This window comes from Streptomyces sp. HUAS TT11 (genome assembly GCF_051553595.1).
Taxonomy (GTDB): Bacteria; Actinomycetota; Actinomycetes; order Streptomycetales; family Streptomycetaceae; genus Streptomyces.
The window spans coordinates 625778-682006 of record NZ_CP196184.1; the positions used below are offsets into that span (position 1 = coordinate 625778).

Genomic DNA, 56229 nt, shown 5'->3' on the forward strand with positions numbered 1-56229 from the left:
GCCGCAGGGTTTGCCCAGATCACGGCTCTGCTGGCCGAGCACGGCGACAGCGAGGATGCGCCCGTTCCGGTGGCGATCGAGACCTCCCGCGGACTGCTCGTCGCTTGCCTGCGGGCCACTGGCCGACCGGTCTTCGCGATCAATCCGCTGGCGGTCGCCCGCTACCGGGACCGCCACTCCGTTGCCCGCAAGAAGTCGGACGCCGTCGACGCCGCGGCTCTGGCCAACATCCTGCGAACCGACATGGCCGCCCACCGCCCGCTGCCGGCGGACTCCGAGCTCGTCCAGGCCATCGCCGTGCTCGCCCGGGCCCAGCAGGACGCTGTCTGGGTCCGCGGCCAGGCCCACAACAAGCTTCGCTCCCAGCTCAGAGAGTTCTATCCGGCGATCCTCGCCGCCTTCGCCCAGCACAAGCACGGCCTGTGCTCAAGGGAAGCCCGCAGCATCCTGGCCGCGGCACCGACCCCGACATCGGCTGCGAAGCTGACACGGCAGCGTCTGCAGTTGCTGCTCAAACAGGCCGGCCGTGTCCGCGGCATCCAGGCCGAGGCCGAAAGACTCCACGAGGTCTTCAGACGCGACTACCTCCACCAACTCCCGCAGGTCGAAGCGGCTCTGGGACATCAGACTTCCGCCCTGCTCAGGCAGCTGAACACCGCCTGCGACAACGCCGCCCAGCTCGAAGAGGCCGTCACGCAGGCCTTCGAGGAGCATCCGGACGCTCCGATCATCCGCAGCTTTCCGGGTCTCGCCGCACTGACCGGCGCCCGGGTCCTGGCGGAGATCGGCGACGACCGCACCCGCTTCGCCACCGCCGGATCCCTCAAGGCCTACGCGGGAAGCGCCCCGGTCACCAGGGCCAGCGGCAAGAGCTGCAAGGTCATGAGCCGGAAGGTCAAGAACCAGAGACTGGCCGCCGTCGGCTACGTCTGGGCCTTCAACTCTCTCACCAGGTCACCAGGAGCCAGAGCCCACTACGACCGCCGAAGGGCCGCCGGCGACCGCCACGTCGCAGCACAGCGGAACCTCTTCAACCGCTTCATGGGCATGCTGTTCCACTGCCTCCAGAACGGCCACACCTACGACGAAGCAGCCGCCTTCCCACAGGCCTCAGCAGCACTCAGAGCAGCGGCGGCTTGACGCTTATCGGCGTGGGATGTCTTGTCCCCGGCGACCGCGTCCGGCCGGGTGCGGGGCCGGCCGACGGGTCCGGGGACCCGTATCGTGCCCAGCACGGGGATGAACTGTGGGCTGTCCGCGGCCTGGCCCGCGGCCAGGACGCACGCCAGCGGGCGGCACTTTCGGTCGGCGGCGAGGTTGACCTTGCTGGTCTGCCCACCCCTGGAACGCCCCAGGAGGGCGGCCTTCAGCCGGAGCTTGCGCCGACGTCGGATACGTCGTCGCTCCTCCCGCTCGGGATCCGCTTCGGCGTCCTGTCTCTTTTGTTCCTTCGCCGCTGCCCCCTTTGGCCTGGCCTTCTCCTCAGCCGCGGCTTTCTCCAGGGCGGGGAGGACATCCTCGCCCAGGTGCATGCCGGGGGCGTCGTGGTGGGCGCGCGCGGTGGTGGAGTCGATGCTGACCAGGGACAGGTCCACCGCACCCCGCTTCGCGGCTTCCGCGATCAGGCCCTCCGGCAGGGCCTCGAAGACGCCTGCGTCACGCCAGTGCCGGAAGCGGTTGTGAACGGTCGGCCAGGCACCGAACTCCTGCGGCATCTCCCGCCACTGGCCGCCGGTCTTGAACCGCCAAATCACGCCTTCGAACTGCTGCCGCAGCCGCTCGGGGTAGGGGCCGTACCCGCCGATCGGCAGGTACGGCTCGATGAACTCCCATTCGACGTCCTTCAGTTGCACTCGCGTCACGCAAGAAGATCTACCGGTCCGGGCCCGCCGCGAGGGCGAATCCCGCAAATTGATCACGATCCGATCTGCGCCCTGGAGCTGCCCCGAATACTGCGACGACTACGTGATGTCCTTGTCGCCTGGAGTGGTGATCCGGCGCCGCCGGTCTCAGGACCAGGCGATCTCGCCATGGCGGTCGATGAAGCGTCCGGTGCCGGCACCGGGCCCCTCGGTGGCGAGGGCGACGATCGCGTCCGTGCCCTCGGTGACGGTCTGGGAGCCGCTGTGACCGTTTATGTCGGTCGCGGTGTAGCCGGGGTCGGCGGCGTTGACGCGAATGTCCTTGAGCCCTTTGGCGTACTGCGTGGTCAACATCGTCAGCGCCGCCTTCGAGGAGGCGTACAGCGGCACGACGGCGTGCGACTCGGACCGGCCGGGGTCGTGGGTGAAGGCGAGGGAGCCCATGCCGCTGCTGACGTTGATGATCACGGGGTCGTCCGAACGGCGCAGCAGCGGCAGGAACGCGGTGGTGGTGCGGACGACGCCGATGACGTTGACGTCGAGGACGGCGCGGGCGTCGGCGGCGGTGAGGTCGCCGGGATCCCCGAAGGGACCCTGGACCCCTGCGTTGTTGATCAGGACATCGATCCTGCCCTCGTGCTCGGCGACGTCCGCGGCGGCGGCGGCCACGGACGCGTCGTCGGTCACGTCGACGGGGACGAAGCGTGCGCCCAGCGCGGCGGCTGCCTCCTCACCCCGCTCTCGGTCGCGGGCTCCCAGGAGAACGGTGTGACCGCAGGCGATGAGGCGGCGGGCGGTCTCGCGACCGATGCCCTTGTTGGCTCCGGTGATGAAAGTGATCGTCATGCCTTCGATGGTTGCCTTGACGAGGGAGCCGGACCAGGGAGGCTTCGACGGTGGGAAGACCAGTACCACCTTCGCGCCTCCGCATGTGATCGGGGACGCGGGAGGATGGAGAGCATGACGACGCCACCCCCCGGGGCCGGACTGGGCGCGATGATCCGCACGTGGCGGAACCGGCTGCCTCCGTCGGCCGTTGGGCTGCCGGTCGTCCGCAAGCGCCGGACGGTCGGGCTGCGGCGCGAGGAACTGGCCGACCTGGCCGGAGTGTCGGTCGACTACGTCGTGCGCCTGGAGCAGGGGCGGGCCACGACACCCTCGGCGTCGGTGGTGGCGTCCTTGGCGCGCGCCCTCCAGCTGTCCACCGCCGAGCGGGACCACCTCTACCGGCTGGCCCAGATCCTGCCGCCGGCGGACGGCACGATCTGCGACCATCTCCCGCCCGGTATGCAACGGGTGCTCGTCCGCCTCGGAGACGTACCGGTTGCCGTGTTCGCGGCGGACTGGCAACTGGTGTGGTGGAACCACGGGTGGGCCGCCCTGCTGGGCGACCCCTTGGCCTCGCCGCCGCGGATGCGCAACTTCGCCCGCGACAGGTTCCCGGTGGACGTCGATCACACCCCCCTCGCGCTGTGGCCGGTCACCGAGACGGACCCCGACACCGCCGACGCCGCCCTCGTCTCCGACCTGCGCCGCGCCACCGGCCGCTTCCCCCGGGACAGCCGCCTGGCCGCGCTGGTCCGCGACCTGAACGCAGGCAACGAGAGGTTCGCCGAGCTGTGGGCGACGGGAGAGGTGACCGCGAACCGCGAGGTCCGCAAGACGGTCGACCATCCGTCGGTGGGCCCGGTCACGGTGGACTGCGATGTCCTGACCGACGGCGACACCGAGCTCAAGATTGTCATCATGACCGCCGCGCCGGGCAGTGAAGACGAGACCAAACTCCGGCTCACCACCGTCGTCGGCCCACCGGCCAGCATGCGCAACTGATCCGCCCTACGCGTCGATCGACCGGTTGCATGTGCGCGGCGAGCGCCGAACCACGATGCTGACCTCTACCAGGAGAGAAACACCGTCGAGGGCCTGATCAACAAGCTCAAGGCCTGGCGAGGCATCACCATCCGATAGGACCCCAGACAGCTGCCTCACCATATACCTGCGCGCCTCGATGATCTGGATCAAAGACCTCACCCGGACCACTCATTGATCACAACTCGATACGCGCCCTAACCGACCGCCGCGGCGCTGGGGCACCACTTCGGAGCGTTGAGGCGATTCTCGTATGCGCGGCGGGCTTGTCCCGCACCGCGTCGCCCTCGTCGCCGACGGCGTGCCCAGGACGTCCGGGCCGGTGCCGACTCGAGGACCAGATGGAACAGGACCGCTGCGTCGAGCGCGTGCGGGGCCAGCCGGCGCTGGGTGCCATCGCCCGGGTCACCGGACACGCCAGTACGGCGCGCTGCATCGACCAACAGACCCCGGATCGCGGGAAAACACGGTCGCGAAGGAGAGGCCATAGCGCTGCCGCCGCGCCGTCTCCGGGTCACACGGCCCGCGCGCTGCCGACCGGCAAGAACGGCTCGACCAGGGCCAGGGCGCGAGCGAGCTGGTCTTCCTCAAACGACCGCAGGACCAGCGAGCGTCGACCGCGCGGCCCACAGACGCTTCGCCGGCGCGGTGGTCGAACCGGCCCCGGACGGGGTCGGGACGTAGCGAGCAATGACCGCGGGTCGATGCCGTTCAGGGCTTGCAGTGGCCGCGCATCGAAGACCGCGCCCCGCGATCGTCATCGGCTGCGACGAGGTCGGCGACTGCACCCTCCCAGGCGTACTACTGGCCACCTATCGCGCTGACCCGCCCTGATTGCCACACCGATCCGTTGTTGCATCCGGGAAATGCGGCATGCGCCTTCATCGAGAGGTGCTGATCGTTCATCCTGGGAGGGTGGTGATGGACAGGCGGCACCGTGAAGAGCTCCAGGCACGAGACCAGGAGAACAGGCGCCGTCTACAGGCCCTGTTCAACAATCCCGATCATGCGGCACGTGTGCTGGGAGAGGCGACGGCGAGAAACGACACGCCAGGCTCGATTTCCAGCATCGTGCTGGACCACGCCACCGTCGACCATGCCCTGCGGTACTTCAGCGGGGCGCGCTGGGAGGACTCGCGGATCCGGCTGCCCACGCGTCCGCGGCTCACGCTGCAGGCGGTAGCGGAGTACGTCAACGCTGCCATTCTCTACGAGAACGTGCTGACGGGTCCGGAAGGTTGGGCAACCGAGTACGGAGACCCGCTGCTGCGTGCGGCGAAGGAACTCGCCCAAGACGCCAGCAAGAGGCTGTCCTCGGAGGAGGTGTTCGCCGTCTTAGCGCTGGCCAAGGCGACGGCACTGGAGTCCGCAGGTCCACAGGGGATGATCGACGACCTCCGCACTTTGCTGGGTGTTCCGCTGAGGGAGGAGCAGGTCCTCGAGCACCTGCGCGCGATCGACCCGGAGCTGGCACATGTGTCGCCGCACCATCTGGTCGAACTCGTGGATGACGAGGAGTACTACCGTGGCGAGTCCATGACCGGCACGCTCCTGAGAAGCCAAGCCGCAGTCGGCGCGATCGACGAGACCGACGGCGATGGATTCTGGTCGGAGATGGACTACTACTGGACGGTGGGAAGCGTGAGCCGTAGCGCACACCCCGAACTCTTCGCCGCCCACCTGATTTACCGGACTCGCGTCTACGTGCTCCTCGCCGACTTGCTGGGCTGTCCGTACGGAGCCGACGCGTTGAGGACTGGCCTTGTCCCGCCCCGCCCGCGCCGCGCATTCGCCGAGCGGGTGGCGACGCTCGTGGACGACGCGGAACGCGACCGCGACCAGCAGATCAACGAACTCCTCACCTACGAGGCGTTCGAGGTTCGCATTCCTCTCGTCCTCAAACACGTTCTCAGCCGTGCCGGCAAACCCAGCGAAGTCCTGCCCATCACCCTCGAAATCCGGGACAGCAGGCCCGCCCGGCGATACCGCGAGCACTGCTCCCGCGTGGACGCTGCCATCGCCGAGGGCAACCGTGACGACGTCGCCCGCGCCTGCGCCGAACTCTCCTCGTACGGCGTGCGCTTCGAAGGCGAACTGGTCGCCCGGCACCCCACAATGGAGCCGGCAGTCCAAACGGCCAAGGACCTGGTCAGTATCGGGTCTCCCCTGCTCGGCGCTCTCATCCCAGGACTCACTTTCGCCGCAGGACAGGTAGGCAACTGGCGCAGACGACGGAGATTCGCCTTCCTGGAAAAGCTCACCAGCACCCCGCGTAACCTCAACACGGTCGAGCGCGAGTTCGCCCACCTCTGGCCCCGCTTGTAAGGCCCAGCGTCTTTCGGGCCTTCGGCCGGCCAGGAAATATCCTCCCGGCCAAGTGAGGTCGCCGACGGGCCAAAGGCTCACACCCCAGCCCCGGAAATCCTTATGCCCCGCTGTGAATTATTTTGGGAGAGAAGAGACGGGTTAGCCCGCCGTCCGGTGGAAGACGCATCATTGATCAGCCCGAAGCCCTCTGGGAACTCTTCCAGGAACTCGCGGCGAGCCGGGTTGCTCTCGGCAGCTGCCATCTCCCCAACCAGTTCGGTCAGCTCCTGTCGCTGATCACTCGGCAGCGTGCTGACGACGTGGGCAACACCCTTCATGACCTTGACCGCGTCGTCCTGATCCATCTGCTCGTCTTCGCTGCCGTCGATGAACCACAGGACATCGACCAACGCCTCGGCCAAGGCACGAGTCAAGGACGGGTACGAGGACGTCACGAGGGCCTCCCGGTGGATCAACGGCAGAGTCCGGCCATCCCAACACACCACTGACATCACTGTCCGTGAGCCTCCACAAGAAGTGGACCAGAGCCGGTACTCGCGTACATAGCCAGGCCGCCCTGTTCCTTGGCACAAGCCTCTGAAAGAGGCTCCCGTAGTTCGGTGATGTTCATGGCTGGGTTGAGGGTGCGGGCTCGGAGGAGTTCGAACGAAGCCCTGCCGTACGTGGCTTGTTGAGCGTTTTCACCCGGTTCAAGGATCCTTCGACCACACTGAAACTCCACGGAAGGGTGAGCCCGGCGGTAACGGCGTCAAGGTCTTGGCGGAGGAAGCCGGCGAAGCCCTTCAACGGCTTCGACCCGTCCTGCTCGGTCTACCGGATCCCTTCCCTACCCCTCCACCAGTGCGATTCCCAGCGGCGTCCGCTCATATAGCACCTTGTGCTTCTCCCGCCGGGAAGTGAGCAGCCTGGCGTCGCGCAGCGCGTGAAGGTGTGCTGATACGGACGACGGCGTCAGGCCCAGCCGGGCTGCCAGCGCCGAGGTCGAGGCCGGTTCCACGAGCGCGGCAAGCACCGACGCCCGGCCCGCTCCCAGCAACCGACGCAGCGCGGCGGAGGCCTCGGGGCCGCCCACTGCCCACAAGCCTCCGATACCCCGGGCCGGGTAGACCAGCGTGGGCTGCCACGGGGGGTCGAAGCCGCTGATCACCTCCGGCCAGGCGAAGACACTCGGCATCAGCAGCAGGCCCTCGCCGCGCAGCGTGCGGACGTGGGTGCGGTGGCGCCGCACCGTCAGAGTGCCGTCCGACCAGGACACCTCGGGGTGCAAATCGGCGAAGAGCGAGGCCAGACCGCCCTCGGCCAACCGCCTTGCGTGGAAGGCGATGTCCGCCTCGAGCAGAGTGCGCAGCCTCGGCCAGTGCGGCGCTACCAGCGCTTGCCAGGCCTGCTCCAGAAGGGCCGCCAGGTCCTGCACTGCCCGAGCCGGATCCGCGAGCAGCTTCTGCCCGGTGCTCGTGTGCAGTGCCCCGCCGTCGGCCAGCGCCCGGTGGATCTCGTACCGGGCCACCTCGGGGTCCGTCGCCCGCACTACCGAGATCTCGTCCGCGAACGTCGTGTCGAGGCCCAGCGGCGGCGGGCATACGAAGTCCGGGGTGTAGCCCGGCTCGGGCATGAGCAGCCAGAGCGGCAGGAGATCGAGCGCGCGGGCGACCTCGGCGCTGCGGCGCAGCCACGGAAGGTGGTAGGGCAGCGATTTGGCGGGGCGGTCCAGCGTGCGCACAGCTTGGTGGGTTTCCCAGAGCGGGGACAGCGCGAAGCGGCAGTGCAGCAGGTCGTCGGCACCGAGGCGCATGATGTGTGGCACGCTGTGCGGCTTTCTCACCTGTTTGTTCGCTTCTTCGGCCGCCGCTGCAGACACGTTCCGCAGATGCGGGATGCGGTGTCACCCGCAGCGTGACGTCCAACATTCGGCCAGGGACGAAAGTCTAGGCCGCATCCCCTCGGGGCCTCAGGCTGCGGCCGTGACCGCACCCACTGCAACGACCAAAACCCCGCCCCGCCGCACCGGCTACCGCGACGTCTTCGCCGTCCGCGAATTCCGCGCCGTCTTCGCCGCCCACGTGCTGTCGCTCTCCGGCACCGTGGTCGCTGTCATCGCCCTCGCCGTGCTGGTCTACCGCGACACTGGCTCCGCGCTCCTCACCGCGGTGTCCTTCGCCCTCTCGTTCCTTCCCTACGTTCTCGGTGGCGCTCTTCTCGCACCGCTTGCCGACCGCTATCCCGCCCGGCGGGTCCTCGTCACCTGCGATCTGGTCTGCGCCACAGCCACCGCCCTCATGGTGCTGCCGGACACGCCCGTCCCCGCGCTCCTCGCCCTGCAGGCCCTCACCTCCTTCGTGGCACCCCTCTTCAGCGGCGTACGGGCGGCGAGCCTCGGCGACATACTGCACGGCGACGCCTTCGTACTCAGCCGTTCACTGATGCGCATCGTGGCGCAGAGCGCGCAGATCGGCGGGAACGCCGGCGTCGGCCTGCTGCTGGTCGTCATGTCGCCGCGCGGCGCACTGCTGATAACCGTTGTTGGTTTCCTCGGCTCGGCACTGATCCTGCGCTGCGGTACCCGGCACCGCCCGCCCACGGCGCGGGAACGCGCCACCGGAGGCACCTGGACACTGCTGCGCGACAGGCAGGTCCGCCGGCTGCTCGCGCTTTTCTGGCTGCCGCCTGCCTTCATGGTGGTGCCGGAGGCGCTGGCCGCGCCGTACGCCACGGAACTCGGTGTCGGTACCGCAGCCGTCGGTCTGCTGCTCGCCGCGAACCCCGTCGGGTCCGTGGCCGGTGAGCTGCTGGCCGGCGGACTGCTGCGGCCTGCGGCACGCGAGCGGCTCGTACTTCCTCTGGCCCTGGCCGGGCTGCCCCTGCTCCTGCTCTTCGCCGCTCGGCCCGGGCTCACGTCGGCCCTGCTGATCCTGTGTGCAGCGGGGATGACCAGCGCGTACAGCCTGGGCCTGGACCGTTGGTTCTTCGATGCGCTGCCCGAGGAACTGCGGGCACGGGGCATGACCCTGCTGACGGCGGGGCTCATGACCGTCCAGGGGCTGGGGATGACGCTCGGCGGGCTGGTGGCGGAGTACGTGCCGACGCACGTGGTGTTGGCGGGCGCGGGCGGGATCGGGGCGTTGTGCGTGCTCGCCGTCGCACGCTCCGTGTACCGAGCGGAGGCCAGGCGACCGGGGTCTGAGACAGGGCCGACCGCCATGTGATCGGCTTGTACTCCCATGCGCCCGGCCCCGGACGGGCCGGGCGCCCGCTCAGAACCAGTCGGGGCTCGGGCGGGGAATTTCACGTGCTCTGGCCGCTCTATCGTGAATGATCGCGGGCTGTCTCCCTTGTAACGGTGCGCATTGTGGGGAGGTCGCTCTGTCGTCTGGAGCCGGGCGGGTAGGGACCCAACTGCGGTGCAGGCACTGCGGGTCGACCGCCAGGGGCGGAGCCGGGATCGGTGGGTGAGTGGAGGTCGGTGACCAGGGCAGCGAGCTGGACCAGCAGCCGTTCCCGGGCGATGAGTTCGGCAGAGACTGCGCGGGTGTCGTGGTGGATGAGCAGGCCGGCGGCATCCCAGAGCTGGTGCCGACCGATCTCGGCGGCGCGCCGTGCCTGGTCCAGGTCGCTGTCGGCGGCGGCCTGAATCAGATGGTTGTACAGGCCGGCCAGGCGCTGCAGGTACCGGCAGGCGGCTTCGCCCTCAACCGTCCGGACGTGCTCGCCTGCGCGGGCATCCAGGCGGTCGGGCATGTGCTCGGTCAGCAGCGGCATCAGCAGCATCAGCGGCACCGCCACACCGACCGCTGTGCCGTGGCTGATCGCGGCCGCGGCAGCAACCAGGCCGAGCACGGCAACGGCTGCCACCGAACAGCGCACGGAGACGGGCAGCAGGGGCAGACGCTGGGCGGGGCGTCGGCTCAGCCAGCGCAGCGCGAGCCGCTGCAAGCGGGTGGCCGCCGGTGTGAGGACGCCGATGCGATGGGCACGCTCGGGCAGACAGTCGCCTGCGGGGACGGTCCAGTCCACAAAACCCCAGCAGGTCCGCTCCCGGATCAGCACGGGCTCGCATGTCTGCGTGCACCAGGTGCCGCAGCAGAGATGACCGGTGCGCCGGGCACGGGTTCGCAACTGCTCCCAGTGGCCAGGTTGCTGGTCGAAGGGCCGCAGCCCGGAGGCGGGCGGTGGCGTGCGGCTCGTCATGCGCTGGTGCCTTCCAGTCGGCGAGTTGAGGCCGTGGCGCAGGTGATGCAGCGGCCGTCGCTGCCGGGGTGGGCGCGCCGGGGCGTGGGGCCGGTGCAGCAGCGGCACAGCGGCCAGTTCAGGCAGGCCGGGCAGAGGCTCTCGCCCGGGGCGCATCCGGGCAGGCCGCAGCCAGCGCATTCGGCGAGCGCCCGGTAAGCCAGCGCCTCGCGTACCGGGCGGTGGTCGGCCAAGGCGGTCTGGGAGGGCCGCACCGCGGGGGCGGGATCCGGGCAGGCGGCCGGGGGCGGATAGGCGTAGGCGGCGTTCAGTCGGGCGGCGACGATCGCGTCGACGCGCTGGATCTGTGGGCACATCGGATGTTCGATCAGCCTGCCCGGTCCAAACGTTGCCATCCCAAACAAGAACTCGGATTCCGCCAGGAAGTACAAGAAAACCAAGTACATCGGCTACATGATCCACTATAAAGGCAAGATCTGGAAATACGGGATATCCCGCGTCGGCACGAGCAGACCGGCCAGCCAGATCAGTACCTGCAACAGGTATTACGGCACAAGGAGCGGGTGTAGGTACACCGTAATGAGACGTATGACGGGATGGCTCAACGCCCGCAGCTGGGAAACGGCCATGATTCTCAAGTACGTGGCCAGGCACCGTCACTGCCCACCAGGACAGGCGAAACGCGTCTGCGTGTAAGGTGCCGCGCGCGCAGGGGTGAATGAACAATAGGCGGGTGGGTGTCACCAATGCACCCACCCGCCGCCCCATCAACGGAAAGGAGCCTGATCCATGACACAAGAAGACTTCTGGTCTTTCATCGACCTCCTCAGAGGTACGGCAAACCAGCACACCACTCCCGCACTGGCAGAAGCCCTCGCATGCGAGGGACAGGTTCGTATCGAAGAATTCGCCGATATCTTGGCGGAAAACCTGCAGTATCTTGCAAGTGAGCCTCTGTCGGGAATTCCAGTCCGAGATGTGAACGATCCATCAGACGCAACGCCGGTGCCGCCGGTTGGCGATGCGCTCATCAACCTCCACTTCGCGATTGTGGCAGCAGGCAGCTCACGGTTCCAGCAAATCCGGAAGCATCCGAACCAGGTGGCCGACTACGCCTGGGACTTCAGTGAGTCGGATGGCCTTGCCGAGGCTGTCTCCACGGCCTATGAGATCGCCACCGGACAACCGTGGCTGGGCCCACTACCCGGATTCGGTACGGACGAACCCGAAGAGTCGACTGCCCTTGCGACGAGGGATACCTCCTGGCTCAGCCTCGCTCTGCACGGCGACAACGACATTCCCACAACGTATTTCGATGCAGCCGGCGCCGTAGTCGATATGATCCACGCCGACCCACAGTGGCGTACCTGGTGGTCACGCGACGAGCAGCGCGACCTGGACATCGAGATCGAATACACCTCACAGGCGGAGCGCAGTCGCGTCACAACCCGAAAGAGACGAGCCTTCGCCTCGGTCCGCAGGAACGGCTCGCGCTTTCGAGGGTTGAACAAGGGTCGCCTTACCCACCTTGCTGCCACTGATCTGGAAGCGATTTTCACACACGTGTCTACGTCTCTGAGCCTGCCGACGCCGCCCCAAGTACCTCGTCCGGCACATGCGATCCCGCCGACAAAGCAAGACGAGGCGACTCACGCAAGGCTGGAAGAACTGCGACAACGACACCGCAAACACCTCTGAACCACATCAATCTCGGAGCGGCATCGCAAAGTCGGGTCCACCTGGGAGTGGGATGACGACGGCCTGGCCGGCTCCATCGGAAAGGAACTCACCGACGACTGGCCGCTCCTGTGGGCCGGAGCCTTTGAGAGGCAGATGACGGTAGCGGTCGCCCCGGAAGTCCGGGCCGCGCAGCGGCGGATCGTCAGCACGATCAATGCGTCCGGGAGGCTGAACGCCGACGGGCTGGCCATGTGGCGGGAGGTCAACTGCGGCGAGTGGAAGGCTACCGCGGCCGACATCAGTCGGGACCTGGACCTGCTCCAGGTCCCGCACACCATTGTGACGGCCTTCCGCTTCCCGCTCGCCTCCTCCTACAGCAATGCCATGCGCGAGGGCGAGGAGGTCCGCATCCTGCGCAAGGACCTGGCCCACCTGGTGCCGTGGATGCCCTCGATGGAGCAAACCGTCGCCGACATCCCCGAGGACGCCCAGCACTGGGACTTCACGGTGTTCCAGCCCCGGGCCGACGGCATGGTCATTGCCAAGCTGGCGCTGTCGGCGGAGTGGCCCGCATGGTCGAAGAAGCAGGCCCGCGCCGCCCGGCTGGTCTGCGCGGAGTGCGACTACGACCTGCGTGAGTTCAAGGACGAGACCCGGATGCCGTTCGACGTCCGCCTGCCCGAGCGGCCCAAGGCTCGGCGGCTGGTGTGCGGGCAGTGCTGCAACGACGGCGTGGACGAGATGGAGCGTCTGGCCGCGCTCGCCGGAGAGCTGTCGTGACGGCCGTCGAGCCGGGGACGGACAGGCTGCTGGTCGCGGAACTGGTGGGACTGCTCAACGACGCCGAGCACTACAGCGGCTCCGGCTCCACCCCCGACAGCCGCCTGGACTACCTCGATCGCCGAGCCGCCCTGCTGCACCGGCTCGTCCACGCCCTCGGTGACGAGTCCTCCCGCTACCTCGCCCAGGACGCCGAGGACCGCGCCGAAGGCGCACGGGCCAGGGCCGATGCCTTGGCGCGGGAGGGCGGTGACCCACCGCCCGCACCGCGCCAGTCGCAGTGATGTGGGTACCACAAGGGTGCTGGACAGTCCGTGATGCGGATTTACCTGGGCCTGCGCCGGCGCCTGGCCTGGCGGTCAGACAGCGCGCAGGCGAGGGGGGTCAGGCTGCTCCGGCTCGGCCTCCGCAACGACCGTGAGGGGAACGGGGGTATCGGCGTCGGTAGTGTCCTCCGCCCGGCGGCGCAGCTTCGACTTAAGGCTGAGCAGCCCGCTCTTGACGTGCGGCGCGACAGCGAGCCCCAGCGCGACGCCCGTGCCGAGGATCACCAGGGCCGTCTTGGTGCCGTCGAACAGCACTGCGTGCGTGACGAGCGTGTTGTCGTCATCCCGCGCCAGCGGGCTCTCTCCGCCCAGAGTGCTCGACTTCGAGAAGTGTGTGTCGGAGGGACGCCTCGTCAGCATCAGTTCCCAGGTCCAGTCACCCCGGTTGAAGTCCATGACGCAACTGTAGAGGCGACCAGGCACGCCGCGGCCCGGAATGCCATGTTCTCCACTTTGGTCAACGGATGGTCCCGAAGATCCTTTGCCCAGGGCTCCGGGGCGGGAGAGGATGCGTCCGTGATTGACACGACTGAGAAACCCGAGGAACAGGCCGCAATAGCCGCGGCGAAGGACGGTGAACTGCGTTTGCACGACCCTGCCGTCCGCGCCTCCGTCGTCGGCGTCCGGCTGTTCGACCCCGAGTTCGTCGAGGTCGGCGCCTCCGGGCGGCGCTGGACGTACGAGGAGATGGTTGCGGCCCTGCCCACCCTGTACGGCGGAGCGGACAGCCCGCGCATCGAGGCCTCCGGCATGCGCGGGGTGCTCCTCGCCCCGGACCTCGTGCACCTGACGTACGAGAGCGTCATCGCCGGCCGCCGGGCCCGCCGCAGCTCCCTATGGCGCAAGGGCGAGGACGGCACCGGATGGCGGCTCTACTACCACCAGGGCACCCCCGTCCCCGAGGGCTGAACCGTCCCCGGCGAAGTACTGCTCCCCCTCGCCCTCTTCGTGCCGCAAATCCGCCCATGGGCCATCGCCATTGGCGTAGCACTTCACGTAGTCTTCGCGCTTCTGAAGCCGCGTGGAATAATCGGGTTTTCCATAGCTACACTGGCCAGCTACATCCTTTTCGTGCCGTAGAGGGAATTTATCTCGTGAGCGTAGTATCGGAGATCGGCGCATTCGTCGCCGTTGCTACAGTCCTGACGATCACTCCGGGGTTGGACACCACTCTCGTCCTCCGCGCGGCAGCAAGTCAGGGAACACGAAACGCCTACGCGACCGTTTTCGGCATCAGTGTAGGAGTGCTGTGCTGGGGATTGGCCGCAGCCGTCGGGGCCAGTGCCATCCTTGCTGCTTCGCCGACCGCCTACACCTGGCTCTGCATCGCGGGTGCGGCCTACTTGATCTGGGAATCGGCATGCTCCGCCGTGCCCGCGGCCGGGGACAGCGAGAGCAATCCTCCGATACCACAGCCCTGAGCCCGCCCTCAGTACAGGAAGTACCCCTTCGCTCCTGGTCAAGAGGATTCTTCTCGAACCTGCTCAACCCGCGCTTCGGACTGTTCTACATGGCCATGTTGCCGCAGTTCATCCCTGACGACACATCTCACTTTCTGATGGGGATGCTCCTGGCCTTGATCCACAATGCCATCGATCTGATCTGGTTCAGTCTGCTGATCCTCGGTGTCCGTCTTCTCGGGCACTGGCTCAACAAGCCGAGAGTCCAACGCGGCTTGGACTGCGTCGCCGGCGTGGTCGTCATAGCCTTCGGAGCCAAGCTGATCATTCCAGTCATCTTCTCGTAAGGGGAGCCATGGAGCTGCTTCTGTTGTCGAACTCCACAGCGTACGGGCGGACTTACCTGGACCACGCGATGGATCCGATATCAGAAATACTCAACGGAACCAAGGAGGTGTTGTTCGTTCCGTTCGCCTTGGCTGACCACGCCGGGTACACGGCTCCGGCGACCGAGGCGCTCTCCCCTTTAGACCGTGTCCTATGTGGTGAGCCGGACCAGGCACTTGTAGCACCAGGAGGTCGTGAGTCCGAGAAGGTGCCCGGCAGCGGCGGGGACGGCGCTCATGGCGGCGGCTGAGTCCTCGGTGAGCCTGCCGGCCAGGCCGTTCACTCGGTGACCCGGCCGCGCAACCTTTCGCGAGCTGTGGGGCCGCGGCGACGTACCCGCCCACCTCCGAGGCATCAGACTGCCGAGATCACCTGGGCCTCGGCCTCGCTCGGAATACGTGCCTTCGGGCCCCTGCACACCAGTTCACCGCCGGGGCAGCTGTGCATGCAGTGCGGAACGCACCAGGACAAGCCTGGCCGACCAAGGCTCCCGAGCGTCCCGCGCCATCCGCCAACCAAGTCGACTAACATAACCAAACGGATTACACTTCTGTCAGAATTCTGGATCGAACCGTCAAGGACCGACCATGAGCACGTACCTCGGCAGCGGCAACACAGATCTGCACCGACGGGACTACCGTCCCGCCTGGTTGGACAATCTGGCGGACGACGTCACGATGGAGGCCTCGGTCCTGAACGGGATGGTCGAGGGTGCGAACGCCGTGCGCCAGATACTCGCCTACGCCCGCACCCTTTACGACTACCAAGAGTTCAACTACGTCGGCACATATGGCGAGCACGGTTTCGTCGAGGATTACACCTCGCAGGTGCATGGCGAGCCGATCGGCAGCATCGTGATCGTGCGCTACAACGCCGCCGGCCAGGCTCAGCACGTGATCATCAACCATCGGCCACTGCGGTCGGTCCTGCTGTGGTCCCGGCTGATGGCCGAGCACTTCGCGAACACGCCCTATGCCGAGTACTTCCTCAGCCCGGAACTCGCCCAGGAAGTACTCGGGTCGGACACGGCCGCATAGGGCGCTCCGAACCACCGGGCTTCACCTGGAACGATCGCCCGACGGGGTCTCCGGGACAGATCTCTCGGTGCCGCCGCCCACGCAGCCCCTGGATGTCCCGTGCCGGTGAACCGTCACGGTCCCCTGACAAACAGCCGGAGTTCGTCCCTGCTCCCGGAGACCACCGGAGCCGGTGTGGTCATGTGTGCCAAGGTCGGGCTCATCAAGGGGTGAGCGCTCGACCGCGAACGGCATCGGGTCAGCGCCACCGCCTTCATCGCCGGGTGAAGCCGGCCAGGGCCGCGACGTCCACCGGCACACCGCGTCCGATCACGGTCCACAGACCGCAGAACCGTGATCGGTACGGCTGCACAAGCGTCACCCACAGCGACCTCGACGAAGAACAAGCCGTGCGGTGGTGCCGCAACCGGTCGATCAGCGTCACGGCGAAGGCCGCCGCATCGGGCAGGACCGCTCCCCTCCCCGCCTCGGTCAGCCTTACGACATCGGCATGGGCATCGCCGCCACAGAAGCTGAAGGGGTCACCTGCGCACCCCACAGGTGGCTCAACCCCACGGCAGACGGGTGAGTTGGCGCGCGAGGGATTTGACACTGCCGCGCCGCACGCTTCACTCTACGATCATGACATTCATTTCCAATAGGGGTCGTTGACGATGCGCGCTGCCTTCGTGGGCAAGGGCGGCAGCGGCAAGACGACCCTGTCGGCCCTCTTCTCCCGTCACCTGGCGCGCTCGGGCGCGCCGGTCGTCGCCATCGACGGCGACATCAACCAGCACCTGGCGCACACCCTGGGCCTCGCCGAGAACGAGTCCTTCTCCGCACCACCGCTCAGCGCGCGCACCGGCGAGATCAAGGACTATCTCCGGGGCACCAACACGCGGATCGCGTCACGCGACGCCATGGTCAAGACAACCCCGCCCGGACACGGATCACGGTTACTTCGCCTGCTCGGCGACGACGAGGTCCACGCGACACACGTCCAGGACGTGGGCGGCGTACCGCTGATGGTCACCGGCGCCTTCGGCGAGAGCGACCTGGGCGTGGCCTGCTACCACTCCAAGCTCGGCGCGGTGGAGATATACCTCAACCACCTCGTCGACGGCCCGGGCGAGTACGTCGTCGTCGACATGACCGCCGGCGCCGACGCCTTCGCCTCCGGCCTGTTCACTCGGTTCGACATGACGTTCCTGGTCGTCGAACCCACCCGCAAGAGCGTCTCCGTGTACCGCCAGTACCGGGACCACGCCGCCGAGTTCGGCATCCCGGTGGCCGTCGTCGGGAACAAGGTGACGGGCGAGGACGACCTGCTCTTCCTCAAGGAACACGTCGGTGACGATCTGCTCGTCCACTGCGAGCAGTCCCCCTATGTCCGCGGCCAGGAACAGGGCCGCAATCAGGGAGAGTTGGAGCCGCACAACCGCCGCGCACTCGACCGACTGCACGAGGCCGTGGACGCCCGCCCCAAGGACTGGACGGCCTTCCAACAGCGCGCCGTGGACTTCCATCTGCGCAACGCGGCCGCCTGGGCGAACGAGGCCACGGGTCAGGACCTTGCCGCGCAGATCGACCTCCACTTCGAGCACGGCCCGGCAGCACTGGCCGCCCGAACCTGACCCCACCTCCGGCACAGAACCATCCCAACAGAACAGGAGAATTCTTCATGTCGCTTGACGTCTCCCCACGGTTGCTCGCCGAAGCCGAGAAGGGCGAAGTGCAGGAGCAGGACTTCGTGGAATCGGTTCGTACGTCCCTGCCCTACGCCTGGGACCTCATCGCCCGCCTCACCGCGGAACTGCGTTCCGGGGGCACCGAGTTCGCCGACAACCAGACCCCGCCGCCCTCCGAGCGGGACCGCGGTCAGCTGTTGCGGGCACTGTCCAGCGACGCGATCCGCGGCAGTCTGGAGCGCCACTTCGGCATCGCCCTCGCCTTCCAGAACTGCCATCGCGTCGCCGCCTTCCACCCCGAGGCACGCGGCGGCGACACCTACACGCGCTTCACCTCGTTGCGCGCCCAGATCCTGAACCAGTCACCGGAGTTGCGCGACTGCTGAACCCCGGGAGGAGCCGGCGGATCACGGCGACCACGCGAGCGGCCGTCGCCTCACGGTTCTCCCGGACAGGGCGGGGTCGCTCGGCGGCCGGACAGAGAACGTATCCGCCGCCGGCCTTCAGTCAGCGGATACGGCGTCCGGTGAGCAGGGCGGCCCCCCTCCGGGTCCTCGTAGACCGCCGAGGCACCAGGAAGCCCCGCCTCATGGGCGGGAGCGGGGTGCCGGGGCGCCCGGAGGTGGATCAGGGGGCCGGACAGAGTAGTAATGGTGTTCATTTCCATTTACTCTTGCGCCGGACCATTTCCCAGTGACGCGGGAGGCAGGCGTCATGCACCTTTCGCCGACGAGCGAGCGCCCTCCGGGCCGGCGGTCGACATGGCAACGGGCCGCCGTCCTCCGGACCCTGCGCGACCGCCCCGGCTTCATCTCCGCAAAGGAACTGCACGCGGCACTCGCATCGAGGGGCACCACCGTGGGCCTGTCCACGGTGTACCGCACCCTGCAGGCGCTGGAGCGGGCCGGGCGCCTGGACGTCGTACGAGACAGGACCGGCGAGCGGCTCTACCGCCCGCGGCCGGTCGACGGCCACCGGCACTACCTCGTGTGCCGACTCTGCGGCCTCAGCCTCCCCGTTGCGGCCGAGACCGTCGAGCGCTGGGCCGACGGTGTGGCCGCCACGACCGGATTCGCCGACGTCGAGCACATCGTGGAGCTCACAGGGATCTGCTTTCAGTGCCGGGCCAAGCCGGACAGCACCTCGTCACCTGCGGGCAGATCAACAAATGGCAACGATTTTCATTAGTGCACCCATGACGGTGGTGTTGACATTCATTTTCATCTAGCGTGAGTGTTGTGGCCGCCCGCACCGGGCGGTCGCGCCCGAGTGAAGCCATCGTGAGCGATCTGCCCTGGAGGAACCATGTCCGCGTCCCTGCCCCGTCGCCTGCCGGCCCTGATATCCGGTGCCTGTCTGGCCCTTCTGGCAGGTTGCGGCAGCTCATCGGACACCGGAGGCGACGGTGACGGCCGGACCCCGGCGTCCTCGTCCGCCGTCCCGGTTGTCGCCTCGACGAACGTGTACGGCGACATCGTCAAGCGGATCGGCGGCGATCATGTCGAGGTCACTTCGATCATCAGCGATCCCAGCCAGGACCCGCACTCCTACGAGGCCAACACCCAGAACCAGTTGACCCTCTCCAAGGCGAAGGTCGTCATCGAGAACGGCGGTGGCTACGACGACTTCGTCGACAAGATGCTCAAGAGCGGCGGCAACACGAGTGCCGAGGTGATCAACGCCGTCGATGTCTCCGGAAAGACCGCTCCCCAGGGCGGCGAACTCAACGAACACGTCTGGTACGACTTCCCCACCGTCGCCAGGATCGCCGACGGCATCGCCGCGGCCCTGGGGAAGGCCGACCCCGCCAACGCCGCCTCCTTCACCCGGAACGCGGAGACTTTCAAGGCCGGGCTTCAGTCCCTGGAGGCGAAAGAAGCCCAGATCAAGAAGGTGCACGGCGGTGAGTCGGTGGCGATCACGGAGCCCGTGCCCCTCTATGTGATCGAGGCGAGCGGACTGGTCAACAAGACACCCGAGGAGTTCAGCGAGGCCATCGAGGAGGGTGACGACGTCTCCCCGAAGGTCCTCCAGGAGACGCTGGGGCTGTTCTCGGGCAAGGAGGTCCAGGCGCTGGTCTACAACGAGCAGACCTCCGGTCCCCAGACGGAGAGGACCGAGTCGGCGGCCAGGTCGGCCGGTGTCCCCGTGGTGCCCGTCACCGAGACGCTGCCCCAGGGCAAGGACTACCTCGGCTGGATGACCGCCAACGTCGACGCGCTCGCGAGCGCGCTGGACAAGTGAGCAAACCGGGCGTGGTCTCCGTGCCCCGGGCCCGGCAGGGCGAAGGTACGGGCGACGCCGCGGTGATCAGTCTGCGCGGCGCGGCCCTGTCCTACGGCGACCGCACCGTGTGGAGCGGTCTCGAACTCGACGTGCACCCGGGCGACTTCGTGGCCGTGCTGGGCCCGAACGGGGCGGGTAAGACCAGCCTCGTCCGGGCCCTGCTGGGTCGGCAGTCACTGTCCGCCGGGACCCTGACCGTCCTCGGCCGTTCCCCCCGCGAGGCCGGCCGCGCCATCGGCTACATCCCCCAGCAGGCCACTGTGTCCGCTCAGGCGCTGCTACGGGCCCGTGACCTCGTCCGCTTCGGCATCGACGGTCACCGTTTCGGTCCGCGTCCGCGCACAGCGGCCACCCGCCGCCAAGTGGACGAGATCCTCGCGTCGGTGGGAGCGGCTCCGTACGCCGACGTCCCCCTCGGCCGGCTGTCCGGCGGCGAAAGACAACGCGTGCGCATCGCGCAGGCCCTGGCCACCGACCCGCAGATCCTGCTCTGCGACGAACCGCTGCTCTCCCTCGACCTGCACCACCAGGGGGCCGTCACCGAACTCGTCGACGCCCGGCGGCGCTCGCACGGCACGGCGGTGGTCTTCGTGACCCACGAGATCAACCCGGTGCTCGGTCTGGTGGACCGGCTGCTGTACCTGGCCGACGGCGGGCACCGGGTCGGCACCCCCGAACAGGTCCTGACCTCGGAGTCGCTCTCCACGTTGTACGGAACGCAGATCGACGTCGTCCGCACCCCCGGCCGGATCGTGGTCGTCGGAGCACCCGACGGGCCGGCCACCCCCGCCCACCACACCCACACGACACGCGCCACCGACGGAGTTTGCCCATGACGATCGCCGACGGGATCTGGCACCAGGTCTTCAGCTTCGACCACTACGGCGAGCTGCTGACACTGGTCCGCAACTCCCTCATCGCCGGCGCCGCGCTCGGCCTGGTCGGCGGCCTGGCCGGGGTGTTCGTCATCATGCGTGATCTGCCCTTCGCCGTGCACGGCATCAGCGAACTGTCCTTCGCGGGCGCCTCGGCAGCCCTCCTGCTGGGGACGAACATCGTGGCCGGCTCGATCACCGGATCACTCCTCGCGGCCGGCGTGATCGGCGTCCTGGGTACGCGGGCCCGGGACCGCAACTCGGTCATCGGCATCATCATGCCGTTCGGCCTGGGCCTGGGTGTGCTCTTCCTCGCCCTCTACAAGGGCCGCGCGGCCAACAAGTTCGGTCTGCTCACCGGCCAGATCGTCGCGGTGGACACGCCGCAGATGGCCTGGTTGCTCAGCACCTCCGTCGTCGTGGTCATCGCACTCGCGGTCATCTGGCGGCCTCTCGCCTTCGCCAGCGCCGATCCCGACGTCGCCGAGGCACGCGGAGTGCCGGTACGCGGCCTGTCCATCGCCTTCATGCTCGTACTCGGGCTGGCGGTCGCCCTGTCCGTGCAGATCGTCGGAGCACTGCTGGTCCTGTCACTCGTCACCACACCGGCCGCGGCCGCCGCCCGCGTCACCGCGTCCCCTGTCCTGCTGCCCGTCCTGAGCGTGCTCTTCGCGACGGCCTCGATCGAGGGCGGCATCCTGCTCGCCCTCGGCAGCAGCATCCCCATCAGCCCGTACGTCACCACCATCTCGTTCGGCATCTACGTCGTCTGCCGATTGACGGGTCGCTACGGCACCGGCCGACGAGGCGCCCGGAGGAGGCCGGTTCCACAACCCGCCTGAGTGAGCGTTCCGCCGGCCGGCCAGGCAAGCGGCGGCCGGCTCCCCGGTCGCGAGGACCCCTCGGCCCGGGGTCAACCCTCGTACCGGGTGGCCAGGGTCCGTACGGTCACGGCGATCCGGTCGCGGAGTTCGACCGGTGCCATGACCTCGATGTCGGTGCCCAGACGCAGGAACTCGCCATGAGCGTGGTCGATCGACTCGATCGGCACCCGGGCATCCGTCCAACCCTCGCTCGTGGGTGTCACACCGAGGCGGCGAGCTCCCTCCGGGGAAAGCCGCACCAAGGCCTCCCCCGTGTGCAGGCGGGCTCGGAAGTCGGCCAGATACCCGTTCCAGTACCCGGCCAGGTCGAACCCGTCCGGAACGGCGAACCGCTCTTCCAGCGGCCGGATCTCTTGGATCTGGTCGACCCGGTAGGTGCGGATCCCGGACGGCCCGCCCGCTACCAAGTACCAACGGCCCGCCTTGAGTACAAGCCCGTAGGGCTCCACCCGCCGCTCGATCTGCTCCGGCGCCCGCCAGCGCCGGTACCTCACTACGGCCGCCCGTCGCGCCCACACCGCCCCGGCGACCGAGGCCAGGTGAGGCGTACGGTCGGCGTCGCCGTACCAGCCGGGGGCGTCGAGCAGGAATCGTTCCTGGATCCGCCCGGCATGCTCGCGCAGTTCGGCCGGAAGGGCGGCCCGCAGCTTCAGCTGGGCGGTGGCGAGCGCCTCGCCGAGGCCGAGTTCGGCGGCGGCGCCGGGCAGCGCGGCGAGGAACGCGGCCTGTGCCTCGTCCGCGGTCAGTCCGGTGAGCCGGGTCCGGTATCCGTCGACCAGCCGGTAGCCGCCCGCGTGTCCCGCTGCGCCGTACAGCGGGACACCGGCGGCGCCGAGCGCCTCGACGTCCCGGTAGACCGTACGGACGGAGACCTCCAGTTCCTCGGCCAACTGCCGGGCCGTCATCCGGCCCCGGTTCTGGAGCAGCAGAAGCAGGGTGAGCAGTCGGCTCGCGCGCATGACGCTCAGTATCCCCTGACACTGGATGGCAGTGGAGTGTCCATAGCTTGTGACGCATGGACGACTTCGACTTCCTGCACGGCTCCTGGGATGTGGCCAACCGCCGTCTCACCGCACCGCTCGGTTCAGACCCCGCCACCTGGACGGAGTTCCCCGGGCACGCGGTCGTCCGGCCGCTTTTCGGAGGTGCCGGCAACATCGACGAGATCACCTTCCCCACACTCGGCCGCCAAGGAGTGACTCTGCGACTGTTCGACAGGGAGACGGGACGCTGGTCGATCCACTGGTCCGACAGCAGGACAGGCCGACTGGATCCGCCGCTGGTCGGCGGCTTCGCCGGCGACCGCGGTGACTTCCGCGGCGAGGACACCTACGACGGCCGCCCGATCCGGGTCCACTTCACCTGGTATCGACTCGGCCGCAGCACCGCTCGCTGGGAGCAGGAGTTCTCCGCCGACGACGGCGGCACCTGGGAGCTCAACTGGACCATGAACCTCACCCGCACCGGGGACGCCGACGCATGAACATTGTCGAACTCCGGCAGTACACCCTGCACCCCGGAACCCGGGAGACGCTGATCGAGCTGTTCGAGCGCGAGTTCGTGATCGGCCAGCAGTCGGTCGGCATCACCGTCGGCGGCCGATTCCGCGACCTGGACGACCCGAACCGCTTCGTCTGGCTGCGCGCGTTCCCCGACATGACGCGCCGCCGGCGCTCGCTGGAAGCCTTCTACACCGGCCCGGTGTGGCGGGAGCACCGCGAGGCGGCCAACGCCACCATGATCGACAGCGACGACGTTCTGTTGCTGCGCGGCCCGGGGTTCACCTCGGAGCGGGGCGCCCGTGAGGTGGTCGCGACCGTCTGCCATCCGTCCGATGCGACCGCCTTCGACGCGTACGCCGCCCGGCACCTCGGCCCGGGCCATGCGCTGCACCGCACCGAGCATGCCGAGAACGACTACCCCCTCCTGCCCGTCCGTACCGGGGAGGACGTCCGGGTCTGGTTCGGCCCGGCGGAGCGACCCCCCGGTCCGACACGGCAGCTGCGACTCGAACCTGTGACGACGTGCTGACCGTTGCACATGTGATGTGCGGAAAGCCCTGGCGGGCTTGACCGGTGCCGCCCACGGCTTCCAAGGCCGGCCGATGCAAGAAGCATCGGCCGGCACGCGTTGCGCACGGGGCCGTACTCCGGCGACGGCTACGCAAGCCAGAGCGAGCTGCGCCGATGACGCGTCGGCGGTATGTCCACGAGGAATAGTCAATACCTGGGGATCTAGGGGCCGCGGTAGCGCCCGCAGTCCGCCGAGGTCCAGTAGCTCGTTTTCGAAGCCGTGGGCGGTAACTGCGTCGAAGCCACTGAACAGTGTTGAGATCTCAGTCGTCGGATGGCAGGTCAAGTCGCGCCGGCCAGTTCGGATCGTCCAGATCCGTGGGAGCCTGTACCGACATCCGGGCGAGTCCTGCACCACGTCCCCGGGCGAAGCATGCGGGAGCCTCGCACCGGGCGTGCTCCTTCGCAGCAGCCCGAGCGGCATCCTCACTTTCGTACCGCGTCACATTGCGCCGCTCGTAACCCTCCTGCGAGTCGGCGGAAGCCTGTCCGGCTTCAAGGGCCCTGCAACCCTCCCAGCCGTGGTACTTGTCACCCTGGTCGCTCACCCAGAAATCTGGCATGTGGGGAAGTCTGCCACGGGGAGAGGGTTGCATCACGTCCTTCGCCCAGGTCGTGCGGCCTACTCCTGCCGCTCGGCCAGGACACCGTTCTCGAACCTGCCGCCTGCGCAGACCAGTGCGACCAGGTGGGCGCCGACGATCGCGCGCCATCGGTCTTGGGCGGACTCGACCAGTTTGAACACCATGGCGAAGGCGGCGGCAGGGCTGCCGGCTTCGCGGGGGACCTTGGTGCGGGGCTTGACGGTGGAGAACGTGGACTCGATCGGGTTGGTGGTGCATAGCTGAATCCAGTACTCGGCCGGGAAGTCGTAGAACGCCAGTGGTTCCTCTCGGTCGTCGGTGGTCTGCGCGACGGCCTTGGGCCACTCGAAGGCCTTGATCGCCTTCTCGGTGTGCGTGCGGTCCTCGGCGTTGTGGATCTCGTGCATCGCTTTCGTGGCGCCCGGCTGTACGGACTTCGGCAGGGTATCCATGACTTTCCGGGCTCTGTGAACCCAGCAGCGCGAAGCTGTCGAAACCGAACGGGCACGACAGTCGTCCCAGTCAACAAGATCAAGCGGACCGAAAGACCGATGGAGGGGAACTCAGCAGTGGCCCGGTGGATACGACGCCGAACGGGACCATCGGCTGCCGGCGGAACTCCGGAACGGGCTCCGCGAGGCCGCGGGACCTGGACACGGGGACGGGTCTGCGCCGGCTTCGCGGTGCTGACGGCCGCGCTCATGGCCTTCCACCAAGCCGTGCCCAACTCCGTTGTGCACCTGGGGAGTCTGCTGGAAGCCTTCCTTCCTTGGTTCGGCCTGGTGATCGTGGTGCTGCTCGTCCCGGCCCTGCTGCGCCGGTCGGCAACCGCACTGGTGGCACTGCTCCTGCCGACGGCCGTCTGGGCGCTCCTGTTCGGCAGGCTCCTCCTGCCCGGCACGGAGCCCGGCCCGCACGACCTGGTCGTGGTGCAGCACAACGTCAGCGACGAGAACACCGACCCGGTCGGCACGGCCCGCACCCTGGCTGCGGCCGAGCCCGATCTCATCGCGTTGGAGGAGCTGGTGCCCCCGGCACTGACCGAGTACGCGAGGGCCCTGGCCCCCGACTATCCGCACCACGTCATCCGGGGCACCGTCGGACTCTGGTCGAAGCATCCGCTGACCGGTGCCCGACCGGTGGACATCAAACCCAGGGAGATAACGGAGCCGTGGAGTCGTGGGCTGCGCGCCACGGTCCACGCGCCGCTCGGCGACATCGCGGTGTATGTGGCGCACCTGCCCTCGGTCCGCGTCCGAGCAAGTGGCCTCGCATCCTCCTGGCGAGACGAGAGCGCCGGTCTGCTCGGCAAGGCCGTCGCCGCCGAGAAACTGAAGACGGTTCTCCTGCTCGGTGATCTCAACGGCACGGTCGACGACCGTGGGCTGGCCCCGTTGACGTCCCAAATGAACACACCGCAGCGAGGCTTCGCCTTCAGCTTCCCCGCGGACTTCCCCATGGCCCGCATCGACCAGGTCATGACCCGCTCAGCGACCGTCCGCCAGATCCGCACCCTGTCGTCCACGGGCAGCGATCACCTGCCGGTCGCTGCTCGGATCGCGCTGCCCTGAAAAAGTGGTCTCGATGGCAGGGTGAGCTCCCCGAACGGGCTGTGCGCATGTCGTCCTCAGCCCTTGAAGGGGTTCCCCCTCCGGCCCTCGGCCACGGGCCGGTTGAGGGTGAGACGGTCAGCCGTGCGTTCGCCCCGCACGGCTGACCAGCCCCCCTGCGGGCCGGGATCATCCCCCTCGTCCGGGCCCGCACGGACCCCCTTGCTCCCCCACCCCGTCACGAGGCACCGAGCGCACCGCGTCCCCACCACCTGGCGTCAGGGCGAGGCGCATGTGCGGGTGCGCTGCCGCTCAGACAGCGGCCTGGGCGGCAGCGCGCAGCGGCGCGAGCGCGGTGCTCCACGCGAGCAGCTCGTCGACGAGCTGGTAGACCTCCGAAGTGTGCACCTCCTGCGGCTTGAACTGTGTGTTCTGCACGAAGTCGTCCCGCAGCGTCAGCGCCAGCTGCGGTCCGATGTCCGCCATCCGCAGCCGCCCCGCCTGTCCCCGAAGCTCCTGGACCGCCATCACGGCGCCGAAGATGCCGTAGCCGACGTATGCGACCGCCTTGTGCGTCCACTCCCGGTAGAGATAGTCGATGGCGTTCTGCAGGGATGCCGGAGCGCCGCCGTTGTATTCCGGAGTGACGAAGATGTACGCGTCGTACGAGCCGGCTCGCTCCGCCCAGCGTCGGGTGTGCGAATTGCTGCCCGGCACCACCAGCGCGGGGACCGGTTCGTCGAGCAGCGGGAGTTCGAACTCCTTCAGGTCGAGCAGTTCGAACACGGCCGCTTCCCCCGCGTGCTGTGTGGCAAGCTCCTGCAACCATGCGGCCACCTGCTCGCCGTTGCGGCCCGGGCGGGTGCTGCCGATGATGATGCCGATCCTTGTCATCGCTGATTCTCCTGCTCTGCTTGCGGTGTCTTCGGGTTGTTGTCGCGTGAGTTCCGGTCGATGCGGTGAGACGGTGCCGGGTGCCGCCATCCCTTGACTCCCGTGGGCGGCACCGCGGGCGGACAGGAGGGCCGGATCCCGGGACACACCGCGCGCGCCTGCACGCATGGCGCGGGTGCCGACACACCGGCGGGGACTCCCCGGTCCGCAGTGACGGGATGCGACGGAAACGGTCCGGGCGCGGTCACCGTCGTGCTCATGCGCGAGAGGCCGGCTGGTCGACGGGCAGTCCGGCTGCCGAGCCCGCCAGCGGACTCTGGTCGCGGTACCTGACCTCGTAGACGCGCTCGCTGAACTTCCAGCCGTCCGGCGTGCGCTGGTAACGGTCGTGGTAGATCGCGTAGTTTATCTCCGACCTGCCGTCCCGGCCGCGTCCCAGCTCCTGCATGTAGGAACGACCGGACGCCAGGTCGCCGTCCACCCGGATCACGCCCGGGTGGGTGGTCTGCACAAGGAACTCCACAAAATCCGGTACGCGCTCGCCCCAGGCACGGATCGCGGCCTGCCCGGTGAGTTCGACAGGGATGTCGGGCATCCGCCACGCGCCGTCGGGCGCGAACAGCGATGCCACCCGGTCGTAGTCGCGCATCATCACCGCGTCCGAGAACTCACCGCGCAGTGCCTCGATCTCGACACGGTCGGCGATCACCCGAAAGTCGCTCATCATGTCCTCCATGTCACAACGCAAGCTCGAAAAACCTCAGTTGGTCGTGACGGCGTTGACCGCCGGCCCTGACATCGCTGGGCTTTCCTGCTCGCGGAAGCGTGTTCGTCTCAGCAGTCCGACGACGCACTCCCGCGGATTGTGAGGCCGCGCACCGGCCTCACAATCCGGCGCGCTGTCTCGTCGGAGGTTCACAGGGCACAAGGCGACCGAGGGAGCTGACGGCATCATGAGCACCGCATCCGCGCCGGGACACGGCACGTCCGAACCGGGCCTGAGCGTGATCATGAGGGAGCGGCGTCAACTGATCAATCTCGCCTACCGGCTCCTCGGCTCCCTGGCGGACGCCGAGGACGTCGTGCAAGAGACCTACGCCCGGTGGTACGCCATGCCCGCGGACCAGCGGGAGTCCATCGGATCCCCCGGTGGCTGGCTGACCAGGGTCGCCGGACGCATCTGTCTCGACCTGCTCGGCTCGGCACGGGTCCGACGTGAGCGGTACGTGGGCGAATGGATCCCCGAACCGCTGCCCGAACGCTCGGAATGGATCAGCGGCCGGCCGGGCGGCACCTCGGCCGACCCGGCCGACCGGGTGACCCTCGACGAGTCGGTCAGTATGGCCTTCCTCGTTGTGCTCGAATCGATGACGCCGGCCGAACGGGTCGCGTTCATCCTGCACGATGTCTTCCGCTACCCCTTCTCCGACGTGGCCGAGATCGTCGGCCGCACGCCGGCGGCGTGCCGCCAACTGGCCACCTCGGCCCGCCGCCGCATCCACGCGTCGTCGCAGGCTCCCGCGCCCTCGACGGCCCGACAGGCGGATATCGTCAAGGCCTTCAAACAAGCCTGGGAGGCCAAGGACATAGACGCCCTCGTCGGCCTCCTCGATCCCGACGCCACCGCGATCGCCGACGGCGGCGGCCTCGCCAGCGCCGCGCTACACCCCATCACGGGCGGCGAGCGGATCGCCCGCGCCTGGGTCGAGATCGCCGACCGGGTCCCCGACCTGACGCACCTGGAGCGCACGGTCAACGGTCAGCCCGGATTGGTGGCTCAGGAAGACGGTGTCACCGTGACGGTGTACGCGTTCGACATCAAGGGCGACCGGATCATGCACATCTGGGCCGTACGCAATCCGGAGAAGTTGCGGCTCTTCACGGGCAGTTGATGACGTTCCTGGCCGCCTGTCGACAGTCGGGCCGCTGCCTGCGGTCCCGCTGGGCGTTGTGCACACGGGCGACGTCAGCACACAAGTGTCGGCCCGGGCAGCTCTTCCACGCCCGGCCTAAGAATGCGTCCTGTGCCAGGTGAGGCGGTCGACGTTGTTGGTGCAGTGGTCCGCTCGGTGAGCCTCCTGCGCGCCGGGCTCACGTCGCCTTCCGCTCCTCGGACTTGGCCGGCACGCATCGCCACGCGAGGCCTGCGGCGGTCAAGTAGGCGAGCGCGCCGACGGCCATGCTGATGCGCAGTCCGGCGTTGTAGTCGGTGGCCGAGGCGAGCAGGCTGCCGCCGAGTGCCACTCCGGTGGCGCTGCCGATCTGCCGGGTGGTGTTGAACAGGGCGGAAGCAGCGCCCGAGTATTCCGGAGGTGCGGCACCCATCACGGTGGCGGTCGAGCCGGTCAGGGCGAAGGAGGTACCGAAACCCGCGGCCATCATCGGAACCACCAGCAGCGGATAGGCGGGGTCGGGGCCCGCGGCGGCCCAGCCGGCCAGCCCCAGGGCGGCCAGGAGCATGCCGGAGATCACCAGCGGACGATCACCGGTGCGGCGGGTCAACCGTCCGGACAGGACGGAGGCGAACATGGTCATCGCGACCGCCGGGAACAGCGCCAGCCCGGTGCCGAGAGCGCTGAAGCCACGTTGGTGCTGAAACTCCAGGCTGGCGGTAAACACCATTCCGTAGAAGCCGAAATTGAACAGCAGGCCGATGGCGGCTCCACCACTCAGTGCACGCGAGTGCAGCAGGCTCGGCGGAAGTGCAGGAGACCGGGCCAACCGCTCCCGTGCGGCGAACGAGGCGGCGGCCGGCACGGCCAGACCCACTCCGGCGAGTACGACCGGATCCGACCAGCCCCGCCGCCCGGCCTCGTTGAGCGCCGCGGTGAGCAGGGCCACCGCCGCCACGACCGCACACTGCGCCGGCCAGTCCGGGGTCCTGGCGGCGCACCGGGGCGAGCGAGCCACATGCCGCAGCGTCAGCGCCAGACAGGCCACACCGACGGGGAGGTTGATGAGGAACACCCAGCGCCAACCCACCGTGGAGACCAGAAGCCCGCCCAGCAGCGGACCGGCGGAGGCGGCGATGCCCGCAATCGCCCCCCACAGACCGAAGGCCCGCGAGCGTGCGGCCGGCGCCGGGTAGGCCTGCCGCAGCAGGGCCAGGGAACCGGGCACGATCAGCGCCGCCCCCAGCCCCTCCACCAGGCGGGCCACCACCAGGAACGGCGAGCTCGGTGCAAGCGCGCATGCGGCCGAGGACAGGGTGAACACCGCCACGCCCGCGCAGAAGATCCGACGGTTGCCGATCCGGTCGCCCAGCGCACCACCGGTCAGCAGGAACCCGGCGAAGACCAGGGTGTATCCGTCGGTGATCCACTGGATGCCGGTGAGCGAGGCGGACAGTTCGCGGCCGATCACCGGTACGGCGACATTGATGATCGTCACATCCAGGATCACCATGAAGTATCCGGCGCACACCGCCAGCAGCGGCGCCCAGGAACGTCGATCGGGGCGTGGCGCCGGCTCCGGGGAGGGTGGGGAGTCACTGCTTCCGGCCGACTCCGCGAACGCCACTGCGCCAACTCCGTCCGTTCGCGCAGGGTCTGCACCAACACACGCAACAACGGATATATACCGCAGGTTGCAGGAGCCCCGCTGCTCAACTCGCCTCCGCCGAGGAAGTAGGTCCAGGCGGGTGCGCCAACCGGCCCCGAAGCCTGCGGGAGGGCCGACCCAGCTCACCGCTCGGCAACCGATGGCCTTCGGCGAGGTCTGCCGCCCGGCCGTCACACCGGAACAGGACGGCGTAGGGCGGGACGGAGACTCGTCGACCGGGTGGAACGGACGGTATTCCGAGCGGCGTACGCACGTCCCTGGCTCTGGGCATCCGTCTAAAGAAGGCGAAAGCCGCTGGTCGGGACAGGCTGTGGGTGGTCCTGTGCAGCGGGCCGGGATCCGGCGGCCGCGACCCGGAACCCTCGGGTCGCGACCAGGGGAGGCTCGTAGTTAGGCGGAGTTGCGACGGCCGCCCCGGCGGTCGGAGCCGCGGCCGTTGGTGCCGGCAGCACCGCCCGTGGCTCCGCCGGCCGCCGCCCGGCGGCTCGGTCTGCGGACCGCCTTGCCGGATGTCGCACCGGCCGCCGCGCCCGCCGCGGCTCGGCGGTCGGCGCTGTGAGCGCCCGCGCCGGCCGTGCTGCCCGTCGTCCTGCCGGTCCCGGCCCGGCGGGCGGAACCCCGGCCACCGGATGAGGAGTTGCCACCCGTGGCAGCCGACCCGTCCGCGGCCCGCCGGGCCGAGCCCCGGCCCCCCGTCTCCGAGGCATTGCCCGCCGCGGCCGTGGCCTTGCCGCCGTTTCGGCGTCGGCGGTCGGACCGCTTGCCGCGCTCGGTGTCGGTCTTGCGGTCGGACCGGAGCACCGGCGGTGACGCGGGCTGGGGGATCTCGATGGTGACGGGCACGCCGGAGGGCTCCCGGGCGCCGGTGATGGTGGCGAGTTCCGCGTCGCTCGACGTGATGCGGGCCGTACGGGGGCGGATGCCGGCGTGCGACATGAGCCGGGTGACGTCCCGCTTCTGGTCGGGCAGGACCAGGGTGACCACACTGCCGGTGCCTCCGGCGCGGGCCGTGCGGCCGCCCCGGTGGACGTAGTCCTTGTGATCGGTGGGGGGATCGACGTTCACGACAAGGTCGAGGTCGTCGATGTGTATCCCACGGGCCGCGACGTTCGTCGCGACCAACGCGGTCACCTGGCCGTTCTTGAACTGCTCCAGGGTGCGGTTCCGCTGCGGCTGGGAGCGGCCGCCGTGCAGTGCCGCCGCGCGGACCCCGACAGCCAGCAGTCGCTTGGCGAGCCGGTCGGCGGACCTCTTGGTGTCGAGGAAGAGGATGACCCGGCCGTCACGGGCCGCGATGCGCGTGACGACGGCCTTCTTGTCCGTCTCGTCCAGGACGTGGAGCACGTGATGGTCCATGGTGGTCACCGCACCCGCGGACGGGTCCACGGAGTGCACCACCGGGTCGGTCAGGAACCGCTGCACCAGGCGGTCGATGTTGCTGTCCAGGGTTGCCGAGAAGAGCAGGCGCTGCCCGTCGGGCCGCACCTGCTCGATCACCTTGGTGATCTGGGGCAGGAAGCCCATGTCGGTCATCTGGTCGGCTTCGTCCAGCACCGTGATGCGTACGCTGCCGAGCACGCAGTCGCCCTGTCCCACCAGGTCGTTGAGCCTGCCGGGGGTCGCCACGAGCACCTCGGCGCCGCGCCGGAGCGCAGCGGCCTGCTTGGTGATGGACAGCCCGCCGACCACGGTGGCCAGCCGGAGGTTCACCGCCGTCGCGTAGGGGGCCAGCGCGTCCGTCACCTGCTGGGCGAGTTCACGGGTGGGCACCAGTACGAGAGCGAGGGGCGCCTTGGGCTCCGCGCGGAGGCCCGCCGTGCGGGCCAGGAGAGCAAGCCCGAACGCGAGGGTCTTGCCGGAGCCGGTGCGGCCCCGGCCCAGCAGGTCGCGGCCGGCGAGCGAGTTCGGCAGGGTGGCGGCCTGAATGGGGAACGGAGTCGTGACGCCTTGCTCGGTGAGGGTCTTGAGCAGTCCCGCGGGCAGGTCCAGATCGGCGAAGTCCTCGACGGCGGGAAGGGCGGGTGTCGTGCTTTCCGGCAGCCGGAACTCCCTCGGCGACGACGCGGACTGCGACGATGACGGGGCGCGCCGGTTCGACTTCTGGGGCCTGCGGGACATGCGATTGTTCACCTTCCTGGAAACAGCACAAACCGGGGTCCGCACCGTTACAGTGCGGACCCCGGTGAGCGGATACGCGCCGGGCGATCAGGCGGGGACGATGTTCTCCGCCTGCGGGCCCTTCTGGCCCTGCGTGACGTCGAAGGACACCCGCTGGCCCTCCTGGAGCTCACGGAAGCCCTGGGTCGCGATGTTCGAGTAGTGCGCGAAGACGTCGGGGCCGCCGCCGTCCTGCTGAATGAAGCCGAAGCCCTTTTCGGCGTTGAACCACTTCACGGTTCCCTGTGCCATGACTTTCTCCTTTTGGTAGGCAGAGGCCCCATCCGGAGATGCCGGAAAACAAATAATGCGCCTGCAGGAGATACATTCCCGTCAGGCGCACATAGGTTCATGGGTACCACAACTGCAACACCTGAAGCGTAACACAGCCCGGCGGCCGCCGTGGATCATGGAGGGCCGCGCCCGAGGCCTCAGGGCCTTGTCCGCCGTCGGGACGTCCGACTGGCCGCCGTCTCCGCACTCGGCCCGCCGCCCGATCCGGCCGCCGGAGCCCACCATGGCCGGCCGCGGGTGGGGCGATGGCTCCGTCCGGCGCGGACTGCTGCGCAGGGAGACGTTTCGAAACGGGCTCACGGGGCGAGCCCGTGCCCCTGTACGGCCCGCGCCGGGGGCCCCTACTTCTCGTCGCCGGCAGCCTGCGGGACCTTGGCCACCGCGTCGAGAGCGGCGTGCAGGTACGGGATGAGCCGCTCGGTGTCGGGACCGTTGAGGGCGGTGTGACCGAGCAGCAGACGGTTAAGCAGGACCCCGGCACAGATGGCGATGAGGACGGCGGAGCGTCCGGTGGTGTCGGTTCCGGGAAGGGCGTCGGCAAGTCTGCGCTGGTAGTTGCGTTCGATGCTGTCGCGCATGATGGCGGCGGCGCGGGGGTTGGAGGCGGAGCGGAGGGTGAGCAGCAGGCCGTCGGCCTGTGCGCCGCCTTCACCGGTCAGCAGCGTGCGCGCGGCTTCCGCATTGTGTTCGGGCGTCATCATCATGGACTTCTCGTAGGCCAGGTCGACGACTTCGGCGAACAGCCCTTCCTTCGAGCCGAAGTACCGGCTGATCAGCCGGGTGTCCGCGCCCGCGGCGTTCGCGATCTCACGGAGTCCGGCCCCGTCGTATCCCCGCTGCGTGAAGGTCTCGCGGGCCGCTTTGAGGATGGCGGCTCGGGTGGCAGCCGAGTCACGGCGGCGGGCAGGGGCGGGCGGATGTGCATCCTGGCTCATGGTGCCCAGGTTACGAGACGCCTCACGGGGCGACCGAACCCCGCACGAGCCCCGCCGCGCCCGGTCACGCCCGGCTCGCCCCGGCCAGGCGCGCCGATGGTCACGAGGTTCGTCCGCGGATATCGCCAGGCGTGACACCGTCGCACGCACCCCGCGCAGCCTGCTCTTGCGGAAGTCGGGGGCGGGACCGGTCCGCGGCCGGAAAGGAGGGGTCACTGGTGTACGGCATCACATCCGCTTGCATGTCCACAGCTGTCGACATACGGTGTCCACGGGTGTGGACATAGCTGTTGTGCCGCGCCACCGAACCGAACGACTAAGGATCCAGCATGCCTCTCCCCCAGCGCTCCCTCGGCTCCGGCGGCCCGACCGTCGGCGCCATCGGCTACGGGTCGATGAGCTTCGCCCGCCCCTACGGGCAGAGCGCGCAGCACGCCACCGACGACACCGCGGACGCCCTGATCGGGCGCGCGGTCGAACTCGGCGTCACCCTCATCGACACCGCCGACGTCTACACCGGCAGCGAGGAGGCCATCGGCAGCGCCCTCCGCGGGCGCCGCGACAAGGTCGTCCTCGCCACCAAGTTCGGCATCGTACGGGGCTTGAACCCCGAGGGCCCGCCGATCATCAACGGCCGTCCCGAGTATGTGCGCGAGCGCATCGAGCGCTCGCTGACCAAACTGGGCACCGATCACGTCGATCTTTACTACCAGCACCGCATCGACCCCGACGTGCCCATCGAGGAGACGGTCGGCGCGATGGCCGAACTCGTCAAGGAGGGCAAGGTACTGCACCTCGGGCTGAGCGAGGCGGCACCCGACACCATTCGCCGCGCTCACGCGGTCCACCCCATCAGCGCCGTACAGACGGAGTGGTCCCTGTGGTCGCGTGAGATCGAGCGAGAGGTCTTCCCGCTCTGCCGCGAGCTGGGTATCGGGGTCGTCCCGTACAGCCCTCTCGGCCGGGGCATGCTCACCGGAAAGATCACGTCGCTCGAAGACCTACCGGAGGGGGACTACCGTCGGCAGATGCCCCGCTTCTCCCCGGATGCCTTCGACGCCAATCTGGCCGCCGTCCGCGCCGTCCAGGAGATCGCCCTCGCCCATCAAGCCGCACCTGGCCAGGTCGCCCTCGCCTGGCTGCTGGCCAAGGCTCCCGATATCGTCCCGATCCCCGGCACTCTCCATGTCTCCCGCCTGGAGGAGAACAGCGCGGCGGTGGACGTGGAGCTCACACTCGAGGAGATCGCCCGTCTCGACGCGCTCCCCGTGGTCGGCGAACGCGAGATGGATCTGGGCAACAACTGGATCGACGGCATCACCCCTCCCCTGCCGTAGCGGACGGAGATCTCGGGCAACAGCGGACGACGATCGCGGCCGGCCCGCCAAGGCAAGGAAGTGCCCGGGTGCGCATCCGTGCCGGCGGTGCGGCGTCGACAGCGTGCAGGCCACGGGACAGCAGAGTCTGCACCCGACGGCCCGGCCTGTGATCCCCGGCAGTCGTGGACACTGCGACCGGGGCCGTCGGCCGACAACGGCAGCCCGCTCCGGTCCGAGAAGAAGAGGATCTTCGATCCCGTCCTGCCACGATCGGATCCGCCCCCGTCAGTGCCCCCACAGCGCGCTTCCACGGCTCGGGTCCTGACCGAGTCGAGCACTCAACGGGATCAGACCAAGCCACGTCGGACCAGCCGACCACGGCAGCCGACCCGACCCACGACCGCGGACCGGATGGTCCCACACGCTCATCGAGGACGCCCGGTGGAGCCGGGCCCGGGTACGGGCCCGGCTCCACCGGGCGAAGCGATGGTGGACAGCTTGCCGGCACGGCCCAGAACACCGGGCGCCGGTCACCGCCAGACGTGACCGGCGGCATCCGTAGGGCCTCCGCGGCCGCGCACCCCACGTCCGAACCGCGTTCACGAACGGTCCGACGCCCTTCGCTCAACCCCCTCCGCCGTACCCGGACGACGAACAGGCACCGCCGGAGCGACCGACCCTGTCCGTCCCGAATGCGAGGCGCCGAGACGCGAGTGGTCCGGCAGCTCACTTTCTCCAGAACAAATGGTGCGTCACGCCGCTCGGGCTGGGCACGACGTCGAGATTGAACCGATCGAGGAGCTCGTCGGGTGAATCCCAGAGCCGCAGTCCGGATCCCAGCTTCACCGGCGAGACCGCCACATGCAGGGAATCGACGAGGTCCGCGTCGAGGAACTGCCGCACGGTGGTGACACCGCCGCCGAGGCGGACGTCCTTGCCCTGCGCCGCCTCCCGCGCCTGCTCGAGGACGGTGGCCGGGTCGCCGCCGACGAAGTGGAACGTGGTGTCGGACAGCGTGAACGAAGGGCGCTTGTGGTGAGTCATGACGAACACCGGGGTACGGAACGGAGGCTCGTCCCCCCACCAGCCCCGCCACTCATGGTCGTTCCAGGGCCCGCGCTGAGGCCCGAACTTGTTGCGTCCCATAATCTCGGCACCGATGTTGTGTGCGTAGTCCCGGGTGAAGTAGTCGTCGAGGCCCCGGCTCCCGCCGGGATCGGTGCGCATGGGCCAGCTTGCCGTGGCACCTGCCCAGGCGAAGAGCTTGCCGGGATCGACGTGGCCGAAGGGGCTCTCAAGGCTCTGGTGCTCACCGGCGCCGATTCCGTCGCTCGAGACATTGAAGTTCTGCACCCTCAGTAGCTGTGTCACGCGCTTCTCCCATGGTCGACAACAGCGATGAGACCGTCCGGGCCGAGAAAAGTCATCGCTGCCTCCAAGACTGGCTGGAGATTCTTTCCTAGGAGCTCTAGGCTATGTTTAGAGCTCCTAGGAAGACAGTGAGGACACATGGTGCGGGCCGGACCGACGGGAGAGCGGGTGCCGATCGCGGGCGCCGAGCCGGCTGACGAGGTCGCGCTCGACCGGGCGACCATGTCGCAGGTCGCGCGGCGTTCGGCGTTCGGCGTTCGGCGTTCGGCGTGAAGGATGCCGCCTCTACGCGTACGCCCGCGGTCTCGAGGATCTGCGGGACGGATCGCCCTTCTCGCAGCGGACGGAGATGACGATCCGACTGCCGTACAGCACGTTCCACAACTTCGTCGCCTTGGAAGCGGCAGGCGGGTTCGCCCGCAAGCGGTCACCGCAACAGTCCCGGGACCGCACCCTCGACGCCCTGCACAGCCTCTTGGAGCACTGGCCTTCGTCCAGAGAAGGAGACGCATCATGATTGACCCGGCCGTCCGCAGTCTGCGCGTGAACGGTGCAACCCTGCACTACGAAGTGCGGGGCCAAGGCCCGCTCCTGCTGCTGATCCCCGGAGGCACGGGCGGCGCGGCCACCTTCGAGGACATCGTCGACGGCCTGGCCGCGGAGTACACCGTCGCAACCTACGACCCGCGGGGAATGTCGCGCAGCACGCTGGACGAGCCCGAGGCCGAGCAGACGGTGGCGGAGCACGCCGAAGACGCCTTGCGAATCATCGAGCTCCTGTCGCCCGATGAGCCGGTCCGGGTGTTCGGCGCCAGCTCGGGTGCGATCGTCGCTCTGCACCTGCTCTCCGCTCACCCCGAGCGCGTCGCCCGCGTTGTGGCACATGAGCCTCCGGTCGTGGAGATCCTCCCGGACGCCGCCGACCACCGCGCGCTTCTCGCACACGTGCGGGACACCCTCCGAGCACAGGGGCTCATGCCGGCGATGACCGTGTTCGCCGCGGGCCTGAAAGGGGACGGTGAGTCCGCCCCGAAGCCCGAGATCAAGCTTCCGCCGCGAGCAGCGGCGCGCGCCGAGCAGACCATGGCCGACCTGCCCTACTTCGTAGGACGCATCGTGCCCGGTTTCATGTCCTACGCCCCCCACATCCGCCGCCTCAAGGCACTGTCGAACCGGCTCGCGCTCGTCGGCGGCCAGGACTCGCAGGGCGAACTGCCCTATCGTGCGACCGCTCGCCTGGCCGAGCATCTGGGTACCGACCTCCTGCACTTCCCCGGCGGCCACATCGGCCTGACGACTCACCCGACCGAGTTCGGCGAATCCCTTCGCAAGACCCTCCACGCCTGGACGAGTGGCTCCGATGTATCTGGTCGCATCTGATGACTCTGCAGGGGTGAGCGCAGGATCGGCATGTCTCGAAATGTCTCGAACGACATCATGGAGGTCCGACCCTGAAGGAGTGGCGCCCGTGCGACTGGTCCCCGATCCCGTGCTCGGCGAAGTGGATCTCACCGCTTCAGCGGAGGAACTGGTCGACCTGGCAAATGCAGTGGCCGAGGGCGACGGGTTCATAAGCTCCACATCACCACTGGACGGAGGCACCTTGACAGGTATCGAAGCCAGGAAGACTTCCGGACCCGGTGTGCGGATCGACCTCGACGCTTCGCGGCGGGTCCTGGTGATCACCGGCGATCCCGCAGCCAGGGCGGTCCTCGCGGACAACCTCCAGGCCATGGCCACCGCCGAGGACGGCGGTCACCTCCACATCGACTACTTCCCCGAGCACCCCTACCTCGTTGAGGGGTCCGTGCCGATTGTGGTCAACAGCCCCCACGGAGGCATGCCCACCCGATGACCGGCAGGACGGCCGCCGTCACGATCAGCGGTCGTACGCGACCGGCAGCGGGTAATAGGTGTGCACCGACAGTGACGGCGCCTCGAACGGGGTCCCCCGTCGCCCGCTGAGCAGTCCGGTGCAATTCGCACACTCACAGTGGTGGGGTGCTGACGTTCCGAGGCTCCGCCCCCGATAGTGACGCATTTCGCACCTTCGCCCCGGCGGGGACCTGACCCTCCTGCCGAAGCAGACAAGGCCACAGGGAGGGGAAGCAGGCGGCAGACCAGAGCCATTCCGTACGGGGGTGGCAGAGCCGACGCTCGCCCAGGCACAGCGCATCGTCCGCCGCCGCACTCACCTCGCGTGAGCCGGGTCCGCCGCGCGACCCGTCGGCGAATGTCCACCCTCGGACCGAACGCGACGGCCGCCACCGCCCCACGCCCAGCTTCCCAGCAGGTGAAGCGTGACTTTCGCGACAGAGCACCTTGCGTCGTCACCTGTTAGAACGGCAACAAGACACTCACACCACTACCCGTCATCCGTCGCTAATGGCGGTCGTCACCGTCTTGACTGGTGACGCTTCTGGTGCGAGCCTGAGATCCGCGGAAGCAGCGGTACTCGATTTCCGCCAAAGGGACTCGAAGGAGGCTGGCCATGGAAGGTCAGAGCACGATGGACAGCGCTGCGGCGGCCCGGCACGCACGGTTCGGCAAGCTGCCCGAGCGCATCCGCTACGAGGACATGGTTCAGGAGGAGCCGGTCACGTTGCACGACTCGGCAAGGGACGCCTACAACCCCGAAGGGTCGTGGACATCCTTCTCCTGCTTCGCCGCCGACCTGGGCCTCTGAGCCGAGCCCCATCCGCAACCAGCTGCGAGCCGGCCAGGGGCAAGGTCCTCGAGTTCGTCACCCGACGGATTCATTCCTTCTCCACCACGGCACACGACTCCGCGTCGGCCCGTGCAACCAGGCACCCTCGGGCATTGCGACGGCCTTTATTCCTTCCTGAAGTTGGCCGGGTAAAGCTTGAGACAGGAACGCGTCAGGGCCGCACCCGGCACCCCGGGTGCGGCCCCCATGTATACGGACCATCCAGGAGATGCGGTCGGCTTTCCGAAGGCACGCACGCGTTGCTCGCCCACACGTCCGCCCCTCGGGACAACGGCCCACTGGACTGCCCGCAGGCAGGCCAGGAAGTCGGGCCGCCCCACGGACGGCTTCCCACCGTGCCGCCGCGGCCCGTCACTTCGGGCGAGGTACCCGACTGGGCAGTGGCCCGGTTCGCTGCCTGCAACCGAACCGGAACAGAGCGAAGCGGGCTGCTTATGCCGCCTGTTGGCACCTCGCGTCCCGTTCGAAGCCGAACGGTGATTGACTGGCTCCGGCAATCGCAGCACCGACCTGCAGGAGAACCCCGTAGCCATGAGCCAGCCCTACGCGTACGAGTACAAGGTCGTCACCTTCCGGGAGTCGTTGATCGGCGATGCCCTGGACAGCGACAAGTTGGAGAAGGTGCTCAACAAGCACGCCGAGGACGGCTGGGGGCTGAAGGCCATAACGTCCGCCGACGTCAAGGGTCGTATCGGGCCGGGCGCCGTCGAGGGCCTGCTGCTCACCTTCGAACGGCCGCGCCAGTAACGTTGCAGCCCTTCGCCGTCCCGGAGCACTGCCGCCGCGCCGGCGCTTGACCATACGGTTGTGCTTGACGTCCCCGGTCCCGGCGTCGGGACCCGGGACGAGTACATTGCCATCGACCAGAGGCTGCCATCCGACCGGTAGACCGACCACACCCGGCAATCAGGGTCGTCCCGGTCGGCTCCTGCCGTGTGCCGTCGAAGACGCTCGCTTCATTGGTCTGCGCGGCTGCGCATCTCGCGCACAGCGCGGCCAACGCCGCTCCCACAGCAAGGACTTCGGCGCACTTCCGCGGAACTGCCCGCGTCCCGGCGGCGCATCACCTGTGCGGCCGACGCCAAGGACGCCTGCAAAGCCTCCAGGGAGCAGCGACCGATCGGTTGCGCCCTGCCATGACCCCAGCGTCGACACCCCGGACGACGCCGGTGACCCAGCCGGTCCGACGGGACAGCAGAAGTACGAGGGTGGCGGCCACGTCGTCGGGGTGCCGGTCGGGCCGGGCGGGTGGAAGGTGTTCAAGCCGCCGAGCGTGGAGTCGACGTCCGACTTGGGGATGAACTCCTGGTAGGTCGATGTGCGCACGACCGTCGAGGCAACGGTGTTCACGCGGCTGCCGCGCGCGGCGAGTTCCGTCGCGAGGTGCCGGGTCAGCAGGAGCAGTCCAGCCTGGGCATCGAGTACGCCGGCGAAGGTGTCGCGGCGGTGGCCTGGTGGGCTCGCACGGAGCCGATGTTGACGATGAGCCCCTTCGCGCCGCCGGCGATCATGTTGCCGACGACGGTCTGCGGAAGAAGGAACAACGCCGGTTGATGACCTGGGAGCGGTGCCGCTCAGGTACTCGTGCTCCCGGCGGACGGCACGTCGGCACATGTCCGTCGGCCACAACCGGGGTGCCTGCGGTCGGATTCCGCAGCGGTGGTCGTGCGGTCGGACGCGATGGCTGAAACGCATGCCGAACAGCGCTTCGCCGGGGCACCGTCGGCCGATTCGGGCACGCTGAGCAACCGATTCGTCAGAGGACGTCGTAGGTGAGGTGCGTCGCGGTCGATGTCGAGGTCACGCTCCGTTGCACCAGTGTGCGGGGGGTTCCTCCGGTGAACAGTGGTGTCCCGCCGCCCAGCACGACCGGCGCGAGGTGCAGCGTCAGACCGTCGACCAGTCCGGCGTCCAGCGCCGAGCCGACCGTGGCACCGCCGCCCATGAGGACAACGTCGAGTTCCTTGCCGCTGTCCGACGAGGCCGCCTCGGCGCGCCGGCGTGCGACGGCGACGGCGTCGGGCAGGCCGGTGGTGACGAACGTCCAGTCGAGGTCGGTGAGCCGCACCGACTCCGGTGGTGATGCCGTCACGACGATGAAGGCCGGCTTGCCCACCTCACGGGCGCCGTATCCGGTCGTGTCGTCCCAGCCGTCCGGCCCGTCGACCAGGTCGAAGAGCCGGCGGCCGAGGACGACGGCTCCCGAGCGGGCCGTCCCCTCACGCAGCACCCTGCGGTCGTCGGGGTCGCCGGAGAAGGCCCAGGTGTGCAGGGCCTCGCCACCCGACCCCAGCCCGCTGTGCGGTCCGGGGTCGGGCCCGGTGACGAAGCCGTCGAGGGAGACCGAGATATCGGCGATGATTCGAGTCATGCCAAGGCAGACCTGATCCGCTGACTGAACTCATCGCTCACTCGCAAGCCACTGTCGTCCATGCCTGTACTCTCCGGGTACGCCCCGGACACCGGCACACGGTGTCCAGAGGCCGGACTTGAGGAAACGCACGTGAGGCGGCATCCGGCTCCACTCGTGACCCGCTCAGCGCCTCGCAGGACCACTGCCGATCGGCACGCGGTACAAAACGTACGGTTTGCGACGCAGGTCACGGCCGCTGTTGTAGGCCGCTTGGCGGTTGAGCTGGTTGGCCATCACGTAAAGGTTCCGGTCGTAGCCCACGGAGAGGGTGTCCGGCCACAGCAACCGATCATCCTGGACCACCGTTCGAAACACGCCATCACGATCCCGTCGCACGATGGCGCGCCGCTCGATGTCGCCGCCGTACACGCGGCCCGACTGGTCCATTTCCAGGCCGTCCGACATGCCCTTTGTCCCGAGGTCGTGCACGGACGGCTCATCCCGCTTGGACGAAGTGCGCTGGTCCACAAGGTCCTTGGTGCGGACCGCGTACAGCTTCCGGCTGGACAGAGGACAGAAGTACAGCCACGTTCCGTCCGGGTCGAGCGCGATGCCGTCGACTCCGATGCCCACCGGGGTTCCCGGCGCCTTGCCCGGCTTGTTGAGGAACGGCACGCCGTCGATCACGGGGACGAAGTCGGGCTCCGGGAGCGTGGCCGGCACATCGTTGAGGCGACGCCACGACACCCCGCTCTTCAGGTGAACGACTATCAGCCCGTTCGGACGGTCCGGTGTCGCATCGGTCAGGTACGCGTAGCCACGACGGAGATCAAACCGTACATCATTGACGAAACTGCGAGGCCCCGCAATGTCCCGTGGGAAGACAATCGTCCTCACCACTCTATTCGTCTTCAGGTCGATGGCGACGAGTTTTGGTCCGCCATATGGGGCATCGGCCCATTCGACACGCCCGGTGTCGACGACCCAGAGGCGCTCGGCAGCGTCAACAACGACGCTCTGCACACCGAGAAAGTGACCCGCCGGGTCGCTCAGGTCCACCTGGTTCACAGCGGCATCCGGGTAGGCGACAGGAACGCCGTCACGAATCTCCGCGACCGAGAAAGGTACCTTGTCGCCCCAGCGCGGGAAGTTCACGAAGATACGGCCGGACCGAGAAATGGTGACACCCGTGGGCATGGCGCCATCAAAGGTGGCCACCTGTTCCAACTCGGCACCGGACTCGACCTGATCCCGCCGTTGTGCCGCCCCCGCCTGCGGCGAACCGACCGCCAGGGAGAGACCGACCACTGCGGGGAGGAAGACGATCGCGCGTCGACTGGGCGTGCTGTGCGAACCGCTCGCCCGCGATATGGAATCAGACATGGCGCTGGGATTTCCTTCGAGACGAGGGGGGACGCCTGGACGTACGGACGTCCGGTGAGATCCACGGGCAAGGCCCACACGTGAACTGTGAAACGGCTGCATTCGGAGAGATCCGCCGTCCACAAACAGATATAACACCTGCAACCGACGGGCAAATCGGAAGGTGACACAGGGTGAAACAGCACGGATGCGATCGTTCCCGAGCCTCTCGTATCGGTAAGGTCGCCGAACAAGGAGCGATGACAACTTGAATCCGGCGGCTGCCCTTCGTTCACTGTGCGAATCACCCGGGCCACGGTGGATCTCTTCGACGTCGGCCAGGTGAGACCGGTCCGGAAGCGAGTTGCGATGATGCGCGGGGAAGTCGGAACAGACGGCGGTGACACGCGCTCTCAGCCACAGGCCGAGTGCGTTCGGCGGCGGCAGTCCCGGCCGGGGCCGTTCATCCGTCGAAAATCCGCATCAAGGAGAGCTCGATGAATGAGACCACGAGGACCATGCCTGCTGTCGCCTACCGCCGCAGTCTCCCGATCGACGATCCCGAGAGCCTCATCGACATCGAGCTGCCTGTACCCCAGCCCGGCCCCCGGGACATCCTGGTCCGCGTCGAGGCGATCGCCGTCAACCCGGTGGACTACAAGATGCGTCAGACCGACGACCCGGGCGGTGAGCCCCGCGTGCTCGGCTGGGATGCGGCCGGCGTCGTCGTCGCCGTCGGCGCCGAGGCGGAGCTGTTCTCCGTCGGCGACGAGGTCTACTACGCCGGGGCCCTCGACCGACCGGGCGCCAACTCCCTTTACCACGCCGTGGATGAGCGGCTGGTCGCCCGTAAGCCGGCCACTCTCTCCTTCACCGAGGCCGCAGCGCTCCCGCTGACCACGCTCACCGCATGGGAGGGCCTCTTCGAGCGCCTCGGGTTGCGCATCGGTGCCCTCGAACAGACCGGCGCTCTGCTGCTCACAGCGGCCGCGGGCGGCGTCGGCTCCATGACCGCCCAACTGGCGCGCGCCCTGACCAGCCTGACCGTGATCGGAACCGCATCCCGCCCCGAGACCGCGGAGTTCGCCCGGCGGATGGGCTCCCAGCACATCGTCGACCATCACAAGCCGCTTGCCCCGCAACTCGCCAAGGTGGCACCCAACGGTGTCGACTACGTCTTCTCCACCGCCGGTACCGACCGCAATCTCGTCGCGTACGCCGATGCGCTCAACCCCTTCGGTCACATCGTCGCCACCGACGACTTCGACTCCCTGCCCATCGGCGCGCTGAAGCCGAAAAGCATCTCCTTCCACTGGGAGTTCATGTACACCCGTTCCATGTTCCGGACGGCAGATCGGGCGATGCAACACCACATCCTCAGCCAGGTCGCGCGCCTGGCGGATGCCGGCATCCTGAGCACCACCGCCACGCGCGACCTCGGCCCGATCAACGCCGCCGCTCTGCGCGAGGCGCACCGCCTCCAGGAATCGGGCACCACCATCGGCAAGACCACCCTCACCGGCTTCCAGGAGTGACGTTCTCTTCCGCATGCTTGGGGATGGTTGAGTACCTGATGTCCGACGAGTTCGCGTTGCCGATCTCCCCGGAGCGCAGGGTGCTCGGCCGCCGGAGCAGATCATGGCTGTCGTCACGTAGGGCCGGCCTCATGACGAGCTAGCCCCCCGCCCACGAGCAGTCGCAGGCCTTCAAGACGCGGCCGTTGGCGAATCGCATGGCGAACCACGCCGGCGTGTCGGCGCACCGCCGATGTGGCGACGGCACCGCCTGGCCGCCGTCCTCACCCGGCACTGAGCCCCCAGCGCGGCGGGCGTGCCAGGGGCTCAACATGCGGGAGGGGTGGCTCCTCGGGGTTCAGTGCCGTGCGGCGTCCGTGCCCCGGCGGCCGGGGTCAGGAGGGGTGAAGTTCTACAACGACGCGATAGGCAGCAGGTTCTGATGTGATGTGCAGGCCAGGATCGTCGAACATGCCCCGCAGTGAGGCAAGCCACTCCGGGTTGGCGGTGGCCTTGTCGAGCGCGGTGCCCGAACTCCAGTCGGCGATGTGGACGAACCGCGCCTCAGGTGCATCGCCGAGCTCCCTGTGCAGGCGGGAGCGAAGAAAGCCGGGTTGGGTCGACATGATCCGGGCGTTCTCCCGGTAAACATCGACGAAGTACTCGGCTTCGTCCGCCGGCACTGTGTAGCTCTTGATCACGGTGACCGACCCGTCAACGCCGGTCTTCGACTGCAAGGATTGGCTCATGCCCATAAAGACCTGACACGTCCTGAACTTGTGACGTTGGGATGGTCACCAGGACTTGGGTATGGCGATGGCGTGTTCGACCGTGCCCGACCCTCGCGTGGGACCGGTTGGCTGCTTGCCGGCCGACGCACAAAGTCCGTCGACGCGATACCCGCCATGTCCAGGAGCGGCCCGTCCGGCGGACCGCCGGACAGTTCCACCCGCTCCCTGCGATCGCGAGGGCCGGGGTGGCGCCGGGCATCATCGGCACCACGGGCTGGGTCCGGTTCAACGCCTGGATCCGCGACTTCTCATCCACGCAGAACCAAAGCCCGCTCCGACGGATCCAGATACAGGCCGACGACATCGTGCACCTTGTCGATGAGTGGGGGTCCGTGGACAGCCCGAAGGTCTTCGTAGGGTGCGGCTGCAGACCCAAGGTCCGCCAGACCCGCGACACAGTCGACTGCGACAAACCCGTCTCCTTGGCCATCGCCCGTGTCACCCAGTGCGTGGCGTTCTTCGGTGTGCTCTCCAGCGTCCGGTTCACCACTGCGGCGACCTGCTCGTCACTCACCGACCGCGTTCCGCCAGGACGCGGGAGGTCACTTAGCCCCGCCAGACGCCCGCGCAGGTACACGCGTCAGTCGGCGGCGAGAGCCGTGTGGACGGAGGAGACTGCGCCGGCGCCGTCACCGACGGCGGTGGCCGCTCTTTTCGTCGAGCCGGAGCGGAGGTCGCCGACTGCGAAGACACGGGGTGCGCTTGTCTGGAACGGCAGCGCTGTTCCGAACGGTTGGGCGGGCAGCCGACTGTCCGTCAGGATGAAGCCGTCGTCGTCCTGGGCCACGCCGGCCAGCCAGCCCGACACTGGGTCGGCGCCGATGAAGCAGAACAGGGCGCGGCAAGCCATCCGTTCCTGCCGCCCGTCGGACCTCTCGGCAATGATCGACGTGATGGTGTCACCGCCGGCCAGTTCGCGGATCGTGCTGCTGGTGTGGACCCGGATCCGCGAATGTGCCCGGATCCGATCGCTCAGGTAGGAGGACATCCGAGCTCCGAGGTCGGCGCCGCGGATGATCAGATCCACCGTCGCGCCGCGGGCGGCGAGGGACAGGGCCGCTTGCCCGGCCGAGTTGGCGCCCCCGACGACCGTCACCGGCTGACCTTCATAGCCCCGGACGTCCAACTCGGTCGCGGCGTACCGGACACAGCCTGACCTCTCGAAAGTCGTCCACTGAGGCAGGTCGAGGTGCCGGTAGTGCGCCCCGGTCGCGGCGATCACCGCGCGGCACTGTATGCGTGCGCCGTCCTCCAGCAGGACGGCCGGCCGTCGCTCCTCGGAGAGATCCAGGCCGGCCACGGCGCAGGGCGCGTGGATCCGTACACCGAACTTGAGCGCCTGGACCATCGCCAGACGGGTCAGGCTTTCGCCGCTGACTCCGTGCGGGAAGCCCAGATAGTTCTCGATGCGGGCGCTCTTCGCGGCCTGGCCGCCGAGCCCGGCTCGGTCCAGCAGTACGGTGACGAGGCCCTCGGACGCCGCGTACACGGCGGCTGCCAGACCTGCCGGACCGGCCCCTACCACGACGAGATCGACCGAACGTCCGTCGGCTCGATAGGTGAGACCGAGCGCCTCCGCAACAGTTCGGGGTGTCGCGCGCCGCAGCACCGATCCGTTGACCATCGCGGCCGGGAGGTCGTCATCGCTCAGCCCCACCCGTCTCATCAGCGAACTTCCGGGGCGCGATGCCGCGTCGAGCCAGTGATTCGGCAGGAACATCTGCGTCACATAGGTGCGTAGTGCCAGCGTCTCCGCCGTGTCCGACCTGCCGACAAGCTCCAGGGCATTGCCGGCCGCCTCACTGATCACTTCGCGCCGCTCCCGGAACGCCTCGATCAGCGTGTCGGCGATGTCGACCTGTTCGGCGACGGCCCGTCGCAGCATCGCCGGCGGGATTCGGACGACTGTCCCGGCAGACACCACCCGGGCGGTCAGGTAGACGTGTTGACCGGTCAGCAGGTTGAGTTCGCCGAGGAAGTCTCCGGCGCCACCCCGGTAGATCAGACGCTCCGGCTCGATCACCGTCGCGGCCCGGACGATGTCCACGCTCGCCGACTGGAGCAGGAAGAAGTCGTAGGTGTCTTCGCCGGACGTGTACAGATCCCGGCCGACCTCGGCGTGCTCCACCGTGCCGTACTCGGCAAGCCGACGGAACTGCTCGTCGTCCAGGACCGGCCCGCCCTGCGCCGCAGCGTCGTTCACGTGGTTCCTCCGTCACACCGGACCACAATGGGCCTTTTGCTGGAACAGTGGTTGAGTCGAGCTGTTCAGACACGAACAGGAACGGGCGTCGACTTCACCCGGGCGACGGTCACGACGTACAGGAGCAGACCCCCGGTGGTGAGGACGAAGCCGGCCCACACGGTGGACAAGGTCCCCCAGCCGGCGTCGAGGGCGACCGCGCCGCCGATCGCCCCGAGACAGTTGGCCAGGTTGAGGGCGGCGAGGTTGAGCGTTCCCATCAGGGTCGGGGCGTCCGGTGCGAAACCGGTCAACCGGACCTGGATGGTGGGGATGGCCAACATCATGGTCGCGCCGACGCCGAACAGGCAGGGCAGCAGAATTGCCAGGTTGCCGCCTGCCACACCGATCAGCACCAGGAACGCCAGAGCACCGCCGTAGCCCAGGATCAGACCGCGGTTCTCGTACCGGTCGGCGACACGCCCGCCGACGTGGTTGCCGACCGCCATGCCGAGACCGAAGACGGCGAGCGCGATCGGGATGAGCGAGGCGTCCCGCAGCGCCGCGTCGGTGACGAACGGACCGATGAACGTGTAGACGGCGAAGATGCTGGAGATGCCGAACGCCGCGACGGTGACCATCAGCCAGACGCCCCGCCGCCGGAGGGCGCCCAGTTCGCCCGTGAGGGAGCTGCCGCGCAGGTCGTCGGTGCACGGCAGCCACGCCAGCAGGGCAGCTCCGGCGAGCAGGCCGACGGCGACCACGGTCCCGTACATGACGCGCCAGCCGGCGTGCTGGCCGATGAAGGTGCCCAGCGGCGACCCGGCGATGGTGGCGACGGTGAGTCCTCCCATCACGGTGGCGAACGCCTTGCCGCCCTTGCCCGGCCCGTACACGTACGCGGCGACGACGGCCCCGGCGCCGAAGAACGCACCCTGCACGCTGCCGGCGACGAACCGGAAAACGACGAACAGCACGATGTCCGGCGCCAGGGCGGAGAGCCCGTTGCCGACCAGGAACAACCCGATCAGGCCGAGCAGCAGAGTGCGCCGGTTGACCCGGGCGGCGAGCAGGGTGATCGCCGGAGAGCCGATCATCACCCCGAAGGCATACGCGGTGATCGCGTACGTCGCGACCGGAACGGACACTCCCAGATCGGACGCGAACAGCTGGATGATGCCGTTGCTGCCGAACTCGCCGGCACCGATCGCAAAGGTGCCCAACGCCAGTGCGAACAGCGTCAGCTTCGGATTTCTGATGGGCGACTTCGCGGAGGTGTGCCGCTTCTCCTCGGCAGTGCACTGGCTGTTGTATGCGCGCTGAAGCATCGTCTCGTCCTTGGCAGGAGGGTGAGTTGGACGGCGAACGGGCGGGTGCGGGACGGAGATCAGGTGGGGGGGCTGGTCGTCGCCTTCCCGGAGGCCGTGGCGGGCGTAGAAGCGCCGCAGGGGCGCCGGTCGTCGGCCAGGGTCAGCACCGCGTAGGTGCCGTGCTGGTCGTGGCCGGCCAGGGCCGGGCTGCCGGTGCGTCAATAGGTGACGGTCCGGGTCACCACGTCGTGGTTCAGCGCTTCGAGCGCTTCCGTGACTGCGCACCGGAAAGCCGGGTCTTCAACTGTCGTACTGGGGCTGGTGTACAGGGACACCGCGTCGTTGCCGGTACGACCCAGCGTCGCCTCGGCACGTGCGGCCGCGCGCGAGCTCTGGCCGGCCGGGTCGTCGAACCCTCCGGTGGTCAGCGAGCCGAAGACCCGCGTGCCCCAAATGCCGCCGAGCGCCAGGAAGGCCGCGGCCAGACCGATCACCCACCACCGTCGGCTGACCATCGTCCGCCCCAACCTCTCGAACATCGTCGTGCCCTCCTGGCTTCGTCGGCTTGGTGGTGTCAGCGTGCGGCGCGCTTGATGAGGGAGGCCGTCGCCTCCGGTTGTGCGATCATCGCGACATGTGAGGTGTCCGCCTCGAAGGTGTGTGCGCCGGCCCGGCGCGCCATGAACCGCTGCGCCGCCGGGGGCAGCACCTGGTCGTCGCGGCCCACGAGGTACCAGGACGGAATCGTCTTCCAGGCCGGGGCACCGGACGGCTCCCCGAGGGTGCGGGCGTCCGCCGGCCGCTGACCGGCCCACATCAGCTCGGTGGTCGCCCTCGGCAGGTCCCCGGCGAACACGTCGTGGAAGAGCTCCTTCTTGATGTAGCCGTCGACGAGGCCCTCACCGTAGGGACGGAAGTCCAGCGCCTCCTCGCTGAGCCTGCTTCCCGGGTACTTCGTCTGCAGGCCCAGCAGCGTCTCACCCTGGTCGGGCACGAACGCGGCCACGTAGACCAGCGCCTTCACGTTCGGGTTGCCGGTCGCGGCGTTCGTGACGACGATCCCGCCGTAGGAGTGCGCGACGAGGACGATCGGGCCACTGAGGGTCGCGAGGATGCCGGCCAGATAGGCGGAGTCGGAGGCCACGCTGCGCAGTGGGTTGGGCGGAGCGATGACCGGATAGCCGTCGCGGATGAGCCGGGAGGCGACCCCGTTCCAGCCGGAGGCGTCGGCGAACGCGCCGTGCACGAGTACCACGGTGGGCTTCTTGCCGCTGCCGCTTCCGGAGTGTGCCTGCGCGGCGGGCGCGTCGAGTGCGGCGCCCACTACGACCGCGGCGGATCCGGCCAACAGTCCCCGGCGAGTTGTCGTCATCGATGTATACCCTTCGGTATCCGGTGTTCTCGGTGGTGATCGCGGGTCAGCGTAGATCCGGCTACTTGACGATCACTGAACAGAAATCCCGGCACCCAACGGGGGCCGCTTCACCATCAGTTCCGTTGTTGTCAAGCACGTCGAACCAGCCTGCGGACATGAAGCCGACAATGAGCGGAGCTGCCTTCGAGCAAAGCCGGAATACGCGTCGGTGAAATACCCGTCGGCGAAATCGAGTGACAGGCACTGAGCTTGCCTCTGTCGGGGATCTCCGGGATCCCCGGCGGTGACGTTTCCCCTTGATCGTGGACACCTGGAGACTGGGGTCTTTGAGCTTCCAGAGGGAGTAGCACCAGGTGGGAAGCAAGTACACGAAGCGGCGCCGGTGGTGAGCCGCCGGGCGAGGTGTTCGACATCGAAGCCGTCGGCCACGACCTTCGCGATCCAGTCGCACAGCGCGTCGGATCCGCGCGCCGCCGCACACTGCAGGGACGCGACCGCGGCGTCAGGGGCCTGCTACAGCTGCGCCGATGCCTGACCGATCGCCTCGACCGGCAGAGCCGCAGGTGCGGGGAAGCCACCCAGCAGAATCGTTCCGGGGGCAGGGGCGGCCGGGCTTGCGTCGACGAAGCCCTTCGGCGCCGAGAGCCCACGGGCCAGGGCCGTCAGCCCGCTCTGTTCGTCAGGGCCCGCGGTCATGCGTTGCCTCCAAGTCGTGAGAGGAGTCGTTCGGCGCGTCGCGCGAACAGGTGCGCCTGGCATGCGGTGGATTGCGTGTAGGCCCGTTCGGCGGCGGCCCGGACAGCGGTGAGGGGTGCACCGCGGGCCTGCAGCAGGCGCGCCTTCAGCAGCAGGAGCAGCCCTTCGGCGTAACGCTGGCCGTAGTCCCGCATTGTCCGGTCGGCTCGGTCGAGTGCGTCGTCGGCTCGATCGGGCAGCCCGGCTGCCAGCCACATCTCGGCGATCAGTGCGTAGTGGTAGGTGATGCCCCACTGCGGCGGATCGAGCAGGTTGGCGACCAGGAGTTCCTCGGCCTCGGCTGCGGCGTCGGCCGGATCCTCGCCGGTGAGGGCACGTGCCCAGCACCAGTTCTGCCGGATGTAGTGGTCCCTCTGGGTGCGGAGACGGGCGAGGCCGGCGGCGGCCCACCGCTCGCCGGCTCGCCGTGCCGTTTCGGCATCCCCTGCCATGGAAGCGATCATGGTCGTGTAGTAGACCCGGACCGAGACCGCAAACGGGTCCCCCGGGGAGTCCCAGGTGTTGACGAAAGCCAGCGCCGCGTCGACATCACCGCGCAGCGCGGTCATGACCGCCCGCATGAAGGGCCCTTCTCTGATGGTGCTGCCGTCCCGCCGGAGCGGTGTCTCTCCATCCGGGGCGACGGCGCCGCCGACAGCGGCGCCGTCCTCCTTGGTGAAGGACCGATATGCCTCGCCGATGTTGCCGATGTCCCACTGATGCAGGCCCCAGGCCAGCCGGCCGTAGCGTCGGACGACCGGATCGGAGGACACCTGACCGAGCTCGTGCATGCGGCGGGCCAACTGCCCACGACCGTTCTCGATGGAGGTGTGGGCACCGATCAGGCGGATGAAGAGGAAGTCGGCGGCCTCCGCGTCCCGGCCGAGGGTGCGGGCCAGGTATTCGGCCCGCTCCAGCAGATCGAAGGTCGAGGCGTCGTAGCCCGCCTCTCGTCTGACGACGATGGCGAGCAGTGTGAGGGCGGAGAACTCCAGCTCCATGAGTCCGGAAGCCCGGGTGACCTGTACGGCGGAGCGCAGCTGCCGACTGGCGGACTCGAAGGCGAGTTTGGCCGCCGCGCGGCGCCCGGCGCGCATGAGCGCCTCAGCGGTGCGAGCGGGTTCGGCGAGGGGGCCGGCGGCCCACAGGTGGTAGGCGAGGCGTTCGGCGACGTCCTCGTCGTCGGCATGGATCTGTTCGAGCGCGTCCGCGACGCGCAGATGCATGTGGGCGGCCTGCTGTTGCGTCGCGGTCTCGGAGACCGACTCGCGCACCAGGTCGTGTGCGAAGCGCAGCGAGGACGGGTCCTTCGGCCCGGGTTCGAGCAGCCCGAGAGTATGCAGCGGTTCCAGGCGATGGAGACAGTCCGCGACGGCCACACCGGTGGCGCGGGACAGCAGCCTGACATCGACGTCGCGGCCGATGAGCGCGGCCACCTGCAGCAGGTCGAGGGCACGGTCGTCGAGCCCGGCCATCCGATCGCGGACGACGTCATGGACGGTGGAGGGGACCCCGGCCGATGCGGACGGTTCGCTGTTGCCGATCGCACCGTCCCCGCCCAGGAGCCGGGACAGTTCGCGGACGAAGAACGGATTGCCGGAGGTACGGGCGTGGATGGCGCGGGCCACGGCGTCGCCGGGATCCTGGCCGGCCTCATGGCGGATGAGTTCGCTCACGTCGGCCAGAGCGAGCGGGCCGAGCCTGAACCTGCGGTGACCGGGCCGCCGGCTGGCAGCGGCCAGCACCCGGGACAGGCCCGGGCCGAGTGCGGGTGCGCGGTCACGTAGCGCGCCGATGATCGCGGTGCCCTGGGGCAGCCGCTCCGCCAGGTGTTGCAACAACTGCAGGGAGGTGGTGTCGGCCCATTGGAGGTCATCAAGTATCAAAAGTGTCGGCCGCCGCGCCGAGGCTTGCCCGACGAGGGCGACGACCTGTTCGAACAGCCGGAACTGGGCGTTGCCGTCGGGAAGTTCCCGGGTTGCGTCGTCCCGCGCCGCGAGGAGGCTTCCCAGCCCGCCGGTGAGCCACTGCCCGCCCGCCGGAGCGGGCAGACTGTCGACGACCTGACTCAGGGCCTGCTCCCATGGCCACATCGCCGGTGTCCCGTCGCCCTCCAGGCAGGAGCCCCAGACGGTGAGTGCACCCAGCCGGCCGGCCACGGCGGCGGCCTCCTCCAGCAACCGGGTCTTGCCTGCGCCCGGTTCGCCTTCGACAATGCCGATCGCGGTGTCGCCGGCAAGTGCGCGCTCCACCATGCCCCGCAGCGTGGCGAGTTCCTCGGTCCGGCCGATCAGAGTGGCCGCCGTGGTCCGCCCGACCTCCTCGCGCGCCTCCCGCACAAGCGGCGACGCCCGGGGCTGCGTCAGAATCCGCCGCTGCGCGTCCTCCAGCGCCGGACCCGGGTCGATGCCGAGCTCGTCGGCGAGCCGGTCGCGGGCCTGACGAAACACCGACAGCGCCTCCGCCTGGCGTCCGGTGGCGCCGAGAACGCCGACAAGAGCGGCCTGCACGGGTTCGTTGAACGGTGCCATCGATGCGGCCAGTTGCAAAGCCGCAAGCACCCGCTCCGGTCGGCCCAGCGACACCGCAAGCTCCGCCGCCGCCGTGCACGCGTCGTAGAACTCGTTGTCGAGTGCGGCGAAGACCGTCGTGGCGGTTGTCCCCTCGGCGATGCCGTCACCCGCCGAACCATGCCAGAGCCCGAGCGCTCCGACGTAACGATCGAGGGCCACATCGTGATCGTGCTGAGTCAGCGCGGCCCTGGCGGCATCGACGAGTTCTCGGAAGGCGACAAGGTCCAGCGTGGCGGGGCCGGCGGCGAAAAGGTAGGAGTTGCCGCGACGGTGGAGGAACGAACCGGCCTCGCGGACGGGCCGCAAAGGCTCGAACAGCCGTCGCAACGCGCCGATGTACTTCTGGAGAATGTTCACCGCCGACGCCGGGACGTCCTCGGCCCAGACCAGGTCGATCAACTCGCTCGTGCTGATCGGCTTGCCCGCGCGGGCGAGCAGCACCGCGAGCAGGTACGACTGCTGCCGAGGCCCGGCGTCCAGTTCGACGCCGTCCCGCCAGATCCGCAACGGACCGAGAATCTGCAGGCGCAGATGTCCGCCGGAGGAAGCCATGCCCACCCCTACCCCCACCCACAGGCCGGCCACGATCGGCTGCGGCCCAGCCACTTTACGGTTGATCCGCGGCCTGGGTCCATCCGCCGAGACGACCGCTGGGCGCTACTGACATGGCGGAACCAGGACCCCCATCGGCCGGTACCCACGCATCGGCGCCCCGCGGCCGATCCACATGCCGATCCGCTGGGCCCGGTGTGATTCGGCCTCAGCCACCTCCGCTGCGCGACCGAACTGCCGAGCGCGAGCAGCGCAGTTCTGGGGGGAGTTCCGTCCCGGAACCACACAGCACAGAGGCTGCTCCGGTCACCGCTACGCCGATTGCGTGCCGGCATTCGCGCCGGCTTTCGCCAGGGGCTTCGCTGCCTCGTCGACATGCGCGCGCTGCACAGGGGCTCACGGACATGTCTCCGCGCGCCTGCACGTCGTTCCGGCGATTCGTCGCGGGGCGCAACGCCCCTGCGCTCTGGATGCTCCGGCCCGCGTGTTCGGCGCAGGGGGCTTGCACCCACACGAGTCCGAACCGAGACCGTACGGAACTCGACTCTATTCCCGGACGGACCGAACCTCTCGGAGTAAGCATCCGAGGGGGAGCCGGAATGAAACGTGTGTGTGCGGCAGCGTGCCTGGCGTTGGGGCTCACCATGGTGAGCGGCTGCAGCCCTCCTGACCACCCGCTCGTAGCTGTGCGAACCGGGAACGACGGGCAGCCGGTGGCCGAACTGCGGCCCTGCGAAGGGGGCGAGACCCTTTCGGGAATGGGTCTGGCGAGCTGGACCCTTGACGAAGGCGAAGCCGCACTCGAGGAAGCGTCACTTGGCTCGATCGGCTCTTCCTCGGCCTCCCGTCCTGCAGAGACCGGCACCGATGATCCGGACGAGGACCAGGCCCTCAAAGAAGACAGCGGGTGGGAGGCATGGGGAGCGACGAACCACGGAGGTGTCGTCTTCCCACTCTTCTCCCCGCCACCGGAATGGCGCGTCCAGACCTTCGGCACACAGACCCTGCTGCCCGGCCGGACCTACTCGCTGAGATTCCGCGTGTCCGGTGGCTACATGGCCCACGCCTACTTCACGGCCGACGACCTCGCCTCCCTCCAACCGGGACAGGTCTGGGCCGACGACCGGGCCATGAGCGCCAGAGACTTCGGCGAACTCGTCGACGACAAGTGCTGACGGGCATCAGGGGCGCCACCGGCACTTCAGGCAACAGGCATCAGCCACCCAGCCCGCTACTCCCGCACGTCCTCGGCGCCAACGGAAGAACCAGGCCGAGATCCTTTCATGCAAAGGCCCTGGGAGTCAGAAACCGTTGTCCGTCGCGCTGTCGACGGGACGGCGCGGACAGCAACCGCGGACGGCCCGTCCTACCGACCGATCACCAGGTCCCCGGTGGGCAGTGTCTGGCAGGCCAGCCGCCAGCCCGCCGCCAACTCGCCGGCGGAGAACATCCCCCGGTCGTCGGTCTCGTAGGTGCCGGAGAGCACCCGCACCCGGCAGGTACCGCAAGCGCCTTCGCCGCATGACTGGGGCAGGGCGACGCCGACGGCGTTGGCGGCGTCAAGGACCGACTGTCCGGGATGGCAAGGGAACGCCGGGGCGCCGCCGACCGTGCCGATCATGAACTCGGTGACACCGGCAGCCGCTGCGGCGACGGCAATGGCATGCGCCTTCTCCCGGCGGGTCTCCTTGCTCCGGCCCGATACGAACGCCTCTGTGCGGATCGCGGCTCGCGGCACCCCCAGTTCCGTCAGGGAGCCGATCAGGTCCTGCATCATGGGCGCCGGCCCGCACAGGTGCACGCGCGTCGTCGGGCCGGCACAAGGCAGTAGCTGGTCGAGACCGATCCGCCCTGTTCGGTCGGTGACGAAGACCGACACCTCCAGCCCCGGCAGCCGGGACCGCAGCGCCGCGATCTCCGGCCCGAACACCACCTCGTCCCCGGTCCGGTAGCTCGCCAGCAGGACGATCCGCCCCGCATGACCGGCGTCGGCGGCCGCGAACAGGACGCTCATCAGCGGGGTGATACCGACTCCCCCGGCAATGAGGAGGAGTGTGCTCTCCTCGGCGCCCGGCTCCCAGGTGAACTCGCCGTGCGGGCCGCTCACCCGCAACGCCAGCCCGACCTCCAGCTCCTCGTGCAGAAAACCCGAGCCCAACCCGTCCGGCTCGTGCTTCACCGCAATCTCGACGAAGCCGCTCTCCCCGGGGCTGCTGCAGATCGAGTACGACCGTTCGATCGGTTCGACGGCGACGGGCAGGTCCACCTTCACGTACTGCCCGGCGGCGAACGAGAACGGCATCGCGTCCCCGGCCAGGGGTTCGAAGCGGATCCTGCGGACCGTCGGGGTCAGTGGTTCGATGCCGGCCACGCGCAGATAGCCCTCCCAGGGAGTGGCCGGGTCCCGGGCCACCCCGCCGGAACGGATGGCCTGCCACATCGTCCCTAGCT

At 68.6% G+C, this 56229-nt stretch carries 52 protein-coding genes and 4 pseudogenes (2 of these 56 only partly in view); 28 read left to right on the forward strand and 28 right to left on the reverse strand.

Annotation, left to right across the window (positions count from 1 at the left end; all coding sequences use genetic code 11):
• Nucleotides 1-1140, forward strand: partial view of an IS110 family transposase gene (locus ACSHXN_RS03080; protein WP_438302587.1) — the 3' portion only. 123 nt of this gene lie to the left of the window's left edge; only the last 1140 of its 1263 coding nucleotides appear in the window; its start codon lies beyond the left edge, outside the window; the stop codon is at nucleotides 1138-1140.
• Nucleotides 1141-1160: 20 nt separating this feature from the next.
• On the opposite strand, the pseudogene ACSHXN_RS03085 reads toward ACSHXN_RS03080, so the two are convergent.
• A pseudogene (locus ACSHXN_RS03085) lies at nucleotides 1161-1862 on the reverse strand (transposase); the annotation flags it as partial.
• Between the two features lie 147 nt (nucleotides 1863-2009).
• Nucleotides 2010-2708: an SDR family NAD(P)-dependent oxidoreductase gene (locus tag ACSHXN_RS03090; protein WP_355140722.1), complete on the reverse strand. Its 699-nt coding sequence runs from the start codon at nucleotides 2706-2708 to the stop codon at nucleotides 2010-2012.
• A 105-nt stretch (nucleotides 2709-2813) separates the two neighbouring features.
• Here ACSHXN_RS03090 and ACSHXN_RS03095 point away from each other — a divergent pair, with 105 nt between their 5' ends.
• Together ACSHXN_RS03095 and ACSHXN_RS03100 are read left to right on the forward strand one after the other, a co-directional pair.
• Nucleotides 2814-3692 carry a helix-turn-helix transcriptional regulator gene (locus ACSHXN_RS03095; protein ID WP_438302588.1) on the forward strand — a complete coding sequence of 293 codons (879 nt, stop codon included), beginning with the start codon at nucleotides 2814-2816 and terminating at the stop codon, nucleotides 3690-3692.
• 960 nt (nucleotides 3693-4652) lie between these two features.
• Nucleotides 4653-6056 carry a hypothetical protein gene (locus tag ACSHXN_RS03100; RefSeq protein ID WP_438302589.1) on the forward strand — a complete coding sequence of 468 codons (1404 nt, stop codon included), beginning with the start codon at nucleotides 4653-4655 and terminating at the stop codon, nucleotides 6054-6056.
• Nucleotides 6057-6133: 77 nt separating this feature from the next.
• Here ACSHXN_RS03100 and ACSHXN_RS03105 read toward each other — a convergent pair whose 3' ends face one another.
• Nucleotides 6134-6460: a hypothetical protein gene (locus ACSHXN_RS03105; protein ID WP_383358305.1), complete on the reverse strand. Its 327-nt coding sequence runs from the start codon at nucleotides 6458-6460 to the stop codon at nucleotides 6134-6136.
• Between the two features lie 425 nt (nucleotides 6461-6885).
• Nucleotides 6886-7863, reverse strand: coding sequence for a DUF5937 family protein (locus tag ACSHXN_RS03110; protein WP_438302590.1), 978 nt, complete (start codon nucleotides 7861-7863; stop codon nucleotides 6886-6888).
• A 157-nt stretch (nucleotides 7864-8020) separates the two neighbouring features.
• On the opposite strand from ACSHXN_RS03110, the gene ACSHXN_RS03115 reads away from it, so the two are divergent.
• On the forward strand, nucleotides 8021-9262 hold the full coding sequence (locus tag ACSHXN_RS03115; protein ID WP_356114359.1) for an MFS transporter: 1242 nt from the start codon (nucleotides 8021-8023) through the stop codon (nucleotides 9260-9262).
• Between the two features lie 97 nt (nucleotides 9263-9359).
• Here the strand turns inward: ACSHXN_RS03115 and ACSHXN_RS03120 are convergent, their stop codons facing one another.
• On the reverse strand, nucleotides 9360-10244 hold the full coding sequence (locus ACSHXN_RS03120) for a hypothetical protein (RefSeq protein WP_438302591.1): 885 nt from the start codon (nucleotides 10242-10244) through the stop codon (nucleotides 9360-9362).
• The gene (locus ACSHXN_RS03125; protein ID WP_355140728.1) at nucleotides 10241-10639 is read right to left on the reverse strand and encodes a hypothetical protein; all 399 of its coding nucleotides are present in this window, start codon (nucleotides 10637-10639) and stop codon (nucleotides 10241-10243) included. Before ACSHXN_RS03125 ends, ACSHXN_RS03120 begins: the two co-directional genes overlap by 4 nt.
• Before the next feature lie 394 nt (nucleotides 10640-11033).
• On the opposite strand from ACSHXN_RS03125, the gene ACSHXN_RS03130 reads away from it, so the two are divergent.
• The 3 genes from ACSHXN_RS03130 to ACSHXN_RS03140 all read left to right on the forward strand — a co-directional run bounded on the left by ACSHXN_RS03130 (nucleotide 11034) and on the right by ACSHXN_RS03140 (nucleotide 12988).
• The gene (locus ACSHXN_RS03130) at nucleotides 11034-11942 is read left to right on the forward strand and encodes a hypothetical protein (RefSeq protein ID WP_438302592.1); all 909 of its coding nucleotides are present in this window, start codon (nucleotides 11034-11036) and stop codon (nucleotides 11940-11942) included.
• 135 nt (nucleotides 11943-12077) lie between these two features.
• On the forward strand, nucleotides 12078-12704 hold the full coding sequence (locus tag ACSHXN_RS03135) for a hypothetical protein (protein WP_355140730.1): 627 nt from the start codon (nucleotides 12078-12080) through the stop codon (nucleotides 12702-12704).
• Nucleotides 12701-12988 (forward strand): hypothetical protein, encoded by a 288-nt coding sequence (locus ACSHXN_RS03140; protein WP_355140731.1) that lies wholly within the window; start codon nucleotides 12701-12703, stop codon nucleotides 12986-12988. Before ACSHXN_RS03135 ends, ACSHXN_RS03140 begins: the two co-directional genes overlap by 4 nt.
• A 75-nt stretch (nucleotides 12989-13063) precedes the next feature.
• Here ACSHXN_RS03140 and ACSHXN_RS03145 read toward each other — a convergent pair whose 3' ends face one another.
• A complete protein-coding gene (locus tag ACSHXN_RS03145) occupies nucleotides 13064-13426 on the reverse strand; it encodes a hypothetical protein (RefSeq protein WP_355140732.1) in 363 nt (120 codons plus the stop codon).
• 120 nt (nucleotides 13427-13546) lie between these two features.
• On the opposite strand from ACSHXN_RS03145, the gene ACSHXN_RS03150 reads away from it, so the two are divergent.
• The 10 genes and pseudogenes from ACSHXN_RS03150 (at nucleotide 13547) to ACSHXN_RS03195 (ending at nucleotide 21524) form a co-directional block, all read left to right on the forward strand.
• Nucleotides 13547-13939 carry a DUF4440 domain-containing protein gene (locus tag ACSHXN_RS03150; RefSeq protein ID WP_356296282.1) on the forward strand — a complete coding sequence of 131 codons (393 nt, stop codon included), beginning with the start codon at nucleotides 13547-13549 and terminating at the stop codon, nucleotides 13937-13939.
• A 56-nt stretch (nucleotides 13940-13995) separates the two neighbouring features.
• Nucleotides 13996-14777: pseudogene (locus tag ACSHXN_RS03155) on the forward strand (LysE family translocator).
• A gap of 8 nt (nucleotides 14778-14785) precedes the next feature.
• The gene (locus tag ACSHXN_RS03160) at nucleotides 14786-15067 is read left to right on the forward strand and encodes a Type 1 glutamine amidotransferase-like domain-containing protein (RefSeq protein WP_356114364.1); all 282 of its coding nucleotides are present in this window, start codon (nucleotides 14786-14788) and stop codon (nucleotides 15065-15067) included.
• Nucleotides 15068-15404: 337 nt separating this feature from the next.
• Complete coding sequence (locus ACSHXN_RS03165) at nucleotides 15405-15854, forward strand: hypothetical protein (RefSeq protein WP_355141031.1); 450 nt, start codon at nucleotides 15405-15407, stop codon at nucleotides 15852-15854.
• Between the two features lie 653 nt (nucleotides 15855-16507).
• Nucleotides 16508-17467: an ATP-binding protein gene (locus ACSHXN_RS03170; RefSeq protein ID WP_438302594.1), complete on the forward strand. Its 960-nt coding sequence runs from the start codon at nucleotides 16508-16510 to the stop codon at nucleotides 17465-17467.
• A 47-nt stretch (nucleotides 17468-17514) separates the two neighbouring features.
• Nucleotides 17515-17907 carry an SCO5389 family protein gene (locus ACSHXN_RS03175; protein WP_355141028.1) on the forward strand — a complete coding sequence of 131 codons (393 nt, stop codon included), beginning with the start codon at nucleotides 17515-17517 and terminating at the stop codon, nucleotides 17905-17907.
• A gap of 328 nt (nucleotides 17908-18235) precedes the next feature.
• On the forward strand, nucleotides 18236-18709 hold the full coding sequence (locus tag ACSHXN_RS03180; protein WP_438302596.1) for a Fur family transcriptional regulator: 474 nt from the start codon (nucleotides 18236-18238) through the stop codon (nucleotides 18707-18709).
• 117 nt (nucleotides 18710-18826) lie between these two features.
• Nucleotides 18827-19765 carry a metal ABC transporter solute-binding protein, Zn/Mn family gene (locus ACSHXN_RS03185; protein WP_356297417.1) on the forward strand — a complete coding sequence of 313 codons (939 nt, stop codon included), beginning with the start codon at nucleotides 18827-18829 and terminating at the stop codon, nucleotides 19763-19765.
• Between the two features lie 11 nt (nucleotides 19766-19776).
• A complete protein-coding gene (locus ACSHXN_RS03190; RefSeq protein ID WP_438306418.1) occupies nucleotides 19777-20643 on the forward strand; it encodes a metal ABC transporter ATP-binding protein in 867 nt (288 codons plus the stop codon).
• On the forward strand, nucleotides 20640-21524 hold the full coding sequence (locus ACSHXN_RS03195; RefSeq protein ID WP_356297414.1) for a metal ABC transporter permease: 885 nt from the start codon (nucleotides 20640-20642) through the stop codon (nucleotides 21522-21524). Before ACSHXN_RS03190 ends, ACSHXN_RS03195 begins: the two co-directional genes overlap by 4 nt.
• A gap of 71 nt (nucleotides 21525-21595) precedes the next feature.
• Here the strand turns inward: ACSHXN_RS03195 and ACSHXN_RS03200 are convergent, their stop codons facing one another.
• A complete protein-coding gene (locus ACSHXN_RS03200; RefSeq protein ID WP_438302597.1) occupies nucleotides 21596-22525 on the reverse strand; it encodes a helix-turn-helix transcriptional regulator in 930 nt (309 codons plus the stop codon).
• 56 nt (nucleotides 22526-22581) lie between these two features.
• Here ACSHXN_RS03200 and ACSHXN_RS03205 point away from each other — a divergent pair, with 56 nt between their 5' ends.
• Nucleotides 22582-23049 carry a hypothetical protein gene (locus ACSHXN_RS03205; protein ID WP_383358294.1) on the forward strand — a complete coding sequence of 156 codons (468 nt, stop codon included), beginning with the start codon at nucleotides 22582-22584 and terminating at the stop codon, nucleotides 23047-23049.
• Nucleotides 23046-23597, forward strand: coding sequence for an NIPSNAP family protein (locus tag ACSHXN_RS03210; protein WP_383358293.1), 552 nt, complete (start codon nucleotides 23046-23048; stop codon nucleotides 23595-23597). The genes ACSHXN_RS03205 and ACSHXN_RS03210 overlap by 4 nt, the downstream gene beginning before the upstream one ends.
• A 663-nt stretch (nucleotides 23598-24260) precedes the next feature.
• On the opposite strand, the pseudogene ACSHXN_RS03215 reads toward ACSHXN_RS03210, so the two are convergent.
• Nucleotides 24261-24704: pseudogene (locus ACSHXN_RS03215) on the reverse strand (transposase); the annotation flags it as partial.
• A gap of 219 nt (nucleotides 24705-24923) precedes the next feature.
• On the opposite strand from ACSHXN_RS03215, the gene ACSHXN_RS03220 reads away from it, so the two are divergent.
• Nucleotides 24924-25793, forward strand: a complete 870-nt coding sequence (locus ACSHXN_RS03220) for an endonuclease/exonuclease/phosphatase family protein (RefSeq protein WP_438302598.1) — start codon at nucleotides 24924-24926, stop codon at nucleotides 25791-25793.
• Nucleotides 25794-26084: 291 nt separating this feature from the next.
• Here ACSHXN_RS03220 and ACSHXN_RS03225 read toward each other — a convergent pair whose 3' ends face one another.
• On the reverse strand, nucleotides 26085-26666 hold the full coding sequence (locus ACSHXN_RS03225; RefSeq protein ID WP_438302599.1) for an NADPH-dependent FMN reductase: 582 nt from the start codon (nucleotides 26664-26666) through the stop codon (nucleotides 26085-26087).
• A 256-nt stretch (nucleotides 26667-26922) separates the two neighbouring features.
• Nucleotides 26923-27390, reverse strand: coding sequence for a nuclear transport factor 2 family protein (locus tag ACSHXN_RS03230; protein ID WP_438302600.1), 468 nt, complete (start codon nucleotides 27388-27390; stop codon nucleotides 26923-26925).
• A 229-nt stretch (nucleotides 27391-27619) separates the two neighbouring features.
• Between ACSHXN_RS03230 and sigJ the strand changes: the two genes are divergently transcribed.
• Complete coding sequence (gene sigJ / locus ACSHXN_RS03235; RefSeq protein WP_355141008.1) at nucleotides 27620-28558, forward strand: RNA polymerase sigma factor SigJ; 939 nt, start codon at nucleotides 27620-27622, stop codon at nucleotides 28556-28558.
• A 199-nt stretch (nucleotides 28559-28757) separates the two neighbouring features.
• Here the strand turns inward: sigJ and ACSHXN_RS03240 are convergent, their stop codons facing one another.
• The 4 genes from ACSHXN_RS03240 to ACSHXN_RS03255 form a co-directional block, all read right to left on the reverse strand.
• On the reverse strand, nucleotides 28758-30185 hold the full coding sequence (locus ACSHXN_RS03240) for an MFS transporter (protein WP_438302601.1): 1428 nt from the start codon (nucleotides 30183-30185) through the stop codon (nucleotides 28758-28760).
• Nucleotides 30186-30617: 432 nt separating this feature from the next.
• Nucleotides 30618-32345 (reverse strand): DEAD/DEAH box helicase, encoded by a 1728-nt coding sequence (locus tag ACSHXN_RS03245; protein WP_438302602.1) that lies wholly within the window; start codon nucleotides 32343-32345, stop codon nucleotides 30618-30620.
• 87 nt (nucleotides 32346-32432) lie between these two features.
• Entirely contained in the window at nucleotides 32433-32636 is a 204-nt protein-coding gene (locus ACSHXN_RS03250; protein ID WP_023544341.1) for a cold-shock protein, read from the reverse strand.
• 383 nt (nucleotides 32637-33019) lie between these two features.
• Complete coding sequence (locus ACSHXN_RS03255) at nucleotides 33020-33613, reverse strand: TetR/AcrR family transcriptional regulator (RefSeq protein WP_355141003.1); 594 nt, start codon at nucleotides 33611-33613, stop codon at nucleotides 33020-33022.
• Nucleotides 33614-33942: 329 nt separating this feature from the next.
• Between ACSHXN_RS03255 and ACSHXN_RS03260 the strand changes: the two genes are divergently transcribed.
• Entirely contained in the window at nucleotides 33943-34950 is a 1008-nt protein-coding gene (locus ACSHXN_RS03260; RefSeq protein ID WP_355141001.1) for an aldo/keto reductase, read from the forward strand.
• Between the two features lie 708 nt (nucleotides 34951-35658).
• Here ACSHXN_RS03260 and ACSHXN_RS03265 read toward each other — a convergent pair.
• A complete protein-coding gene (locus ACSHXN_RS03265) occupies nucleotides 35659-36303 on the reverse strand; it encodes a dihydrofolate reductase family protein (protein ID WP_438302603.1) in 645 nt (214 codons plus the stop codon).
• A 513-nt stretch (nucleotides 36304-36816) separates the two neighbouring features.
• Here ACSHXN_RS03265 and ACSHXN_RS03270 point away from each other — a divergent pair.
• From ACSHXN_RS03270 to ACSHXN_RS03285, 4 genes are all read left to right on the forward strand, one after another.
• Nucleotides 36817-37683 (forward strand): alpha/beta fold hydrolase, encoded by an 867-nt coding sequence (locus ACSHXN_RS03270; protein WP_438302604.1) that lies wholly within the window; start codon nucleotides 36817-36819, stop codon nucleotides 37681-37683.
• A gap of 88 nt (nucleotides 37684-37771) precedes the next feature.
• A complete protein-coding gene (locus tag ACSHXN_RS03275) occupies nucleotides 37772-38158 on the forward strand; it encodes an Imm32 family immunity protein (protein WP_355140993.1) in 387 nt (128 codons plus the stop codon).
• Nucleotides 38159-38794: 636 nt separating this feature from the next.
• Nucleotides 38795-38989, forward strand: coding sequence for a hypothetical protein (locus tag ACSHXN_RS03280; protein ID WP_355140991.1), 195 nt, complete (start codon nucleotides 38795-38797; stop codon nucleotides 38987-38989).
• Between the two features lie 573 nt (nucleotides 38990-39562).
• Nucleotides 39563-39778 (forward strand): DUF4177 domain-containing protein, encoded by a 216-nt coding sequence (locus ACSHXN_RS03285; RefSeq protein WP_059133005.1) that lies wholly within the window; start codon nucleotides 39563-39565, stop codon nucleotides 39776-39778.
• A 644-nt stretch (nucleotides 39779-40422) separates the two neighbouring features.
• On the opposite strand, the gene ACSHXN_RS03290 is transcribed toward ACSHXN_RS03285, so the two are convergent.
• The 3 genes from ACSHXN_RS03290 to ACSHXN_RS03300 form a co-directional block, all read right to left on the reverse strand.
• Nucleotides 40423-40575 (reverse strand): hypothetical protein, encoded by a 153-nt coding sequence (locus ACSHXN_RS03290; RefSeq protein ID WP_356297339.1) that lies wholly within the window; start codon nucleotides 40573-40575, stop codon nucleotides 40423-40425.
• A gap of 212 nt (nucleotides 40576-40787) precedes the next feature.
• Nucleotides 40788-41402 (reverse strand): dihydrofolate reductase family protein, encoded by a 615-nt coding sequence (locus tag ACSHXN_RS03295; protein WP_383358287.1) that lies wholly within the window; start codon nucleotides 41400-41402, stop codon nucleotides 40788-40790.
• Between the two features lie 165 nt (nucleotides 41403-41567).
• Nucleotides 41568-42767 carry an L-dopachrome tautomerase-related protein gene (locus tag ACSHXN_RS03300; protein ID WP_438302605.1) on the reverse strand — a complete coding sequence of 400 codons (1200 nt, stop codon included), beginning with the start codon at nucleotides 42765-42767 and terminating at the stop codon, nucleotides 41568-41570.
• A gap of 476 nt (nucleotides 42768-43243) precedes the next feature.
• Here ACSHXN_RS03300 and ACSHXN_RS03305 point away from each other — a divergent pair, with 476 nt between their 5' ends.
• A complete protein-coding gene (locus tag ACSHXN_RS03305; protein WP_355140983.1) occupies nucleotides 43244-44281 on the forward strand; it encodes a zinc-binding alcohol dehydrogenase family protein in 1038 nt (345 codons plus the stop codon).
• A 374-nt stretch (nucleotides 44282-44655) separates the two neighbouring features.
• Here ACSHXN_RS03305 and ACSHXN_RS03310 read toward each other — a convergent pair whose 3' ends face one another.
• The 8 genes and pseudogenes from ACSHXN_RS03310 to ACSHXN_RS03345 all read right to left on the reverse strand — a co-directional run bounded on the left by ACSHXN_RS03310 (nucleotide 44656) and on the right by ACSHXN_RS03345 (nucleotide 53778).
• A complete protein-coding gene (locus ACSHXN_RS03310; protein ID WP_355140981.1) occupies nucleotides 44656-45009 on the reverse strand; it encodes an antibiotic biosynthesis monooxygenase family protein in 354 nt (117 codons plus the stop codon).
• A gap of 214 nt (nucleotides 45010-45223) precedes the next feature.
• Nucleotides 45224-45613: pseudogene (locus ACSHXN_RS03315) on the reverse strand (IS630 family transposase); the annotation flags it as partial.
• 18 nt (nucleotides 45614-45631) lie between these two features.
• Complete coding sequence (locus ACSHXN_RS03320) at nucleotides 45632-47254, reverse strand: FAD-dependent oxidoreductase (RefSeq protein WP_438302606.1); 1623 nt, start codon at nucleotides 47252-47254, stop codon at nucleotides 45632-45634.
• 65 nt (nucleotides 47255-47319) lie between these two features.
• Complete coding sequence (locus ACSHXN_RS03325) at nucleotides 47320-48561, reverse strand: MFS transporter (protein ID WP_355140977.1); 1242 nt, start codon at nucleotides 48559-48561, stop codon at nucleotides 47320-47322.
• Between the two features lie 200 nt (nucleotides 48562-48761).
• On the reverse strand, nucleotides 48762-49082 hold the full coding sequence (locus ACSHXN_RS03330; RefSeq protein WP_355140975.1) for a hypothetical protein: 321 nt from the start codon (nucleotides 49080-49082) through the stop codon (nucleotides 48762-48764).
• A 35-nt stretch (nucleotides 49083-49117) separates the two neighbouring features.
• A complete protein-coding gene (locus tag ACSHXN_RS03335) occupies nucleotides 49118-49915 on the reverse strand; it encodes an alpha/beta fold hydrolase (RefSeq protein ID WP_355140973.1) in 798 nt (265 codons plus the stop codon).
• A 516-nt stretch (nucleotides 49916-50431) separates the two neighbouring features.
• Entirely contained in the window at nucleotides 50432-50614 is a 183-nt protein-coding gene (locus ACSHXN_RS03340; RefSeq protein ID WP_438302608.1) for a hypothetical protein, read from the reverse strand.
• Entirely contained in the window at nucleotides 50611-53778 is a 3168-nt protein-coding gene (locus ACSHXN_RS03345; RefSeq protein ID WP_438302609.1) for a BTAD domain-containing putative transcriptional regulator, read from the reverse strand. Before ACSHXN_RS03345 ends, ACSHXN_RS03340 begins: the two co-directional genes overlap by 4 nt.
• A gap of 758 nt (nucleotides 53779-54536) precedes the next feature.
• On the opposite strand from ACSHXN_RS03345, the gene ACSHXN_RS03350 reads away from it, so the two are divergent.
• Nucleotides 54537-54953, forward strand: coding sequence for a hypothetical protein (locus tag ACSHXN_RS03350; protein WP_355136421.1), 417 nt, complete (start codon nucleotides 54537-54539; stop codon nucleotides 54951-54953).
• Nucleotides 54954-55144: 191 nt separating this feature from the next.
• Here the strand turns inward: ACSHXN_RS03350 and ACSHXN_RS03355 are convergent, their stop codons facing one another.
• Nucleotides 55145-56229, reverse strand: the 3' portion of a protein-coding gene (locus ACSHXN_RS03355) for an FAD-dependent oxidoreductase (protein ID WP_356294731.1). Its footprint extends 1483 nt past the window's final position; 1085 of the gene's 2568 nt are visible here — the last part of the coding sequence; its start codon lies beyond the right edge, outside the window; it ends in the stop codon at nucleotides 55145-55147.

Coding starts and splice junctions, on each gene's coding strand:
- ACSHXN_RS03250 (WP_023544341.1), bottom strand. CDS start 32,636: ATGGCACAGGGAACCGTGAAGTGGTTCAACGCCGAAAAGGGCTTCGGC.
- ACSHXN_RS03145 (WP_355140732.1), bottom strand. CDS start 13,426: ATGGACTTCAACCGGGGTGACTGGACCTGGGAACTGATGCTGACGAGG.
- ACSHXN_RS03325 (WP_355140977.1), bottom strand. CDS start 48,561: ATGCTTCAGCGCGCATACAACAGCCAGTGCACTGCCGAGGAGAAGCGG.
- ACSHXN_RS03205 (WP_383358294.1), top strand. CDS start 22,582: ATGGACGACTTCGACTTCCTGCACGGCTCCTGGGATGTGGCCAACCGC.
- ACSHXN_RS03090 (WP_355140722.1), bottom strand. CDS start 2,708: ATGACGATCACTTTCATCACCGGAGCCAACAAGGGCATCGGTCGCGAG.
- ACSHXN_RS03160 (WP_356114364.1), top strand. CDS start 14,786: ATGGAGCTGCTTCTGTTGTCGAACTCCACAGCGTACGGGCGGACTTAC.
- ACSHXN_RS03120 (WP_438302591.1), bottom strand. CDS start 10,244: ATGACGAGCCGCACGCCACCGCCCGCCTCCGGGCTGCGGCCCTTCGAC.
- ACSHXN_RS03175 (WP_355141028.1), top strand. CDS start 17,515: ATGTCGCTTGACGTCTCCCCACGGTTGCTCGCCGAAGCCGAGAAGGGC.
- ACSHXN_RS03305 (WP_355140983.1), top strand. CDS start 43,244: ATGAATGAGACCACGAGGACCATGCCTGCTGTCGCCTACCGCCGCAGT.
- ACSHXN_RS03180 (WP_438302596.1), top strand. CDS start 18,236: ATGCACCTTTCGCCGACGAGCGAGCGCCCTCCGGGCCGGCGGTCGACA.
- ACSHXN_RS03300 (WP_438302605.1), bottom strand. CDS start 42,767: ATGTCTGATTCCATATCGCGGGCGAGCGGTTCGCACAGCACGCCCAGT.
- ACSHXN_RS03165 (WP_355141031.1), top strand. CDS start 15,405: ATGAGCACGTACCTCGGCAGCGGCAACACAGATCTGCACCGACGGGAC.
- ACSHXN_RS03130 (WP_438302592.1), top strand. CDS start 11,034: ATGACACAAGAAGACTTCTGGTCTTTCATCGACCTCCTCAGAGGTACG.
- ACSHXN_RS03210 (WP_383358293.1), top strand. CDS start 23,046: ATGAACATTGTCGAACTCCGGCAGTACACCCTGCACCCCGGAACCCGG.
- ACSHXN_RS03285 (WP_059133005.1), top strand. CDS start 39,563: ATGAGCCAGCCCTACGCGTACGAGTACAAGGTCGTCACCTTCCGGGAG.
- ACSHXN_RS03095 (WP_438302588.1), top strand. CDS start 2,814: ATGGAGAGCATGACGACGCCACCCCCCGGGGCCGGACTGGGCGCGATG.
- ACSHXN_RS03195 (WP_356297414.1), top strand. CDS start 20,640: ATGACGATCGCCGACGGGATCTGGCACCAGGTCTTCAGCTTCGACCAC.
- ACSHXN_RS03100 (WP_438302589.1), top strand. CDS start 4,653: ATGGACAGGCGGCACCGTGAAGAGCTCCAGGCACGAGACCAGGAGAAC.
- ACSHXN_RS03170 (WP_438302594.1), top strand. CDS start 16,508: ATGCGCGCTGCCTTCGTGGGCAAGGGCGGCAGCGGCAAGACGACCCTG.
- sigJ (WP_355141008.1), top strand. CDS start 27,620: ATGAGCACCGCATCCGCGCCGGGACACGGCACGTCCGAACCGGGCCTG.
- ACSHXN_RS03340 (WP_438302608.1), bottom strand. CDS start 50,614: ATGACCGCGGGCCCTGACGAACAGAGCGGGCTGACGGCCCTGGCCCGT.
- ACSHXN_RS03350 (WP_355136421.1), top strand. CDS start 54,537: ATGGGTCTGGCGAGCTGGACCCTTGACGAAGGCGAAGCCGCACTCGAG.
- ACSHXN_RS03200 (WP_438302597.1), bottom strand. CDS start 22,525: ATGCGCGCGAGCCGACTGCTCACCCTGCTTCTGCTGCTCCAGAACCGG.
- ACSHXN_RS03230 (WP_438302600.1), bottom strand. CDS start 27,390: ATGAGCGACTTTCGGGTGATCGCCGACCGTGTCGAGATCGAGGCACTG.
- ACSHXN_RS03220 (WP_438302598.1), top strand. CDS start 24,924: ATGGCCTTCCACCAAGCCGTGCCCAACTCCGTTGTGCACCTGGGGAGT.
- ACSHXN_RS03185 (WP_356297417.1), top strand. CDS start 18,827: ATGTCCGCGTCCCTGCCCCGTCGCCTGCCGGCCCTGATATCCGGTGCC.
- ACSHXN_RS03245 (WP_438302602.1), bottom strand. CDS start 32,345: ATGTCCCGCAGGCCCCAGAAGTCGAACCGGCGCGCCCCGTCATCGTCG.
- ACSHXN_RS03225 (WP_438302599.1), bottom strand. CDS start 26,666: ATGACAAGGATCGGCATCATCATCGGCAGCACCCGCCCGGGCCGCAAC.
- ACSHXN_RS03125 (WP_355140728.1), bottom strand. CDS start 10,639: ATGGCAACGTTTGGACCGGGCAGGCTGATCGAACATCCGATGTGCCCA.
- ACSHXN_RS03295 (WP_383358287.1), bottom strand. CDS start 41,402: ATGACTCGAATCATCGCCGATATCTCGGTCTCCCTCGACGGCTTCGTC.
- ACSHXN_RS03260 (WP_355141001.1), top strand. CDS start 33,943: ATGCCTCTCCCCCAGCGCTCCCTCGGCTCCGGCGGCCCGACCGTCGGC.
- ACSHXN_RS03270 (WP_438302604.1), top strand. CDS start 36,817: ATGATTGACCCGGCCGTCCGCAGTCTGCGCGTGAACGGTGCAACCCTG.
- ACSHXN_RS03310 (WP_355140981.1), bottom strand. CDS start 45,009: ATGAGCCAATCCTTGCAGTCGAAGACCGGCGTTGACGGGTCGGTCACC.
- ACSHXN_RS03345 (WP_438302609.1), bottom strand. CDS start 53,778: ATGGCTTCCTCCGGCGGACATCTGCGCCTGCAGATTCTCGGTCCGTTG.
- ACSHXN_RS03135 (WP_355140730.1), top strand. CDS start 12,078: ATGACGGTAGCGGTCGCCCCGGAAGTCCGGGCCGCGCAGCGGCGGATC.
- ACSHXN_RS03330 (WP_355140975.1), bottom strand. CDS start 49,082: ATGTTCGAGAGGTTGGGGCGGACGATGGTCAGCCGACGGTGGTGGGTG.
- ACSHXN_RS03335 (WP_355140973.1), bottom strand. CDS start 49,915: ATGACGACAACTCGCCGGGGACTGTTGGCCGGATCCGCCGCGGTCGTA.
- ACSHXN_RS03280 (WP_355140991.1), top strand. CDS start 38,795: ATGGAAGGTCAGAGCACGATGGACAGCGCTGCGGCGGCCCGGCACGCA.
- ACSHXN_RS03255 (WP_355141003.1), bottom strand. CDS start 33,613: ATGAGCCAGGATGCACATCCGCCCGCCCCTGCCCGCCGCCGTGACTCG.